50 protein-coding genes and 3 pseudogenes (1 of these 53 only partly in view) are annotated in these 57258 nt (G+C 71.2%); 28 read left to right on the top strand and 25 right to left on the bottom strand.

Annotated elements, in window-relative coordinates; genetic code table 11:
* Together I4I78_RS01180 and I4I78_RS01185 are read right to left on the bottom strand one after the other, a co-directional pair.
* A partial coding sequence (locus I4I78_RS01180) for an alpha/beta hydrolase (RefSeq protein ID WP_218609267.1) occupies nucleotides 1-914 on the bottom strand: 914 nt, incomplete at its 3' end.
* A gap of 122 nt (nucleotides 915-1036) precedes the next feature.
* Nucleotides 1037-1651: a TetR/AcrR family transcriptional regulator gene (locus tag I4I78_RS01185; RefSeq protein WP_374225826.1), complete on the bottom strand. Its 615-nt coding sequence runs from the start codon at nucleotides 1649-1651 to the stop codon at nucleotides 1037-1039.
* 97 nt (nucleotides 1652-1748) lie between these two features.
* On the opposite strand from I4I78_RS01185, the gene I4I78_RS01190 reads away from it, so the two are divergent.
* From I4I78_RS01190 to I4I78_RS01215, 6 genes are all read left to right on the top strand, one after another.
* Complete coding sequence (locus I4I78_RS01190) at nucleotides 1749-2897, top strand: nitronate monooxygenase family protein (protein WP_218609269.1); 1149 nt, start codon at nucleotides 1749-1751, stop codon at nucleotides 2895-2897.
* Nucleotides 2898-2943: 46 nt separating this feature from the next.
* Nucleotides 2944-5064, top strand: a complete 2121-nt coding sequence (locus tag I4I78_RS01195) for an acyl-CoA dehydrogenase family protein (RefSeq protein ID WP_218609270.1) — start codon at nucleotides 2944-2946, stop codon at nucleotides 5062-5064.
* Between the two features lie 34 nt (nucleotides 5065-5098).
* On the top strand, nucleotides 5099-7246 hold the full coding sequence (locus I4I78_RS01200) for an acetate--CoA ligase family protein (protein ID WP_218609271.1): 2148 nt from the start codon (nucleotides 5099-5101) through the stop codon (nucleotides 7244-7246).
* Nucleotides 7243-8064: a crotonase/enoyl-CoA hydratase family protein gene (locus I4I78_RS01205; RefSeq protein ID WP_218609272.1), complete on the top strand. Its 822-nt coding sequence runs from the start codon at nucleotides 7243-7245 to the stop codon at nucleotides 8062-8064. Before I4I78_RS01200 ends, I4I78_RS01205 begins: the two co-directional genes overlap by 4 nt.
* 91 nt (nucleotides 8065-8155) lie before the next feature.
* On the top strand, nucleotides 8156-9739 hold the full coding sequence (locus I4I78_RS01210; protein WP_218609273.1) for an acetyl-CoA acetyltransferase: 1584 nt from the start codon (nucleotides 8156-8158) through the stop codon (nucleotides 9737-9739).
* Between the two features lie 1048 nt (nucleotides 9740-10787).
* A complete protein-coding gene (locus I4I78_RS01215) occupies nucleotides 10788-11510 on the top strand; it encodes a transposase (protein WP_218609274.1) in 723 nt (240 codons plus the stop codon).
* A gap of 190 nt (nucleotides 11511-11700) precedes the next feature.
* Here I4I78_RS01215 and I4I78_RS01220 read toward each other — a convergent pair.
* The 8 genes and pseudogenes from I4I78_RS01220 to I4I78_RS01255 all read right to left on the bottom strand — a co-directional run bounded on the left by I4I78_RS01220 (nucleotide 11701) and on the right by I4I78_RS01255 (nucleotide 19612).
* A pseudogene (locus I4I78_RS01220) lies at nucleotides 11701-12778 on the bottom strand (IS630 family transposase).
* A gap of 309 nt (nucleotides 12779-13087) precedes the next feature.
* Complete coding sequence (locus tag I4I78_RS01225) at nucleotides 13088-14023, bottom strand: hypothetical protein (RefSeq protein ID WP_218609275.1); 936 nt, start codon at nucleotides 14021-14023, stop codon at nucleotides 13088-13090.
* Nucleotides 14024-14047: 24 nt separating this feature from the next.
* Nucleotides 14048-14242, bottom strand: a pseudogene (locus I4I78_RS32440) (IS3 family transposase); the annotation flags it as partial.
* Between the two features lie 109 nt (nucleotides 14243-14351).
* The gene (locus tag I4I78_RS01235; RefSeq protein ID WP_218609276.1) at nucleotides 14352-15350 is read right to left on the bottom strand and encodes a 2Fe-2S iron-sulfur cluster-binding protein; all 999 of its coding nucleotides are present in this window, start codon (nucleotides 15348-15350) and stop codon (nucleotides 14352-14354) included.
* Nucleotides 15347-16363, bottom strand: a complete 1017-nt coding sequence (locus tag I4I78_RS01240) for a 4-hydroxythreonine-4-phosphate dehydrogenase PdxA (RefSeq protein ID WP_308251837.1) — start codon at nucleotides 16361-16363, stop codon at nucleotides 15347-15349. The genes I4I78_RS01235 and I4I78_RS01240 overlap by 4 nt, the downstream gene beginning before the upstream one ends.
* Entirely contained in the window at nucleotides 16360-16836 is a 477-nt protein-coding gene (locus tag I4I78_RS01245; RefSeq protein ID WP_218609277.1) for a nuclear transport factor 2 family protein, read from the bottom strand. Before I4I78_RS01245 ends, I4I78_RS01240 begins: the two co-directional genes overlap by 4 nt.
* A gap of 47 nt (nucleotides 16837-16883) precedes the next feature.
* The gene (locus tag I4I78_RS01250) at nucleotides 16884-18155 is read right to left on the bottom strand and encodes an aromatic ring-hydroxylating dioxygenase subunit alpha (RefSeq protein WP_218609278.1); all 1272 of its coding nucleotides are present in this window, start codon (nucleotides 18153-18155) and stop codon (nucleotides 16884-16886) included.
* Between the two features lie 80 nt (nucleotides 18156-18235).
* On the bottom strand, nucleotides 18236-19612 hold the full coding sequence (locus tag I4I78_RS01255; protein WP_218609279.1) for an MFS transporter: 1377 nt from the start codon (nucleotides 19610-19612) through the stop codon (nucleotides 18236-18238).
* Between the two features lie 93 nt (nucleotides 19613-19705).
* Here I4I78_RS01255 and I4I78_RS01260 point away from each other — a divergent pair, with 93 nt between their 5' ends.
* Nucleotides 19706-20527, top strand: a complete 822-nt coding sequence (locus tag I4I78_RS01260) for an IclR family transcriptional regulator C-terminal domain-containing protein (RefSeq protein ID WP_218609280.1) — start codon at nucleotides 19706-19708, stop codon at nucleotides 20525-20527.
* A 337-nt stretch (nucleotides 20528-20864) separates the two neighbouring features.
* On the opposite strand, the gene I4I78_RS33265 is transcribed toward I4I78_RS01260, so the two are convergent.
* Nucleotides 20865-20987: a hypothetical protein gene (locus I4I78_RS33265; protein ID WP_255567046.1), complete on the bottom strand. Its 123-nt coding sequence runs from the start codon at nucleotides 20985-20987 to the stop codon at nucleotides 20865-20867.
* Nucleotides 20988-21398: 411 nt separating this feature from the next.
* On the opposite strand from I4I78_RS33265, the gene I4I78_RS01270 reads away from it, so the two are divergent.
* Genes I4I78_RS01270 through I4I78_RS01295 form a run of 6 tightly spaced genes read left to right on the top strand, consistent with a single transcriptional unit; the run spans nucleotide 21399 to nucleotide 29559 of the window.
* Nucleotides 21399-22910, top strand: coding sequence for a class I adenylate-forming enzyme family protein (locus I4I78_RS01270; protein WP_218609281.1), 1512 nt, complete (start codon nucleotides 21399-21401; stop codon nucleotides 22908-22910).
* A complete protein-coding gene (locus I4I78_RS01275; RefSeq protein WP_218609282.1) occupies nucleotides 22903-25314 on the top strand; it encodes a xanthine dehydrogenase family protein molybdopterin-binding subunit in 2412 nt (803 codons plus the stop codon). Before I4I78_RS01270 ends, I4I78_RS01275 begins: the two co-directional genes overlap by 8 nt.
* 1 nt (nucleotide 25315) lies before the next feature.
* Complete coding sequence (locus I4I78_RS01280; RefSeq protein WP_218609283.1) at nucleotides 25316-26095, top strand: enoyl-CoA hydratase/isomerase family protein; 780 nt, start codon at nucleotides 25316-25318, stop codon at nucleotides 26093-26095.
* Nucleotides 26095-26961: a xanthine dehydrogenase family protein subunit M gene (locus tag I4I78_RS01285; RefSeq protein ID WP_218609284.1), complete on the top strand. Its 867-nt coding sequence runs from the start codon at nucleotides 26095-26097 to the stop codon at nucleotides 26959-26961. The genes I4I78_RS01280 and I4I78_RS01285 overlap by 1 nt, the downstream gene beginning before the upstream one ends.
* Nucleotides 26958-28202, top strand: a complete 1245-nt coding sequence (locus I4I78_RS01290; RefSeq protein WP_218609285.1) for a 2Fe-2S iron-sulfur cluster-binding protein — start codon at nucleotides 26958-26960, stop codon at nucleotides 28200-28202. Before I4I78_RS01285 ends, I4I78_RS01290 begins: the two co-directional genes overlap by 4 nt.
* A 46-nt stretch (nucleotides 28203-28248) precedes the next feature.
* On the top strand, nucleotides 28249-29559 hold the full coding sequence (locus tag I4I78_RS01295; RefSeq protein ID WP_218609286.1) for a benzoate/H(+) symporter BenE family transporter: 1311 nt from the start codon (nucleotides 28249-28251) through the stop codon (nucleotides 29557-29559).
* Between the two features lie 89 nt (nucleotides 29560-29648).
* Here I4I78_RS01295 and I4I78_RS01300 read toward each other — a convergent pair whose 3' ends face one another.
* The 3 genes from I4I78_RS01300 to I4I78_RS01310 form a co-directional block, all read right to left on the bottom strand.
* Nucleotides 29649-30125, bottom strand: coding sequence for a nuclear transport factor 2 family protein (locus I4I78_RS01300; RefSeq protein WP_218609287.1), 477 nt, complete (start codon nucleotides 30123-30125; stop codon nucleotides 29649-29651).
* Nucleotides 30126-30353: 228 nt separating this feature from the next.
* Nucleotides 30354-31700 (bottom strand): APC family permease, encoded by a 1347-nt coding sequence (locus tag I4I78_RS01305; RefSeq protein ID WP_218609288.1) that lies wholly within the window; start codon nucleotides 31698-31700, stop codon nucleotides 30354-30356.
* 2 nt (nucleotides 31701-31702) lie between these two features.
* Nucleotides 31703-32614, bottom strand: coding sequence for a carbon-nitrogen hydrolase family protein (locus I4I78_RS01310; RefSeq protein ID WP_218609289.1), 912 nt, complete (start codon nucleotides 32612-32614; stop codon nucleotides 31703-31705).
* A 95-nt stretch (nucleotides 32615-32709) separates the two neighbouring features.
* On the opposite strand from I4I78_RS01310, the gene I4I78_RS01315 reads away from it, so the two are divergent.
* The 4 genes and pseudogenes from I4I78_RS01315 to I4I78_RS32450 all read left to right on the top strand — a co-directional run bounded on the left by I4I78_RS01315 (nucleotide 32710) and on the right by I4I78_RS32450 (nucleotide 34445).
* The gene (locus I4I78_RS01315) at nucleotides 32710-33318 is read left to right on the top strand and encodes a TetR/AcrR family transcriptional regulator (protein WP_218609290.1); all 609 of its coding nucleotides are present in this window, start codon (nucleotides 32710-32712) and stop codon (nucleotides 33316-33318) included.
* A 361-nt stretch (nucleotides 33319-33679) separates the two neighbouring features.
* Nucleotides 33680-33949: pseudogene (locus I4I78_RS34100) on the top strand (MBL fold metallo-hydrolase); the annotation flags it as partial.
* A gap of 65 nt (nucleotides 33950-34014) precedes the next feature.
* Nucleotides 34015-34146 carry a hypothetical protein gene (locus tag I4I78_RS33270; RefSeq protein ID WP_255567047.1) on the top strand — a complete coding sequence of 44 codons (132 nt, stop codon included), beginning with the start codon at nucleotides 34015-34017 and terminating at the stop codon, nucleotides 34144-34146.
* 41 nt (nucleotides 34147-34187) lie between these two features.
* A complete protein-coding gene (locus tag I4I78_RS32450) occupies nucleotides 34188-34445 on the top strand; it encodes a hypothetical protein (protein ID WP_226378912.1) in 258 nt (85 codons plus the stop codon).
* 96 nt (nucleotides 34446-34541) lie between these two features.
* Here I4I78_RS32450 and I4I78_RS01330 read toward each other — a convergent pair whose 3' ends face one another.
* On the bottom strand, nucleotides 34542-35873 hold the full coding sequence (locus I4I78_RS01330; protein ID WP_226378894.1) for an aminotransferase class I/II-fold pyridoxal phosphate-dependent enzyme: 1332 nt from the start codon (nucleotides 35871-35873) through the stop codon (nucleotides 34542-34544).
* A gap of 95 nt (nucleotides 35874-35968) precedes the next feature.
* On the opposite strand from I4I78_RS01330, the gene I4I78_RS01335 reads away from it, so the two are divergent.
* Nucleotides 35969-36871 (top strand): dihydrodipicolinate synthase family protein, encoded by a 903-nt coding sequence (locus I4I78_RS01335; protein ID WP_218609294.1) that lies wholly within the window; start codon nucleotides 35969-35971, stop codon nucleotides 36869-36871.
* Nucleotides 36864-38144, top strand: coding sequence for an MFS transporter (locus tag I4I78_RS01340; RefSeq protein ID WP_218609295.1), 1281 nt, complete (start codon nucleotides 36864-36866; stop codon nucleotides 38142-38144). Before I4I78_RS01335 ends, I4I78_RS01340 begins: the two co-directional genes overlap by 8 nt.
* On the opposite strand, the gene I4I78_RS01345 is transcribed toward I4I78_RS01340, so the two are convergent.
* A complete protein-coding gene (locus I4I78_RS01345; RefSeq protein WP_218609296.1) occupies nucleotides 38141-38974 on the bottom strand; it encodes an IclR family transcriptional regulator C-terminal domain-containing protein in 834 nt (277 codons plus the stop codon). The genes I4I78_RS01340 and I4I78_RS01345 overlap by 4 nt on opposite strands.
* 160 nt (nucleotides 38975-39134) lie before the next feature.
* On the opposite strand from I4I78_RS01345, the gene I4I78_RS01350 reads away from it, so the two are divergent.
* From I4I78_RS01350 to I4I78_RS01360, 3 genes are all read left to right on the top strand, one after another.
* Nucleotides 39135-39683, top strand: a complete 549-nt coding sequence (locus tag I4I78_RS01350) for a flavin reductase family protein (protein WP_218609297.1) — start codon at nucleotides 39135-39137, stop codon at nucleotides 39681-39683.
* A gap of 68 nt (nucleotides 39684-39751) precedes the next feature.
* Nucleotides 39752-41344: a 4-hydroxyphenylacetate 3-hydroxylase family protein gene (locus tag I4I78_RS01355; protein WP_218609298.1), complete on the top strand. Its 1593-nt coding sequence runs from the start codon at nucleotides 39752-39754 to the stop codon at nucleotides 41342-41344.
* A 198-nt stretch (nucleotides 41345-41542) separates the two neighbouring features.
* Nucleotides 41543-42397 (top strand): cytidyltransferase, encoded by an 855-nt coding sequence (locus I4I78_RS01360; RefSeq protein WP_308251838.1) that lies wholly within the window; start codon nucleotides 41543-41545, stop codon nucleotides 42395-42397.
* 205 nt (nucleotides 42398-42602) lie between these two features.
* Here I4I78_RS01360 and I4I78_RS01365 read toward each other — a convergent pair whose 3' ends face one another.
* The 5 genes from I4I78_RS01365 to I4I78_RS01385 form a co-directional block, all read right to left on the bottom strand.
* Nucleotides 42603-43646, bottom strand: coding sequence for an SIS domain-containing protein (locus tag I4I78_RS01365; RefSeq protein WP_218609299.1), 1044 nt, complete (start codon nucleotides 43644-43646; stop codon nucleotides 42603-42605).
* Complete coding sequence (locus tag I4I78_RS01370) at nucleotides 43643-44377, bottom strand: putative N-acetylmannosamine-6-phosphate 2-epimerase (RefSeq protein WP_218609300.1); 735 nt, start codon at nucleotides 44375-44377, stop codon at nucleotides 43643-43645. The genes I4I78_RS01365 and I4I78_RS01370 overlap by 4 nt, the downstream gene beginning before the upstream one ends.
* Entirely contained in the window at nucleotides 44374-45324 is a 951-nt protein-coding gene (locus I4I78_RS01375) for an ROK family protein (RefSeq protein ID WP_218609301.1), read from the bottom strand. The genes I4I78_RS01370 and I4I78_RS01375 overlap by 4 nt, the downstream gene beginning before the upstream one ends.
* Nucleotides 45321-46250 carry a dihydrodipicolinate synthase family protein gene (locus I4I78_RS01380; protein WP_218609302.1) on the bottom strand — a complete coding sequence of 310 codons (930 nt, stop codon included), beginning with the start codon at nucleotides 46248-46250 and terminating at the stop codon, nucleotides 45321-45323. The genes I4I78_RS01375 and I4I78_RS01380 overlap by 4 nt, the downstream gene beginning before the upstream one ends.
* Before the next feature lie 81 nt (nucleotides 46251-46331).
* Nucleotides 46332-47534 carry an MFS transporter gene (locus I4I78_RS01385; RefSeq protein ID WP_218609303.1) on the bottom strand — a complete coding sequence of 401 codons (1203 nt, stop codon included), beginning with the start codon at nucleotides 47532-47534 and terminating at the stop codon, nucleotides 46332-46334.
* On the opposite strand from I4I78_RS01385, the gene I4I78_RS01390 reads away from it, so the two are divergent.
* A complete protein-coding gene (locus tag I4I78_RS01390; RefSeq protein WP_308251839.1) occupies nucleotides 47489-48010 on the top strand; it encodes an FCD domain-containing protein in 522 nt (173 codons plus the stop codon). The genes I4I78_RS01385 and I4I78_RS01390 overlap by 46 nt on opposite strands.
* Nucleotides 48011-48050: 40 nt before the next feature.
* Here the strand turns inward: I4I78_RS01390 and I4I78_RS01395 are convergent, their stop codons facing one another.
* Entirely contained in the window at nucleotides 48051-48701 is a 651-nt protein-coding gene (locus I4I78_RS01395) for a TetR/AcrR family transcriptional regulator (protein WP_218609305.1), read from the bottom strand.
* Nucleotides 48702-48941: 240 nt separating this feature from the next.
* On the opposite strand from I4I78_RS01395, the gene I4I78_RS01400 reads away from it, so the two are divergent.
* The 4 genes from I4I78_RS01400 to I4I78_RS01415 all read left to right on the top strand — a co-directional run bounded on the left by I4I78_RS01400 (nucleotide 48942) and on the right by I4I78_RS01415 (nucleotide 53318).
* Nucleotides 48942-49682, top strand: a complete 741-nt coding sequence (locus I4I78_RS01400; RefSeq protein ID WP_218609322.1) for an enoyl-CoA hydratase-related protein — start codon at nucleotides 48942-48944, stop codon at nucleotides 49680-49682.
* 8 nt (nucleotides 49683-49690) lie between these two features.
* Nucleotides 49691-50839 carry an acyl-CoA dehydrogenase family protein gene (locus I4I78_RS01405; RefSeq protein ID WP_218609306.1) on the top strand — a complete coding sequence of 383 codons (1149 nt, stop codon included), beginning with the start codon at nucleotides 49691-49693 and terminating at the stop codon, nucleotides 50837-50839.
* Between the two features lie 32 nt (nucleotides 50840-50871).
* Entirely contained in the window at nucleotides 50872-51618 is a 747-nt protein-coding gene (locus I4I78_RS01410) for an SDR family NAD(P)-dependent oxidoreductase (RefSeq protein ID WP_218609307.1), read from the top strand.
* Nucleotides 51619-51683: 65 nt separating this feature from the next.
* Nucleotides 51684-53318: an AMP-binding protein gene (locus I4I78_RS01415; protein ID WP_218609308.1), complete on the top strand. Its 1635-nt coding sequence runs from the start codon at nucleotides 51684-51686 to the stop codon at nucleotides 53316-53318.
* On the opposite strand, the gene I4I78_RS01420 is transcribed toward I4I78_RS01415, so the two are convergent.
* From I4I78_RS01420 to I4I78_RS01430, 3 genes are all read right to left on the bottom strand, one after another.
* Entirely contained in the window at nucleotides 53284-54156 is an 873-nt protein-coding gene (locus tag I4I78_RS01420) for a glycosyltransferase family 2 protein (protein WP_218609309.1), read from the bottom strand. The genes I4I78_RS01415 and I4I78_RS01420 overlap by 35 nt on opposite strands.
* Nucleotides 54157-54480: 324 nt before the next feature.
* Nucleotides 54481-55293, bottom strand: a complete 813-nt coding sequence (locus I4I78_RS01425) for an SDR family NAD(P)-dependent oxidoreductase (RefSeq protein WP_218609310.1) — start codon at nucleotides 55291-55293, stop codon at nucleotides 54481-54483.
* Entirely contained in the window at nucleotides 55290-56354 is a 1065-nt protein-coding gene (locus I4I78_RS01430; RefSeq protein ID WP_218609311.1) for a zinc-binding dehydrogenase, read from the bottom strand. Before I4I78_RS01430 ends, I4I78_RS01425 begins: the two co-directional genes overlap by 4 nt.
* A gap of 141 nt (nucleotides 56355-56495) precedes the next feature.
* On the opposite strand from I4I78_RS01430, the gene I4I78_RS01435 reads away from it, so the two are divergent.
* Nucleotides 56496-57258, top strand: partial view of a helix-turn-helix domain-containing protein gene (locus I4I78_RS01435; protein WP_218609312.1) — the 5' portion only. It continues 194 nt past the right edge of the window; the window shows 763 of its 957 coding nt (coding positions 1-763); the start codon lies at nucleotides 56496-56498; the stop codon falls past the right edge of the window.

Raw genomic sequence — 57258 nt, forward strand, 5'->3', positions numbered from 1 at the left:
TACTGCTCGAGGTGCTCGACGACGAAGTCCATCGCGGCGGCGGCCCCCGGGAGGACGTTGACCATGGTGAAGAAGCCGTGCATCTGCCCGTTGAAGCGTTGCGCGTCGACCGGGACGCCGGCCGCGCGGAGCTTCTCGGCGTAGGCCTCGCCCTCGTCGCGCAGCGGGTCGTGCTCGGCGGTGAAGACGATCGCCGGCGGCAGGCCCGAGAGGTCCTCGGTACGCAGCGGTGACGCGTCGGGCCTGCTGCGGTCCGCGACGTCGGGGACGTAGTGGTCCCAGAACCAGATCATCGAGTCCCGGCTGAGCATGAGCTGGTTGGCCGGGTCGGTGTAGCTGGCGTTGTCCACGTCGGCGGCGGTCACGGGATAGGCGAGGACCTGCGCGGCAAGCGCCGGGCCGCCCTCGCTGCGCACGCGCTGGGCGACGACCGCGCTCAGGTTGCCGCCGGCGCTGTCACCCGCGGCAACCAGCGGCACCGTCAGCCCGTGCTGCTGCCGGTAGGTCTCGGCCCACTGCAGGGCGGACCACGCGTCCTCGGCAGCGGTGGGGTAGCGGTACTCGGGAGCGAGCCGGTAGTCGACCAGGAGCACCGTGGCTCCCGTGCGGTCGACCAGCTGTCGGGCGAGGGTCTCGAACTCGTCGAGGGCGCCGATCACCCAGCCGCCGCCGTGGTAGTAGACGATCACGGCCCGCGGTTCGGAGCGCGGCGTGAGGACCCGGACGGTGATGGCGCCGCCGTCGACCGGCACCGACTCGTCGGTCACCTCGCCGATCTCGGGGCCCGGCCCGTACATCTCCCGGAGCGACGTCCCCAGGCCCCGGGCCTGCGTGGGGGTCATCTCGTGCAGTAGCGGCATGCCGCTCTCGCCCATCTGCGCCAGCAGCGCGCTGGTCGCCTCGTCCAGAGCCATCGGTCCCACCTCGTCGTCGAGTGAGTGATCATGTGACGTGCGCCACCGACTTTAGGAAGTGCAATCGTGCTCAACGCACCGCCGAACGAGTGAATAATGCATTCTGCATCCGTCTTCCGCGGTCAGCGTTGCGACGCGGCGACCGCCCGGAAGAGGAAGTCGACGAGCTCCCGGGCGTAGCGCTCGACGTTCACCGCGAGCTGGGCCTCGAACTCGGGCGGAGTGGTCACGACGTGGTTCATCGCTCCGCCGACGAGGCAGTCGAGGAGCAGCGTCACCGAGGTGTCGGCGTCGACGTCGCCCCGGGCGATGCCCCGGCGCACCATCGCCCGGGCCGCGCCCGTCTGGGATCGCGTGAGGGTGTCGAAGTAGGGGGCGAGCTCGGGGATCGCTCGGGCCTCGTGGCCCAGGCGCATGGCGGCGCGGCCGGCGTCGCCGAGGTATAGCTCCAGCATCTGGCACGCGAGGGCGACCAGGTCCCCGTGCAGGGTTCCGGTGTCGACGTCGGCGACGCGGCCGAGGTAGCTCTCGAGTGCGGCGATCAGCACGCCCTGCTTGTCGGTCCAGCGCAGGTAGATCGACGCCTTGCCCACCCCGGCCCGGCGCGCCACTGCGTCGACGGTGAACCCGCGCCATCCCGCCTCGCCGAACACGGCGAGGGCCGCACGGGCCACGCGCTGCTCCAGGTCGGGATCGCGGGGTCGACCTGAGGGGGTGGAGGTAGTCACCGGACGCATCATCGCTGAAGGACTCCTTGCTGACGATTGTCGTTCAGTATATCGTCGTCCTCGTTACGGACACATATCGTCCGTAACGACTCGAGGAGGTCCCACGGTGAAGACGGCGCTGACGCAGATGCTCGGGATCGAGAATCCGCTGGTCGGGTTCAACCGCTCGCCGGGCGTCGTGGCGGAGGTGACCAACGCCGGCGGTTTCGGTGTCCTCGCGGCCTCGGCTTACACACCGGCCGAGCTGGACGCCACGCTGACCTGGATCGAGGGGCAGGTCGGGGGCCGGCCCTACGGGGTCGACGTGCTCGTGCCGGGCAAGACGGCTGCGGGCGACCCGGCGGACCTCATCGCGGGGCTGCGCGCGCAGATCCCGCAGGCCCACCTCGACTTCGTCGACGACCTGTTGCGGCGGTACGACATTCCGGAGCTGCCCGAGGGCGCGGCGGAGGCCGCCACCGACGAGATCGCGGCGTCGTTGACCACCGGCGCCGGGGGTGTCCAGGCGCTGCTGGACGTGGCCTTCTCCCACCGCATCTCGCTGGTGGCGAACGCCCTGGGCACCCCGCCCCCGGACCTGGTCCGGCGCGGGAAGAGCAACGGGGTCGCGGTGGCGGCCCTGGTCGGGCAGCCCAAGCACGCGGTGCGCCAGCTCGACGCCGGCGTCGATGTGCTGATCGCGCAGGGCACCGAGGCGGGCGGGCACACCGGCACCATCGCCACGATGGTCCTGACGCCCGAGATCGTCGACCTCGCCGGCTCGGTCCCGGTGCTCGCCGCCGGCGGGATCGCCTCGGGCCGACAGATGGCCGCCGCGCTCGCGCTCGGTGCGGCGGGTGTGTGGTGCGGGTCGGTGTGGCTCTCGAGCACCGAGGACATCACCCCCGAGAGTGTGAAGGCCAAGTACCTGCAGGCGACATCGAGCGACACGCTGCGCTCGCCCACCCGGACCGGGAAGCCGGCCCGCCAGCTGCGCAGCGTGTGGCGCGACGAGTGGGAGAAGCAGGACAGCCCGGCCCCGCTGCCGATGCCGCTGCAGCCGATGCTGGTCAATGCCGCCTGGAACCGCATCGACCACGCCGCCGGGGAGGGCAACGCCGCTGCGCAGACCCTCGAATCGTTCTTCATCGGCCAGGTCGTCGGCGGCTTCGCCCGGCTGCGGCCCACCGCCGAGATCACCCGCGAGCTGATCGAGGACTGCGAGACCCGGCTCCGCGAGCTCACCGCGCTCGCCGACCCGATCACCACTTCCTGACCGGGCCGCAACGGCGGCCGGTCCTGACGCAGGACAGGAGACAACGATGAGCACGCAGTTGCAGGACGAGGTCGCCGGGTTCGTCGACGCGGCCCGCGGGATCCTGGCCCGCCACTGGGGCCGACCGAACGAGTCCGCCGCCGGTGACCTGGGCAAGCTGTGGGAGGTCGGCGCCCAGCAGGGCTGGTTCGAGCTGGGCGCGGCGGGGGCGACGTCGATGGCGTTCGCCCTGGTGCGCGAGCTCGGCCGCGCGGCGTGCCCACTGCCCGTGATCGACGGCTACCTCGCCGCGCGGATGCTGGGGGAGGACGTCGCCGGAGTCATCGCCGACGGACGCCTCCGGGTCGTGGTCGCCACCGCCGACGCCGTGGTCGACGGGCGCCTACGCCACCTCGACGCGGGCGACGCCGCCACCCACGTGCTCGTGGTCCCGTCCGGCGGAGGCACCGTGGCACTGCACCCGATCGCCCAGGTGACCGAGCTGCCCGGCATCGCCCGCCCCTCGTGGTCGATGGTGACCCTCGGCGAGACGGAACGGTCGGTGGAGGTCGGCGCGGAGGACGCCGACCACGCGGTGGCCCTGCTGCGACTGGGTCTGGCGGCCCGCGCGCTGGCCGCCGCGGAGCGCACCCACGAGATGGCGATCGAGCACGCAACCGTGCGCAAGCAGTTCGGCAAGGTCATCGGCAGCTTCGGGGCCGTCCAGCAGCGCACTGCCACCTGTGAGATCGACGTGCGCTCGGCGAAGCTCATGCTCGACGGTGCAGTGCAAGCCGTGGAGTCCGACAGCCCCGATTGCGTTCTCGCCACCGAGGTCGCGGTGGAGCGCATCTCCGCGATTGCGCCCCGCGTCCAGCTCGGCGCCCACCACACCATCGCCGCGACGGGCTACTTCGAGGAGCACGACGGGCCGTGGCTGTTCCGCCGCGTGCATGGCGACGTCGCCCGCCTCGCCGGGATGTCCCGGTCGGCCGGATCGGTGGCCGACGTGCTCGTCGAGACCGGCGCGCGGCTGCCCGCCGCGGACCTGGGCGTGGTGGGCGAGGCCTTCCGTGAGCAGCTCTCCCGGTTCGTCGAGGAGCACCCCGGCGACGAGTCGACGATGGGCGACGACCCGGCCGTGGTGTCGGCAATGGCCGAGCAGGGCTGGCTCGGCTTCGGTTGGCCCCGCGAGGCCGGTGGCCGCGAGGCGACTCTGGCCGAGCAGGTCGTGCTCAACGAGGAGTCGAGCTACCAGCGGTTGCCGGTCACCAGTGCGCTCGGCTCGGTGATGCTGCTCGGAGCGTCGATCCTGCGCCATGGTTCCCCGGAGCAGAAGGACCACTTCCTGCCCCTGGTCCGCAGCGGAAAGCTGAACTTCTGCCTGGGCTACTCCGAGCCCGAGGCCGGTTCTGACCTCGCCTCGCTGCGCACCCGCGCCGTGCGCGACGGCGACGACTGGGTGATCAACGGCCAGAAGCTGTGGACCACCAACGGGCACCGCGCCGACTGGGTCTGGCTCGCGGCCCGCACCGACCCCGACGCCCAGCCGCGCCAGGCCGGCATCACGGTGTTCCTCCTGCCGATGGACACCCCCGGCATCACCGTCCAGCAGCACACCGCGCTGTCGGGCGGTATCTCCTGCACCGTCTTCTACGACGACGTCCGCATCTCCGACTCCGCCCGCGTCGGCGAGGTCGACGGCGGCTGGAAGGTCATCACCGACGCCCTAGCCGGCGAGCGGATCACGATGGGCAACATCGCCGCAGGGCTGCGCCGCCAGCTCGACGACCTCATCGACGCGGTCCGCGCCGACCCCGCCGGCGTCGAGGCCGCTGTCGGACCCCGCGGCTCTGCAGCGCGCGCTCGACTGGGTGGACTCGCCGCAGGCATCCAGGCGACCCGGGCGCTGGTGACGGCCGCGACCGCAGCCGGAGGCGGTGCCCCCCTGGAGGCGGCCATGGCCGGCGTGCTCGGCGGTGAGCTCGCCGAGGACTTCGGCGAGGCCACCCTCGAGATCTTCGGTCCCGCCGCGGCCCTGTCGTCCGCAGCGATCGGAACCGTCGACGTGCCCGGCGGCGGCTCCTTCGAGTATGGCCTGCGGCTCTCGATCATGTATGTGGTCGGCGGCGGCACCAACGACATCCAGCGCGGCCTCATCGCCCGCGGCCTCGGCCTGCCGCGATGAGCACCACCCCCACCATCCACGTCAGGAGGCGTCGATGACGTCGTCACCGTCCACCGGGTCGCCCTCGGCGGTCACCCCCGAACGGCTCGGCTCGTTGTTCCGTCCGAGCCGAATCGCGCTCGTCGGGGCCAGCGACAAGTCGAACTTCTCTCGGAGCGCGTTCACTAACCTCGTCGACTTCGGTTTCGGCGACCGGGTCCACCTGGTCAACCGCCGCGGCGTCGAGGTGCACGGCCGACCCAGCGTCACATCCTGCGGCGCGATCGGAGAGGAGGTCGACGTCGCGTTCCTCATGGTCCCGCAGGCCGGGACCCTCGACGCCATGTCCGACGCCGCCGCCGCCGGCATCCGCAACGCCGTCGTGCTCTCCTCCGGCTACGGGGAGGTTGGCGACGCCGGCCGCGCCGCGCAGGACGAACTCGTCGCCCACGCCCGGCGACTCGACATGGCCCTGCTCGGCCCGAACCACCTCGGGTTCGCCAACCTCGTCCACCAGGTACCGGTCACCCCCATCCCTGGCCTGCCGCGCACGGCGGGGCCGGTGGCGCTGTTGTCCCAGAGCGGCGCGAGCTCCTCGGCGATGGTCGACTTCGCGACCGCTGCCGGGGTGGGCCTGAGCTATATGGTCACGCTGGGCAACGAAGCGATGATCACCGCGGGTCATGTGCTCGACTTCCTGGTCGACGACGAGTCCACCCGTGCCGTCGCCATCTTCCTGGAGGCGATCCGCGACCCGGAGGTGTTCCGACGCGCTGCACGCCGGGCGGCCAAGGCCGGCAAGGCGGTGGTGGTCCTCAAGGCCGGCAGTAGCGAACTGTCGGCCCGCACGGCCGCCGCCCACACCGGTGCGCTGGTCGGCGACGACCGGGTGATCGACGCCGTCCTGCGCCGCGAGGGCGTGATCCGCGTCGACTCGATCGAGGACATGCTCATCACCGCGGGGCTCGCCGCCCACACCGGGCCGATCGACCGCGCCGGCCTCGGCGTTGTGTCGATCTCCGGCGGCGCGTGCGACATCCTCGCCGACCGCGCCGAGGACCTCGGGCTCCCGCTGCCGGCGTTCGCGCCGGAGACCGAGAAGGCCCTCGACGCCGTGATGCCCGACTACGGGACGGTGCACAACCCGTTGGACGTGACCGGCGCGGCCATTATCGACCCGACCCTGTTCACCTCCGCTATCACCACGGTCGCCGACGACCCCGAGATCGGGATCGTAGGCGTCATCAACAGCCTGCCCGGCGTCGGCGAGGGCTCCTACACGGGCCAGGTCTTCGCCGACGCCATCGGTCGTGGCATCGCCTCGGCGAGCACGCCCGCTGTCTACATCAACCAGGTCATGCTGCCGGTCACCGACCACACCCGGGCCGTGATGGACCACGCCGACGTCGCCTACGTCCTGCCGGGTCTGCGGGGAGCGGCCGTCGCGCTGCGCAACCTCGGCTGGTGGTCGGGAACGATCCGGGAGAACGCCCGGGAACGCGTCGGCGACGACCACGAGGTCGCCGTCCCCGCCCCCGAGCGGCGCCACGGCGCCTGGTCGGAGCATTCCGCACGGCAAATGCTCGCCGACGCCGGCGTCCCGGTCGTCCCCGCCCACCTGGTCGCCGACGCCGACGCCGCGGTCACCGCGGCGGCCGAGCTCGGCGGGCCGGTCGCGCTGAAGATCGTGTCACCGGACATCCTGCACAAGAGCGACATCGGCGGGGTCCGGCTCGGTGTGGTGGGCGAGGACGCCGTCCGCGCCGCTCACGAGGCCGTCACCGCCGTGGCCGCATCCGTGCCCGGCGCCCACGTGGAGGGCGTCCTGGTCTCGCCGATGCGCACCGGCGGGGTCGAGATTCTCGTCGGTGTTGTCCGCGACCCGCAGTGGGGGCCGATGCTAGCCGTCGCCCTCGGCGGCATCTTCGTGGAGGTGCTGCAGGACTCCGCACTGAGCCCGGTGCCGGTCACCCCCGACCGAGCCCGGGCCATGATCGACGGTCTGCGGGGATCCGCACTGCTGCGCGGCGCCCGCGGCAGCACCCCCGCCGACCTCGACGCGCTCGCAGCCGTCGTCGCCCGTGTCTCCGACCTGGCCGAGGCCCTCGGCGACGATCTCGAGTCTCTCGAGGTCAACCCCCTGCGCGTCGACGGCGCCACCGTTGAGGCCCTCGATGCCCTCGTCACCTGGAAGACCGCATGAACGCGGCGCCCGACACCACGACGGCCACGACCGGCGACCCCGCGGTGCTCGTCGAGCGCGACGACCACGTCCAGATCATCACGCTCAACCGGCCCGAGGCGATGAACGCAGTCAACCGGGAGCTCGCCCAGCTTCTCGGCGAGGCCGTCGAGGAGGCCGAGCACGACTCCGAGGTGCGCGCCGTGGTCCTCACCGGCGCCGGCGGCCGGGCCTTCTGCGCCGGCGCCGACCTCAAGGCGGTCGCCCGCGGTGAGGACATCGGCGTGCCCGGCCGGGAGGCCTGGGGCTTCGCGGGCTACGTGACGCACCCGATCAGCAAACCGACCATCGCCGCGGTGACCGGCTTCGCCCTCGGCGGCGGCACCGAGCTGTCGCTGGCTTCCGACCTCGTGGTGGCCGGGCGGTCGTCGCGGTTCGGACTTCCCGAGGTCCGACGCGGCATCATCGCCGCCGCCGGCGGGATCGTGCGGCTGCCCGAACAGCTGCCGCGCAAGGTCGCCATGCAGATGGTGCTGACCGGCGACCCGATCGACGCCGACACCGCGCACCGCTGGGGTCTGGTCAATGACGTCGTCGACGACACCGAGGTACTCGCCACGGCGGTGGCACTCGCCCGGCGGATCGCGGAAAACGCCCCGGTCGCCGTCCAGGCGAGCAAGCGCGTCGTCGCCGGCATCACCGACGGCACGGTGCCCGCCGAGGCCGACGCCTGGGCCCGCAACAGCGCGGCGATTGCGCGCGTGATGGCCAGCGAGGACGCCCGTGAGGGCCCCCGCGCGTTCGCCGAGAACCGCCCTCCGCGTTGGCAGGGCCGCTGACCGGGCCTTCCTCCACCACCCACGGCTTCCGGGCGGCGGGCAGCGACGACACTCTCCGCCGGGCCGGGCCCCTCTTCGTCTGGAGCACGACGTGACCACCCCCTCGACTCTTGATCCCCGCACCCCCGTCCTCGTCGGGGCCGGCCAGGCCAGCGACCTGGTCGACGGTCCCGACTACCAGCGCCTCTCACCGGTCGAGCTGGCTGCCGCGGCGGCCCGCGACGCCCTCGCCGACTCCGGCGCCGACCCCGCCGCGGTGGCCGCGGCCGTCGACACCGTCGCGGGAGTGCGCCAGTTCGAGATCTCCCTGCCGGGCGCGCCCGCGCCGCTGGGCCGGTCCGACAACTACCCGCGCTCTGTCGCCGCCCGCCTCGGAGCCGACCCGGCCCGGGCGATCCTCGAGGTCGCGGGCGGGCAGAGTCCCCAGCACCTGGTCACCGAACTGGCCGGGACCATCGCCGCCGGCCGCGGCGAGGTGGCACTGGTGTTCGGCTCCGAGGCGATCTCCACCGCGCGTCATCTCGCCCGCGCCGAGGACCGCCCCGACTTCACCGAGACCGTCGGCGGCGACCTCGAGGACCGCGGCTACGGCCTCGACGGCCTGATCAGCGATTACACGACCGCCAACGGCCTCACCGACGCCCCGAGCCAGTACGCGCTGTTCGACAACGCCCGCCGCGCCCGGCTCAAGCAGAACCGCGCCGAATACGCGCTCGGGATGGGGGAGCTGTTCGCGCCCTTCACCCGGGTCGCCGCCGCCAACCCCCACGCGGCCTCACCCACGGTGCGCAGCGCAGAGGAGCTGGCCAGCCCGACCGCGACGAACCGGCTGATCGCCGAGCCCTACCCGCGGTACCTGGTGGCCCGCGACCAGGTCAACCTGGGCGCCGCGGTGCTGATCACCTCCGTCGCCGCCGCGCGTCGCCTCGGTATCCCCGAGGACCGGTGGGTCTTCCTGCACGGCCACGCCGATCTGCGCGAGCGTGACCTCCTCGACCGTGGCGATCTCTCCACCGGTCCCGCCTCGGTGATGGCCACCCGCCACGCCCTCGAGGTCGCCGGCATCGGCGCGGACGATCTGACCACGCTGGACCTCTACAGCTGCTTCCCGATCGCCGTCTCGAACATCGCCGACGCCCTCGAGCTCCCTGCCGACGATCCCCGCGGGCTCACCCTCACCGGCGGTCTGCCGTTCTTCGGCGGCGCAGGCAACAACTACTCGATGCACGCGATCGCCGAGACGGTAGCGCGGATGCGGCGAGAGCCCGGCGCGTACGGCTTCGTCGGCGCGAACGGTGGCACCCTGAGCAAATACTCGGCCGGCGTCTACTCGACCATCCCCACCTCGTGGCGCGACGACCGCAGCGCGGAGCTGCAGGCTGAGGTCGCTGCCTGGCCCGCACCCGAGGTCGTCGAGACCGCCGAGGGGATGGCGACGATCGAGACCTACACAGTCAAGCACGACCGTCACGGCGCCCGGACCGGCATCGTCGTCGGACGCCTCGACGCCACCGGAGCCCGCTTCCTGGCCACGACCGTCGACGAGTACACACTCGACCTGCTCAGCTCCGACGAGGAGCCGATCGGCTCCGCCGTGCACGTCACCTCGGCCGACGGGGTCAACACGGTGACGGCGACGATCACCGGTCAAGGCGACCGACCCGGAGGTCGATGAAGGCCCGCCGGGCCGGTGCGAGGGCGGGCGGCCACGGGCGACAGCGGTGAGCGCACGGCCGGTCGTGGGTTCGCGGACCGACCGGGTCGTGGGGGCCACGAAAGACACGGACGGAAGCACCTTCTCGGTGACCACGCACAGTCAGAGGCCAGCGGCGACCGCTCGGGACGGACCGACCGCCTGGTCTCGATGAGATCTGCGGGCACGGCCTTCGGCGGGTCGCGCTGAACGAGATGGCTTAGAGCGACCGGCAATGGAGGCGTCCGGCACTCGTCGTCATGGTCAACGGCACCCCGACGCCACGGGTCCACATTCAGCCGCCGTTGACAGCTCAGCGAGTGGGCGAAGGCATCGGGCGCAACAGGCGGATGCCGAGCCGCCCGGAGCCGACGACCAGGCAGTAGCAGAGTGACCGCCTCAGCACCCCCCGCCCGAAATCGCTACTGCGCGGGGGCTCGGGAAAATGCACTGCTCCGCGCTCAGTGTCCTACAGCTGGTCTCCCGGGGCCGTAAGAGTGGAAGCAAGTCGGAGGCCACCTCAGGCCCTCGACGCTCTGGCCAGTGACGCGACCGGGGCCGCACACGCTCTCGCTCGACCGAGCGGTGACAGGCGCGGTGCCTTTGAGTTCGCACCGGCGCGTTAGGCCGCGTGGCCTCCCGCGTGGCCTCCAACGCAGGCGCACGGTGGTCTGTGGTGCGCACGTTGTTCCGCGTGACGTGCATGGATGGACTCCGCGTGCTCGGTGCTTACGGTGACGGAGTACGCGTAATGCGTAGGTCTGGGGTTCGACTCCCCAGGGCGGATCGTTTTCGCAGCTCAGGCGCTGTATCTGATCTTGCTGGGTTGTTTATGTGTCTCGTGGCCTCTCTGTGAGATGTTTCCGCAGCTCGGGGCCCATTGCGCGTGGCCTCCAGAGAATTGCGTCGCTCAGCTGCACGATGACCTCGACCCGTGCGGCGGGGACTCGACGTCGCCGAGGCCCTTTGCGCGGCCCACCGGCGGCCAGGCGATGCGAGAGGTGATCGTGAGCCGGAAGGACGACACGCGATGACCGCACCCTCCAGTATCGACCCCACCCAGTTTCTGCACGAGCAGCTGTCCCAGGCGAGTCCGGACCTGCTGCGCCAGATGTTGACCACGTTCATCGACACGCTCATGTCCGCTGAGGCCGACGCTGTGTGCGGCGCCGAGTACGGCGAGCGCTCCGAGGCCCGCACGAACACCCGCAACGGCTATCGGCACCGCGACTTCGACACCCGCGCCGGCACCTTGGACCTGGCGATTCCCAAGCTGCGCAACGGGTCCTACTTCCCGGACTGGCTACTTGAGCGGCGCCGCCGCGCCGAACGCGCACTGACCACGGTGGTCGCGACCTGTTACTTGCTCGGGGTCTCCACGCGCCGGATGGAGAAGCTCGTCGAGTCGCTCGGGATCACCAGGTTGTCGAAGTCCCAGGTATCGGTGATGGCGGCCGAACTCGACTCCCACGTCGCCGAGTTCCGTGCCCGGCCGCTCGACCAGGGCCCGTACACGTTCGTCGCCGCCGACGCGCTCGTGCTCAAGGTCCGTGAGGACGGCTACGCGGTCACCGACGAAGAACTCGCCCTCGGCATGCGGGCACTGGCCGTACCCGTGGTCAACAGCCGAGGCCGGACCGTCGCGGCAATGAGCGTCAGCGCCTCGACCGGAAGAGTGTCGATGGACGAGATGCTCACGCGGTTCCGGCCCGTCCTCACTGGGCACGCGCGCCGTCTGTCTCGCATGCTCTGATCCCGATCGGCGCGCCGATGGGGGTGTCGACGACAGGCAGTCGGGCAGCGCCGTCCCGGCCTCAGGGGTCGAGACGGAGTGCGATCGACCGAGAACCCGGAACCCCTTGCGCAGATGGCGAAGGCAGCTACGGGCGGACGCGTCCGGCCCCGTTCGGAGACTTCGTCAGTCGAGAAATCGCTGCCGTACCCTAGTGTCGCGTGTTTGAAGTCCTTTGACGGTTGGCCTTTGCGAGGATGGTGTCGGCGTCCTTGGTCCAGGTGAACGGTTCGCAGCGCTCGTTCCAGCCGTCGATGAACCGGCGGATGGCGTCGACGAGGTCGCGGACCGACCCGTAGCTGCCGCGGCGGATGGCCTGGCGGGTGATGATCCCGAAGAACACCTCGATGAGGTTCAGCCATGATCCGGAGGTCGGGGTGAAGTGCAGCGTGATCCGCGGGTTGCGGGCCAGCCAGGCCCGCACCGTCGGGTGCTTGTGGGTGGAGTAGTTGTCGCACACCACGTGCAGCTTGCGCCGCGGGCAGGTCTTGGCGACTTGTTTGAGGAAGCGCAGGAACTCCTGGTGGCGGTGCCGGTGGAAGCAGGCGTCGGTGACCGTGCCGGTGGCGACCTCCAGTGCGGCGAACAGCGTGGTCGTGCCGTGGCGGATGTAGTCGTGGGTCTGGCGCTCGGGATCACCGGGCCGGATCGGCAGCGTCGGCTGGGTCCGGTCCAGGGCCTGCACCTGCGATTTCTCATCGATGCAGAGCACGACGGCGTTCTCTGGTGGGTGCAGGTAGAGCGCGACGATGTCGCGGACCTTGGCCTCGAGCTCGGGGTCGGTGGAGAACTTGAACATCTCGGTTCGCCAGGGCTGGATGTTCCAGTCGCGCCAGATCCGGGCCACGGTGGCGAACGAGGTCCCCAGCTCGGCGGCCAGCAGCCGCGCCGACCAGTGCGTCACCCCGAGCTGCTCGGGCGGCGTCCCGCCATCGGCCAAGGTGGCGGTCACGACCTCGATCTCGTCAACCTCCCGCGGCCGGCCAGAGCGGGGCCGATCGTGCAGGGCGGTCACTCCCACCTTCGAGGTATCGGCCTCGCCAGTGCAGCACCGTGGGCCGCGAGGCCCCGACCTGCCGGCCGATCTCAGCGTTCGCCATCCCGTCCCCGGCCAACAACACGATCCGAGCTCGCTGCGCCAGACCCGCCGGGATCGAGGTCGATCGCAGCCAGCGCTGCAGCACCTTCCTGTCCTTGCTGCGCACCTCGAGTCGCGCCGCCGTCGACATCCGCCCATGTTCTGACCGACACGAGCGTCAAACAACTTACGACACGCGACACTAGATCTCGGCCGGGTAGGTGCTCGTGCCGCCGACGATGAACATGTCCTTGAGTCGGCCGGTGTCAGGTTGCCGTCGGCACGCTTGCGGCCCAGATCGCCGGTACGGAACCAGCCGTCGGGGCGGAACGCGTCCGGGTCGTCGATCCGGTGGGTAGCCGGGTGTGAGCCGATGGTCGTTTACCTCGACTCCTTCCATTCGACGGCGCCGATACCCTGGCGGCGCGTCTGCCCTACGACTTACTCCGTTGGGGCAACGTTAAGGGTCCTCTCCGAGGTCAGGATAGCGATGCTCGTCGAGAATGCGCTGGTCGGCTCTCCACTCGCGGCGGATCTCCTCGTACGCTGCTTGCAGCGCGGCCCTGTGGAATGCGAGCCCGCGCGGAGGGCCTTGCGGTGCTGGGACGCGGTCGATCCAGCCGCCCTTTGTCGTCTGATAGCGGTCCGGCTCGACCGTTCGCTCCTGCCAGCCGGTGCGGGTCGCGAGTTCGGCCAAGTCCGCCGCTCCGACTTGCTGCGCAGCCGTGAGGACGACGTGTGCCACGGCCTCTGCGTCCTCGACCGGATCATGCCCGCCGCCCAGTAACCGGCCGCCGTCGAATAGACCTGCTTCGGGAAATCGGCGGCTCGCCAGGTGGAGCAATGCGTGCTCGCCTCCTGCCTGCCATGGATAGGAGCGGCTCGTCGTGCTCCGCGGCCAAACTCGCCGGGCCAGCTGAAGTGTGCATGCGTACCGCAGCCGCGGCCACGACGTCCCGTGCGCATCGAAGCCGGCCCGCAGGCGTGCCATATCCAGCCCGGCTGAATGCAGCACGAGTAGTCGCCCAGCAACAAGTTCGTCGACGGAAGGCCAAGCGTCGACCAGGAACGGAGCTCCTTCGTAGGCTTCCTGGTCCAGCGCTGGGCCGCGTTTCAACCCTGTGCTCTGGTGAGAGATCCCTACCCACGGCCAGGGGTGACCGACGACGCGAAACCACAGCATATGACGCGCAGAGACGACCCCCGCTCTCACCTCGACAAGGCCAAGCTGCAAAGGCAGCATGCGCTGGCCTGAGTACTCGAGGTCCGCAGCCACGAAGTCCATCATGTCGTCGATTCTGTTGAGTTCCGGTGTTATCGCAATGGAGCCGCCAACTCCCGTCGCCGCCACACCAGCGTCGCCTATCGGTCCCCAGCCGAGTTCGAACACCTTCACAGAACCGTCGCTACCGCGGCATGATCAACCGACCCAAACGTGATGTTGAGTCCGTTTCACGGACTTGTGGATGAGGAGATCAGGTCCGACGGGGCGGTCGATGGTTTCGAACTGTACGGGGCACATCCAGACGAGCGCGGAGTGTCGACGGCGGCGGTTGTAGAAGCCTTCGATGTACTCGAAGATCGCGTTGGCCAGCTCCACGCGGGTGCGCCAGCGTGATGCATGGTCGTGGCGGACCCGCCCTGGTGCCACAGCTACAACGGCGCTCGGCTTGGATTTGGGTCTCGGGGTAGCGATCTCCGATCGGCGCCGCGGGCTGCCGGAACTACAGCGAGGGCCCGACCGGAAGGAACGCGTCGGCGTGAAACCGGTCCTCGGGCAGACCTGCCTTCCGTGTGAGCGTCGAGAACGCGGAGTCGGTCATGGCCTGGCTGCCGCAGGCGTAGACCTCGTGTCCGGTCAGGTCCGGGTTCTCGGCCAGGGCAACGTCCTGCACCCATCCGGTGGCACCGGTCCAGCCGGCCGTCGGGCGGGACAGTACGGGCGTCACGGTGAGCCAGTTGTGGCGCTGCGCCCACCGGCGGGCCCGGTCGAGTAAGTAGAGGTCCTGTTCGGTCTGCCCACCCCAGTACAGGTGGATCGGTCGGGTGCCCCGTCTCGCGATCTGGTCGCGAACCAGCGAGGCGACCGGTGCGAACCCGGTGCCGGTGGCCAGCAGGACCAGCGGGTCGGGGGACCGGTCGACCGTGACGTCACCGAACGGGGTCTCGACGGTGAGCAGGTCGCCCGGGCGTAGCGCGCCCACGAGTCGCTCGGAGAACCGGCCTCCGGGCTCGGTGCGCACGTGTAGCTCGGCCAGGTCGTTGTCCCGTGGCGGGTTGGCCATCGAGTAGGGACGGGTGTCGCCGTCGGGCAGGTGCACCATCAGGTACTGGCCCGCCCGGAACGGTGTTCGCCGTCCGATCGGGAAGCGCAGCTCCAGCACTGTGATCCGGGGAGCGGGCATGTGGGCGCGGTAGATCTTGGTGGTCAGTGTCCGGCGGGCCGGAGGTGTGCTGTCGGCGATGCGACGCGGTCGGATCTCCACCGGTCCCCGTGGCACGGCTTGGCAGAGCAGGACGTCCGGGGTCGGTCCGTGCACGGTGCCGGTGGTCCGGAGGTCGACCTGGCCACGCTCGAGGTCGCCGAGGCAGCTGTGGCAGGCGCCCTTGCGGCAGGAGTACGGGATCGCCCAGCCGGCGTCCTCGGCGGCTTCGAGGATTGTCGCGCCCTGCGGGCAGTCGAACGTGATGTCGGTGCCGGTCACGGTGATCGTCGGGTTCATCGGGGTGCGGCCTCCGGTACCTGCTCGGGCTGCGTGGGGTCGAGTACGTGCAGGGCGCGGACGACGGCGGTCGGGTCGGCCCGACCGGTCCCGGCGATATCGAATGCGGTGCCGTGTCCGACGCTGCAGAACGGCACCCCGGCGCCCACGGTCATCGCGACGGCACTCCGGCCGGCGAGCAGCTTGACCGGGATGTGGCCCTGGTCGTGGTAGATGGCGACGTAGCCGGCGTGCTCGCCGCCGCCGAGCAGCACGTCGGCCCCGACCGGCCCGTCGACCGGTAGACCCTCGGCCCGCAGGGTGGCCACGGCCGGGATGGTGACCCGCTCGTCGTCGGCCCCGAACAGGCCACCCTCGCCGGCGTGGGGGTTGATGCCGAACACGCCGATCCGCGCCGTGTCGGTGCCCCCGAGTGCCTCGTGGAGGACTCGCGCCGCGTCGGCGACGAGCTCGGGGGTCAGGCGCCCCAGCGCGTCGGCCAGCCGCTCGTGCAGCGTGGCGTGCACGATCCGCAGCCCGCCCCCGGCCAGTAGGAGGAACACCCGCTCGGGTGGGGCCCCGGTCAGCTGCGCGACCAGTGGCGGGTAGCCGCGGAAGGCGATCCCCGCTGCGTGTACGGCGGTCTCCGAGTGCGGGCAGGCGACGACGGCGCGGTAGCCGCCGCGCTGTGCCTCGCGTACGGCGGCGGTGACGTAGGCGATGGTGGCCGCGCCCGCCGCGGCGCTGATCTCGCCCGGTCGATGTGCTCCGGCCGGCAGCGCCCCGACGTCGAGGAGGTCGACGAGGTCGCCCCCGCCTACGGTTCCGGGCACGTGGTCGCGGACGGTGAGTCGGGCTCTGGTGCTGTCGATCGCGGTCTCGACCACCGCTCGGTCCCCGACCAGGACCGGCGCGGCGGCCGGGTCCCCGATCCAGGACCGCGCCGCGGCGACGGCGATCTCCGGGCCGATGCCGTTCGGGTCGCCGATGCTCAGCAGTGTCCGGGCACCGGACACGGTCGCGGTGGCGGTCACAGGGGGAGCGCCAGCAGCGTGTCGGTTTCCGAACTGTCGCAGACGACCACCCGACTGCGCAGCAACGCCGTCGGGCCGTCGATGAGATAACGGTCCAGGTAGCGGCCACTGGCGAACAGGTCCATCGGGCCATCGCCGGTGATCCGTACGACCAGGAACGGCGTCTCGCTTTCGACCTCGATACCGCCCCCGGTGGGGGACTCGGTGTCGGACTCACGAAGGATCGCGGGCTGGCCGATGATGTGCCGGTAGCTCTGCCGTTCGTAGATGTTGGCCTCGCGCAGTGCCGACACCCGGTCGGTCAGCATCCCCCGGGTGTCGGCCCACATCAGGCCGGCGGGGAGCCCGCGGCGGTGGTTGTCCGCGGTGGTGATCCGGTAGTGGCAGGTCTCGGTGAAGAAGTCCGGCCACTCCTCGAGGCGGTCGTCGTCGATGCAGCGGACGTAGTGGGCCTGGGCCCGGCCGATCGCCACCGTGACGTCCGTCCCGGTGCGTGTTGCCGGCCGCGTTCCGGTCTCTGTCACTGGTCCTCCAGGGTGAACCCCATGCCGTCGCGGTAGGCCTTCCAGAAGCCGCGTACGGACGCCTCGGTGACCCGGCTCTCGCTGGAGACGGCTTGGTCGCCGCCCATCTGCAGCGTCGCGAACTCGTGCCCGGCGCCGGCGATCCCGCGTTGGACGAAGCCGCCGATGCAGCCGTCCTCCATCGAGACGTAGCCGGCCGGGCCGACCAGGTTGGACTGCTTGAGCCGGGTCAGGCGCTGCGCCTCGGTGTCACTGTCGAAGCCGAGGTAGGTCCAGTTCAGTGTCGTCGAGTCCACCGCGCGGGGCAGGATCTGCCGGACGGCGACCGAGTTCTGGATCTGCTGGAGCACGAAGCCGGGGAACACCGAGAGAATCTGCAGCGTCACGTCGTCGCCGACCTCACTGAACCCGTCGAGCATGCTCGGGTCGACCAGCGAGTACTCGCTCTCCGAGCGGATGTTCTGCTGGCTGTAGTCGGCGTCGGTGTCCGCGGTCCGGTCGATCGCGGAGTAGCTCACATGGTGCCCGCCGGACTCGTCGACGATGATCCCGCCGCGCTGGGAGAGCTTGTTGATCCCGAATGTGGTGAAGAACAGGTGCAGGATGCTCGCGTGGTAGGAGTCCTTGACGTTCTCCACGTAGAGCTTCCAGTTGTTGGGCAGCTTCTGGGTGAAGCGGCCGAGCACCACCGGGGTGCGTCCGCCGAGAACCCGGTCGATCTTCTCCAGGACCTGCTCGCCGAGGTACTCCTCGATTCCCGGGACGTCGTTGGACAGGCTGCCGAACACGAGCCCGTTCACCGTCGCCAGTCGCAGCTTGCGTGGCCCGTGCGCGGACAGGCAGAACTCCGGCGGCATCCCGCCCTTGCCCCCGATGCCGTCCTGGAACGCGACCGCGGTGAGGTCGCCCTGCAGGTTGTAGGTCCAGGCGTGGTAGACGCAGGTGAAGTCCTTGGCGTGGCCGTGATCGGCCATCGCGATCAGGGCGCCGCGGTGCGCGCACCGGTTCTCGAACGCATACACCTCGCCGTCGACGTCGCGGGTCACCAGTACCGGCTGTTCACCGATAAAGGTGGTGCAGTAGTCACCGGGCTGCGCCAGCTCGGCCTCGAGGCACAGGTAGCTCCAGTACGGCCCGTGGAACAGGCGGTCGTGTTCGGCGCGCAGAACGTCCTCGTCCTGGAACGCCCAGTACGGGACCTGGCTCAAGGACGTCGGCCACAGTCGATCGGCCAATGGTGGTGCGGTGGGCCCGTTGAGGCGGTCCATTGGTCCTCCGTTCGTTCGGATAGCAATCTTGGATAAGGCGCGGCCCGTGTGGTGCGCGGCGGCCTGGGATCGACGCGGGCCTAGCTCTCGCCGGACCCCGGTTGCTGGCTGACGGACGTCCCGGGCTCCGCGTCGGCGCCCCGACCGCGGAGCGCGAAGACCGCGACGGCTGCCAGCAGCATCGGTACGGCGAGGGCGAGGAACAGGGCGCTGTAGGCCCACTGGGCCGCGATGGCGAGCCCCACCACGATCGGGCCGAGAATGCCGCCGATTCGGCCGATGCCCAACGCCCAGCCCACACCGGTGGAGCGCATGTGCGCCGGATAGAAGACCGATGCGAAGGCGATGACGCTCTTCTGACCGCCGGACACGCAGCATCCGGCGAGGAAGTTCGCAGTCAGGAGCACCCAGAGCGGCGCGGACAGCGCCAGCCCCATCGCGCCGACGAAGACGAACCCGACGAGGTAGAGCACGGTGAGCGTGCGCGCCGCCCCGAGCCGGTCCATCGCCGGGCCGGTGATCAACGCGGCGGCGATCCCGCCCACGGTGGTCAGTGTCGTCGCTGCGACCACGGCGCTGGTCGGGTAGCGCAGGTCCTCCAGGATGGTCGGCAGCCAGCTCTGCAGGGCGTAGAACTCCGCGAGGTTGATCACGAACACCACCCAGAGCAGCAGCGTCCCGAGGAACCAGCGCCGCGTGAACAGGCTCGAGACCGGCGAGCGTCGCGTCTGGCCGTCGGCCGGGAACGTGTTCTCGACCGTGATGCCGGACCGCAGGGCCGGGTCGAGTCGAGTCAGCGTCGGTTCCACCGACCGTCCCCGTCGTAGATCGAACGCGAGCGACTCGGGAAGGAAACGCAGCAGCAGGGGCACGAGTACCAGCGGAACCAACCCGCCGACCAGGAACAACGAGCGCCAGCCGTACGCGGGAATCAGCGTGCCCGCCGCGAGGCCGGCCACCACGAACCCGAGTGAGAACCCGCAGTAGATGACCAAGACGAACGTGGCGCGCAGCCGCTTGGGGGCGAACTCGCTGGCCAGCGCGATCGCGCTCGGTGCGGTGGCTCCGAGTCCGACTCCGGTGAGAAAGCGCAGCACCAGCAGCGGGCCCACCGAGTCCACGGCCATCGACGCCAGCGTGAACACGCTGAACATGGCGGTGGACACAACGACAACCCGCTTGTGCCCGAAGCGATCCGACAGCGGAGAAAGCGCCAGATATCCGACCATGAGCCCGACCAGAGCGGAGGAGAACACGGGTCCGAGCGCTGCGGAGGACAGTCCCCATTCACGCGCGATCGCCGGTGCCATGTAGCTGATCGCCTGGGTGTCGAAACCGTCGATGAACATGATCAGCCCACAGAGGGCGAGCACGCCGTACTGGAACCGGCCGACGGGCCGGTCGTCGATGAAGCCCGGTAGCCGGACCGTGGTGCTGGGGCTGCTGTCCAGCGACATGATCTACCTCGATGTATTCGATGCCGGGAGGCGGTCCGGACGCAGGTCCACGTCTGGGTTGACACGGCCTCGGTCTGTTCGTATAACGAACATATGGCCGCAACGCGAACAGAAGAACCCAGTGACGACGACGCTGTCAAGAACGCTCCGGCCGGGCGCGGTCCGGAGGGGATGGCCGGGCTGGCCAAAGGTCTGGCGGTCATGGAGGCCTTCGGCCGGACGTCATCGCAGCTCACGGTGTCCGAAGCCGCCGACGCGACGGGCACCACGCGCGCCGCCGCACGGCGCTGCCTGCTGACCCTCGTCGAACTCGGCTACCTGACCCACGACGGGAAGCACTTCCGCCCGACACCACGGATGCTCCGCCTCGGAGCGTCCTATCTCGACGCCGACCCGCTGCCGGCCCTGGCGCAGCCGCACCTGGTCGCGGCGCGCGACGAGCTCGACGAGTCGGCGTCACTGGCGGTGTGGGAGGACGGCTGGGCGGTGTTCGTCGCCCGCGCCGAGACCCAGCACATCGTCTCCACCGGCGTTCGGCTCGGGGCCAGACTGCCGGGCTACTGCTCGGCGACCGGGAGGGTGCTGCTCGCCGCCGAGACCGACGAGACGGTCGCCGAGCATCTGCAGATCCTCGCGCGGCCCGCGCGGCCCGCGCGGACCCCGCACACCGTCACCGCCCCTGCCGAGCTCGCCGCCGTGGTCTCCCGCGCGCGGGAGGACGGCTACGCGGTCACCGACGAGGAACTTGCCCTCGGCATGCGGGCGCTGGCCGTACCCGTGATCAACAGCCGAGGCCGGACCGTCGCGGCGATGAGCGTCAGCGCCTCGACCGGACGAGTGTCGATGGAGGAGATGCTCGCGCGGTTTCGGCCCGTGCTCGTTGGGCACGCGCGGCGTCTGTCCCGCAAGCTCTGACCCCGGTCAGCTGCCTCAGCGGTCGGTACGCCGACGGCAGGGGAGTCGGGCGACACCGCGGAAGACGTCGAGGGTACGAGTCGGCCAGCTCGGGAGGTGAGGGCCGAGAGGGTCTGTTGATCATTGAGGACGGCATACCCGTGACGCGTCGGCGTCGGTCCGGCTTCGCCGCCGGTACTTCAGCGGTGCCTCCGATTCCGCCCGGAGCGCCCGCAACCGGCTCGATCATGCGACGAGGTGGGCCGACCGGGTCTACCCGGGGATCGCCACGGCGTTGCTCCCCCTTGATCGAAGGCGCAGCGTCCCGGCTCTGCTCGTCCGGACCGGAGCCCCGGGGTCAGCCGCGCGTGTCGCGCTCGGTCCGTTCTCGACGGAGCCGATCGAGGTCGTCGCCGGCGAGCGCGGTCCAGAACCTCAGTGCGGCGTGTTCCATCTCCAGGCCCAGCTCGAGAGTGATCATGCGGGTCTCTGCCCACTCTTCGCAGCCGCGCCGGGTGAGCATGTCCTCGTAGTCGGCGATCCGTTCCTCGTGTTGGCGAACCTGCTCTCCGGCGAGCTTGCCGACATCGCATGGGGAACCGGTCTCGTTGGCGCGGCCGGTGTGCAGCTGCGGTCAGACCGCCTCCTCTTTCGTCCTCTCGATGTCCTCGGCCCCCGTACGCCCGGAAGTTCACAGGTCAGGTGATCTGCGAGAACGGGATCGTGATTGGTCGCCGTACATCCTCCGGGCGCGTCGCCGGCGCCATTCGCCCGTGCGATCCGCCTCCCGGCTCCGGGCGGGCGGCCGGGCGCTCGGAGCCGAGGGGGCGGGGCTTGCTTCTCATACAATACGAAACGTATGGTCTGAAACAGACTACGACGAGGGGGTCCGATGGACCTGGTGACGACACTGCGGTGGGCAGCTGAGCGCCACCCCGACCGCCCCGCGGTCAGGGGTACCGGAAGGCACCTCTCCTACCGCGAGTGGGACGCGCGGACCGACCGGCTGGCGGGCGCCCTACGCAGCTTGGGTGTGGGGCCGGGGGAGCGCGTGGGCCTGGTGATGCACGGGGGCGAGCAGCTCGCGAGCCTGCACCTGGCCGTGCAGAAGCTTCGTGCGGTCTCGGTGCCCCTCTCGACCCGCTTCGGGGCCGAGGAGCTCGGGTACTGCCTGGGCGACGCCGACGCCCGCCTGGTGATCGCCGATCCTGCGCACGCCGAGCGCGTCGCCGCTGCGGGCATGAGCGAGGTGCTGCACGAGGTGGCAGCCGTCGACGAGCTGGCGGCCCGCCTGGACGACCCGGTCTGCGTCGTCCCGGACGACACGGATCTCAGCGTCATGCTCTACACCTCCGGTACGACGGGGAAGCCGAAGGGAGTTCCGCGCACGCACCGTGCCGAGCACCGCTCCGCTGTCGCGCACGTGATGCAGACCAGGCAACGTCAGGGGGTCGCGGCCCTCGGTGTGATGCCGCTGTTCCACACGATGGGCCTGCGCACCCTGCTCGCCTCCATCATCGTCGGCGGCACGTGGGTGGGGCAGCCCGCGTTCGACGCCGAGGAGTCGATGCAGCTGGTCCTCGACGAGAACGTCGGCTCCCTCTACCTGGTGCCGACGATCTACTGGTCGCTGCTGCGCACCGGCCGGCTCGGAGAGGCCCGGGCGCTCGACAACCTGGCCTACGCCGGTGCCGCCATGACCCCGTCGCTCGCCGAGAAGCTGGTCGAGCAGGTCGCACCGGCCTCGTTCGTCAACCACTTCGGCTCGACCGAGATCTACACCTTCACCATCGGACCCGACGTCGCCGCCAAGCCGGGTTGCGCGGGCCGCGCGGGGATGTTCTCCCGGGTGCGGCTGATCGCCCCCGACGCCGGCGCCCCCGTCGACGAGGAGGTCGAGCGCGGAAAACAGGGCCAGGTGATCGTTTCGATGGCCTCGCCCGAGGCGTTCGGCGGCTACTGGCAGCGGCCGGACGCGAACACCAAGGCCATCCGGGACGGTTGGTACCACACCGGTGACCTGGCCATCGCCGACGAGGACGGCGACCTCTGGGTCTCCGGCCGCACCGACGACATGATCAATTCTGGCGGCGAGAACATCTACCCGGACGAGATCGAGTCCGTCCTGGCGCGCTGCCCCGGGATCGACGACGTCTGCGTGGTCGGGCTCCCCGACGAGCGCTGGGGGCACGCGGTGACCGCGTTCGTGGTGCCCGTCCGCGGCGCCGACCCGCTGGCCACGGCCGACCAGGCGCTGGCCTACGCGCGCCAGCACCTGCCCTCGCTGAAGCGGCCGAAGCGGGTGATCGCCGTGGACTCGGTCCCGCGATCCGGCGTCGGGAAGACGCTGCGCCGCACGCTCGTCGCCGGCGAGTACGACCCGAAGGGAGAAGCGCGTGCCTGACGGCGCCGAGAACTGGGTCCCGAGCCGGGACGAGGACGCCGCGCTGGTCACCGGCCGCGGTGCGTTCCTGGACGACCTCGATCCGCTGCCCGGCACGCTGGTCGCCGCCGTCGTGCGATCCACCCGCCCGCATGCCCGGTTGCGGTCGGTCGATCTGTCCCGGGCCCGTGCCCACCCGGGGGTGGCAGCGGTGATCGGCCCGGAGGAGGTGCGCGCCGCGCTGCGACCGTTTCCGCTGTCCACCGGCGCGGTCATGCCGTACCTGCCGACCGGTGTCGACAAGGTGCGCTTCGTCGGTGAGCCGATCGCCGTCGTCGTCGCGTCCGACCGGTACGTCGCCGAGGACGCCGCCGAGCTGGTCGCCGTGGAGTACGACGAGCTGGGCGCCGTCACCGAGGCGCGTGCGGCGCTGGAGCCGGACGCACCGCTGCTGCACGAGGATGCCGGGTCCAACGTCGCCACCGACCGCACCTTCTCGTTCGGCCCGGTGGAGGAACGGTTCCGCGATGCCGCGCACGTGGTGACCGGCAGGTACGACTTCCCGCGCTACTCGTCGGTGCCGATGGAGTGTTACTCGGTCATCGCGCACTGGACCGAGGGCAACGACGGGCCGTACGTCGAGTCCTGGGCGAACTTCCACGGGCCGTTCTCCATGGTGCCGGTGATGGCCGGCGCGCTCGGGATACCGACGTCACGGGTGCGGTTGCACGTGCCCGCCGACATCGGCGGCAGCTTCGGGATCAAGGCCGGGATCTACCCCTACGTGGTGCTGATGGCGCTCGCGTCGAAGCACGCCGGGACCCCGGTCCGATGGACCGAGGACCGCGTCGAGCACCTGATGGCCAGCTCCACCGGCGCCGACCGGGCGATGACCTTCGCCGCGGCCGTCGACGCGGACGGCACCGTCACGGCCCTGCGTACCGACCTGATCGACAACGTCGGCGCCTACCTGCGCCCGCCGGAGCCCTCCACGCTCTACCGCTGCTACGGCAACATGACCGGGCCGTACCGGATCGACGCGGTCGAGATCCGGGCCCGCGCGGCGGTCACGAACACGATGCCGACCGGGCTGAACCGCGGCTTCGGCGGCCAGCAGCTCTACTTCGGACTGGAGCGGTTGATGGACGCGGTCGCCGCGGCGACCGGCCTGGACGTCGTCGAGGTGCGTCGGCGGAACCTGATCACGTCGTTCCCGCACGAGACCCCGACCGGTGGGGTGTACGACTCCGGCGACTACGCCGCGGCGTTGGACCTCGTCGTGAAGAACGCCGACCTGCCCGAGCTGGAGCGCCGGCGCGAGGAGGCCCGGACCGAGGGCGCCTTCTACGGCATCGGCACCGCGCTCGTCGTCGACCCGTCCGGTACCAACATCGGCTACGTCGGCCTGGCCACCCCCTCCGAGGACCGCAAGCCGGGGCGGGACAAGTCCGGCTCGACCGAGCACGTCCGGATGTCGGTGGACCTGCAGGGGATCGTGACCGTGATGCTGGGGTCGGTCCCGCAGGGCCAGGGGCACGCCACGGTGGCGCGGAAGGTTGCGGCGCAACGGCTCGGGCTCCCGCTCGCGCAGGTCCGGACGGTCGTCGACATGGACACCGCGACGACCCCGTGGACGGTCACCTCCGGGTCGTACTCCTCACGCTTCGCGCCGCTCGTCACGAGCGCGGTCGTCGCCGCGGCGGACACCATCGCCGCCACCGTGAAGGCGGCAGGGGCGACGCTGCTGGAACAGGCCGACCCTGCCGAGCTCACCCTCGCCGACGGGAAGGTCGTCCACCCGGACGGCCGCTCGGTCGCCTTCCGGCACGCGGCGGGGGTCGTGCACTGGGACCCGGCGTCGCTGCCCGACGGCGTTCCTGCGCGCCTGTATGCGGAGGCCGAGTTCTCCCCGCGGGAGACCCGGGCCGCCACCGCGGACGACCGGATCAACTCCTCGCTCTGCTACGGCTTCGTGGCCGAGATCGTCGCGGTGCGGATCGACCCGGACACCCTCGAGATCGCTGTCGACCGGGTGTCCTCGGTCCACGATGCCGGCACCATCCTCGACCAGACCCTGCTCGACGGGCAGGTGTACGGCGCCCTCGTGCACGGTCTCGGCGGTGCCGCCTACGAGGAGTTCACGCACGCAGAGTCCGGTCAGCCGACCTCGGCGACCTTCCTCGACTACCTGTGCCCGACCAGCGCCGAGGCCGGGTTCGACCTGCGTACCGACCACGTGGTGACTCCGTCGCCGCTGACTCCGCTCGGCGCCAAGGGCTGCGGCGAGGGGTCGGCCATGAGTTTCCCGGTGGCCTACGCCAACGCCGTCGCCGACGCGCTGGCGCCGCTCGGGATCGCTATCACCCGCCTGCCGCTGCACGGCGAGGTACTCCACCAGATGCTCACCGAGAAGGAGAACTCCTGACATGGCACTCACCGGCGGCGACGTCGTCCTCGAGCGCGGGCACGACGGGCGGGTCGCCTACCTGACCCTGTCCCACGGGAAGTACACGGTCGTCACGATGGGCATGCGCCGGCTGGTCGCCGAGCGGTTCGCCGAGATCGACCGGGACCCGCAGATCCGGGTCGTGGTGGTCCGCTCGGACGGCGAGCACTTCACCTCCGGCGGCGACATCGCCGGGTTCATGGAGGTCGACCCGATCGACCTCACCGACCTCGGTCACGACGTCACCGCTGCGGCCCGCAGCACCAAGCCGGTGATCGCCGCGATCGACGGCTACTGCTTCGGCGTCGGGCTGGAGATGGTGCTGTCCTGCGACATCCGTCTCGGCACCCCCCGTACCCAGCTCGCGCTGCCCGAGATGAACCTCGGCATGATCCCCGGCTCCGGCGGTACCCAGCGTCTGGCCCGGCTGATCGGGCTGTCCCGGGCGAAGTTCCACATCATGACCGCGACGCGGATCAAAGCCGAGCAGGCGTTGGACTGGGGCCTGCTGGCCGGCCTGTCCGACGACCGCGACGCGCTGTACTCGGACGTCGACGCTCTGGCGCAGAAGATGGCCGGCTTCTCCCCGGCCGCGCTGCGCACGGCCAAGGAGGTGCTCGACCGCGGAGTCGACGGGCCCCTCTACACCGGCATCGAGCTGGAGCGGAAGGCGTACTCGATGCTGCGGGCGACCGAGGACTTCGCCGAGGGCGTCAAGGCGTTCGGGGAGAAGCGTGCGCCGAACTTCACGGGCCGCTGATGAAGGCCGCACCGTTCGCCTACGTCCGCCCCGGCCGGCTCGAGGACGTGCTCGACGAGCTGGCCGGCGGGGACGGCAAGGTACTGGCCGGTGGCCAGTCGTTGGTGCCGGTCCTCGCGATGCGGCTGGGCCGCCCGGACACCCTGGTCGACATCACGGCCGTGCCCGAACTGGCCTCCTCCACATCTGACGAGGACGGCTACCGGGTCGGCGCGGCGGTGCGGCAGCGCGCGGTCGAGCACGACCGTGCCTCCCGCGCGGTCCCGCTGATCGGGATGGCCATGCCGTTCGTCGGGCACCGGGAGCTGCGGAGCCGCGGCACGGTGTGCGGCAGCCTCGCGCACGCCGACCCGGCCGCCGAGCTACCCGCCATCGCGTGTTGCCTCGAGGCGACGGTCGAGCTGGCCGGCCCGGCCGGACGGCGGAGGATGCCGGCCGAGGAGTTCGTGACCGGTGCGATGAGCACCGCGGCCGGCCCGGAGGACGTCGTCGTCTCGGTGACGTTCCCCCTCGCCCGTCCCGGCGAGGGGTTCGGGTTCGCCGAGCTCGCCCGGCGGCACGGCGACTTCGCGCTCGCCGGCGTGGCCACCCGGGTCCGGGTCGGCGGCGACGGCGCCGTGACCGACGCCCGGCTGACCGGGTTCGGGATCTCCGACCGGGCCGTGACCCGGAACGTCACGTCGCTGCTGACCGAGCACGAGGGCGATCTGCGCCCGGCCACCGCGGCGCTCGCCGACGCGGTCGTCGACACCGGAGGGGACACGCACGGCTCCACCGGCTATCGACGCCGGCTGTTCGGCGTGCTCGCCGCCCGCGAGCTGTCCCGCGCGCTGCACCGCGCGCGAAACCGGAAAGAGGGTTCATGACCACGGTCGAGCCGAAGCGGACGAGTCCCGCGGAGCCACGGGCCCGGGTGGCCGCCGACGAGACCGCCGGGATCACGATGACGGTGAACGGCACCGAGACCACGGTCACCGTGCCGCCCCGGGCGCACCTCGGTGACGTGCTGCGTGAGCAGCTCGGTCTCACCGGCACCCACCTCGGCTGCGAGCACGGCGTCTGCGGCATGTGCACCGTCCTCGTCGACGGCGAGGCAGCCCGGGCCTGCCTGATGTTCGCGGTGCAGTGCGAGGGCTCGGAGATCGTGACCGTCGAGGGCCTGGGCACGCCCGACGACCAGCACCCGCTGCAGCAGGCGTTCTCCGCACATCACGGGCTGCAGTGCGGGTTCTGCACTCCCGGGATGCTCATGAGCAGCTACGACCTGCTCGCGAACACCCCGGACCTCGAGAGCGACGACCTCCCCGAGCACATGTCCGGCGTGCTCTGCCGGTGCACCGGTTACCGCGGCATCCTCGCGGCCGTCGACGACGTGCGGCAGACCTACCCGGACGGTGTCCCCGAGCCACGGGCGTGCGGCGCGCACACCCTGGTCGGGCGGGCCTCGGCGGGCGGGACCGGAACCGCCGCGGCCGAGGCGGACGTCCCGGAGGCGGCGCTCCCGCAGGAGGTGCGGCTCCCGTCCGGGCCACCGTCGGCGGTCGTCGACGTGACCAGCCGGCTCCACTCGCCCGTCGAACGGGTGTGGGCGGTGCTCGACGACTTCGACCTGCTCGCTCGCTGCCTGCCCGGGGCCCGGCTGATCGAGGTGCTCGACGGTGACCGGTACCGCGGGCGCGCCGTCGTCGCGCTCGGCCCGGTGAAGCTGTCCTTCGACGGCCTCGCGCAGGTCGTCGAGCGCGACCCGCGGGAGCACCGGCTGCGGTTCCACGCCCAGGGCGCCGACGCCGGCGGCAGCGCCACCCAGGCCGACGTCGTGCTGGGTGTGCAGGCCGAGCCGGGCGGCGGCACGACGGTTCTGACCGCACACGCCGACGTCCATCTCACCGGCCGGGTCGCGCAGTTCGGCCGGGCGTTGGCCGGGGACGTGTCACGCCGCATGTTCGAGCAGTTCGCGGCCGGCGTCGACGAGGCCGCGGAGACCGGCTCGGTCACCGAACCCGGCCGGGGTGCGCAGCTCCGCCTGGTGCTGGGGACCGTCCGGGACACCGTCCGCGCGCTCACCCGCCGTGGGCTCGCCGGCGCCCGCACGCTGTGGCGCCGGTAGTCGCCCCGCTCCCCAGTCCGGTAAGTGATCGCGAGGAGGCGACACGATGACCGCACCCACCGACGAGCCCGCCGAGGGCCTGGCCCCCGTCGAGTACATCGCCGGCCCGGAACCGCGGCCGCCCCGCCGGATCGAGCCGGGCCCCGGGATCCGGTCGGGGCTGCGCGACCTGCCCCGGCGGCTGAACCCCGCGACGATCGGCGCCGGGGTGGTCGCGGCCGTGTTCGGCTGCACCGGCCCTGCGCTGATCGTGATCGACGGCGCCGCCGCGAACGGACTGGCCGGCGAGGTGATCTCGTCGTGGATCTTCGGGATCTACGTGTTCGGGGGATTGATCTCTCTGATCCTCGCGCTGCGCTACCGGATGCCGGTCGTCGGCGCGTACTCGATCCCGGGTGCGGTCCTCGTGGTCGGGGCGCTGGCGACGTTCCCGTTCTCCGCCGTTGTCGGGGCGTTTCTCGTCGCGGGACTCATCGTGCTCGTACTCGGGTTGTCCGGGCTGATCGGCACGGTGTCCCGGTGGCTGCCGCAACCGATCGTGATGGCGATGATCGCCGGGGCACTGATCCGGTTCGGTACCGGGGTGGTGACGGCGGCCGAATCCGCGCCGTGGATCGTCGGGGCCGCGGTGGCCGGGTTCCTGCTGCTGTCGCGGTTCGTCCCGGCAGTACCCGGGGCGCTGGGCGCACTGCTGGCAGGGTTGGTCGCCGCCGTGGTGACGGGTGGGTTCGCCGCGCAGGCCACCGCCGTGGACGGCTGGACGGCGCCGATTCTCGTGGCCCCGACATTCGACGTCGGCGCGATCCTGGCCGTCGGGATCCCGCTCGCGGTTCTCGTGATCGCCGCGGAGAACGCCCAGGCCTACGGCGTGCTGCTCAGCCAGGGCTACCGGCCACCGATCAACGCGATGACGGTCGCCAGCGGCGTCGGCGGGCTGCTGGCTCCGCTGACGGGCGGCCACAACGCCAACGTCGCCGGCCCCATGACAGCGATCTGCTCGGGCCCGCAGGCCGGACCGGACCCCGACGCCCGGTACGCCGCGAGCGTCGTGAACGGACTGCTGTTCGTCGCGTTCGGCGTGCTCGCCGGGTTCGCCGTCACCGCGGTCACGGCGCTGCCGACCGAGCTGGTGTCGGTGGTCGCGGGGCTCGCGATGATCGGTGTGCTGGTCTCGTCGTTCCGTGGCGCGTTCGGCGACGGACGCTTCCGGACCGGCGCGCTGACGGCGCTGGTGGTGGCGATGAGCGGGGTCGCGCCGCTGGGGGTCTCCAGCCCGTTCTGGGCGCTCGTCGCCGGCGTCGCGATGTCGGCGGTGCTCGAGCCGGGCGACTTCCGGACCGGGGCCGAGGCCGTGTGAGCGTTCGGTCCTGCACTACGCCGGGTGGGCTCGGATCGGGTCCGGGCGAGCGGGCCTCGAATGCCGGCCGGACGGCCACGGCTGCGTGCTCACGGGGAAAACGCGAACAGGGCGCGGGCGGTATCGATGTACTCTCTTGCCCGAACGACCTTGCCGTCCTTGAATTCGAACGCGAAATGATAGACCTGATTGAGGGTCTTTCCGTTGGCGAGGAGAGCGTTCGATGTTGCCTCCACGGAGGCGTTGGCGTCATCTGCAATGACGCTGGTCACTGCCACATGTATTCCATGTGGAAGTGAGTCGTGGAATCTCCTCATATGTTCGATGAATGCGGGCTTTGCCATGTCACCGGAGACCGGGAAGGTGTCGGCGTCCGCCATGACGGTCCATACTGCGTCCTCGTGGAGAACGTCAAACGCGCTAGAGCTGCCGTTCGTTCCTAGCCCCTCGACCAGCTGCCTGACGGAAGCTCTGTTCTGATCGGTTATCATCTTTTTCTCCGGTATCTGGCAGGTCTGGTACGAGAGTGCCTGTCTACGCGCCGTCAGTCTACTGTCGAGGCTCACGCGCTGATTCGTGAGCCGTTGGTCGACTGGGGAGCCACCCACGAAACGGGTCGATTGTTTTCGTAACCGGCCATCGCGGTCGGCGCCCGCTGTTGAAGGCCGGACTCGCGGGCCTTCTTCTGCGGCGCCCGGACCGGTAGGACTGCCTTCTCGCTCGGCTGCCCCGGCGCCGACCACACCGATCAAGACCCACCCAACGACACCGAGATCACGTCGGTGGTTTCGGGCTCAGCGGTCACTCGGCGCGACGACCGCCTCGGGACGAAACTCCGGCGGTGCCTGCCGCAGCCCCCTGGTGATCACGCACAGGTACACGACGCCCAGCACCAGCCAGCTCGATCCCAGCACGATTGCGGTGCTGCTGAGCCTGGTCATCAGGTAGATGTCGACCGCCGCCCCGGCCACAGGCAGTGCGACCCAACGCCAGGCCGGCATCGGCCGGTCGCCGTGCCGGTAGCGGACCCAGGCGGCGATCACGCAGATGTTGACCACGGTGAAGGCGAGGAAGGCACCGAAGTTGATGAACGACGTGGCGGTTTCCAGCGACAACCACATCGCGAGCATGCCCGCCGCGCCGATCAGCAACAGGTTGAACAGCGGGGTTCGGAACCGGGGGTGCAGGTAGCCGAACGCCTTGCGCGGGAGCACGCCATCGCGGCCCATCACGAACATCAGCCGGCTGGTGCTCGCCTGGATCGCGACGCAGGATGCGAAGCCTCCGATCAGCGTCATCACGTTGACGACGTCTGCGAACCATTGGCCGCCCACGGCTTGGGCGACCGCATACCCCGCCGTCGACTCGTCCGCGAACACACCTCCCGGGTGCACCCACTGCATGAGCAGTGAGATCACGAAGAAGATGCCGCCGCCCACGAGGACCGTCAGGATGATGCCCCGTGGCACGGTGCGCTCGGCATCGTGCACCTCCTCGCTCAGCGTGCTCACGGCGTCGAATCCGAGGAACGAGTACGCCGCGATCGCCGCGGCGGCGGTCACCGCACCGATCGACGTCGCCGGATTCCACAGCGCGGCGGCTCCGTGGGCGGCGGGTGTGCTGCCGATCTGGTGCACGCACACGACGACCAGGACGAGGAGTGCCGCCGCCGTGACCGCGAGCAGCACCTTGTTCACCCGGTCGGCGATGACGATCCCGAGTGCGTTGACCAGGGTGGTGATCGCGATGTTCACGATCAACCAGCCCCACACGGGCAGTATCGGGAATTGCACGTTCATGTACAGCGACTGGATCAGCCACGCGACCATGGGTAGGAAGAAGTAGTCCAGGAGGATCGCCCAGCCCGCCAGGAAGCCGATCCGGGAGTCGAGGAGCTTGCGGGCGTAGGTGTAGACCGAGCCGGAGGCCGGGAACGCGCGGGCAAGCTTGGCGTAGCTCAGCGCGGTGAGGGCCATGGCCAGGGTGGCGAACAGGTAGGCGGAGGGGGCGGCGCCGTACGAGGTCGCCGCGATGACCCCGAAGGTCGACACGACGATGGCCGGTGCCATGTAGGCCAGGCCGAACACGACGACCGAGGCGAGGTTCAGCTTGGGGACGAGCTGGCCGCTGGGCTCGGACATGCTCACTTCCGTCCTTCGATGTGGCGGGCGGCGCCGCGGCCGGCACCCCACGAGCCGGGGTCGATCCTCCCGGCGTAGAGGGGGAGGTCGAGGGGAACGTCGTCGGGGCGGAACTGCTGCCAGAGACGGTTGAGGCCGGCCGTCCCGTAGCGACGCACACGGTCCGCCTCGTCGAGATCCAGAACGTCGGTCAGCACGCATGATTCGGCGCTGGGCGCCTCCACCCGGACCCGTCCCTCGGGATCGACCAGCAGGCTGCGGCCCAGCGCCGTGGGCGCCGCTGCGTTGACGCTGGCGACGAACACCTGGTTGGTGATGGCGGTCGCGCGGGCGAGGACGAGCTCTTGGTCCCGGTCGATCGTGTCCGTCTGTACGACGTTGATGATCATGTCGGCGCCGAGCCAGGCGAGATGGCGAGCGACCTCGGGGAACCACGCGTCATAGCAGATCGACAGGCCGACCCGGCCGTGGTCGCCGAGGTCCGCGACCACGAACTCCCCTCCCGGGGTGCAGGTCTCGTAGGGCCGCCAGGGGAAGATCTTGCGGTAGGCGGCCACCCGGCCCTCCGCCGGCGAGTACACCACGGCCGTGTTGTGCACGCGGCCGTCGTCTCCGCGCTCGTAGACGCTGCCGGGGACCAGCCAGATGCCGAGCTCGGCGGCGAGTTCGGCGAGGGCGTCGTTCCGGGGGCCCTCGAGTGGCTCGGCGAGTTCGTCAGGGGTCGTCAGGGGGTCCGTGGTCGGCCGGGCGCCCGCCGTCGTCGTCGGTCCGCACAGGTGTAGCTCAGGGAGCACGACGAGGCGGACGGCTGGGCGGGCCCGGGCGAGACGCCGGATCGAGTCGAGGAAGCCCTCGAGGTCATCGGCGGGTCGCGCTGGTGCCTGGACCAACGCGAGAGGCAGGGGTACGGCCATGGCAGCGGCCCTTCGTGTGTGACATTAATTAAACAAACTTTAGATAATGCACGGTGCGACGTCAACGCCCTCCGAACCTGTGACAGGATCGGGCCATGGCCCGACCGCGTGACCAGGCGGCGAGGCGCGCCCAGCTGGTGGAGGCGGCCGCGCAGGCTGTCCTGGAGCGTGGCGCCACGAACGCCCGCCTTCGGGACATCGCCGAGCACGCCGGGGTCACGCCCGCCTCGGTCCTGTACTACTACCCCGATGTCGGCGAACTCCTCGCCGCGGTCTTCGAGCAGGGCACACGTGTCTACATCCTCCGACGCAGGACGGCGACCGACGCCGCAACCGGAGCCCGGGCCAAGCTCGCGGCGTGCATCCATGCCGGTGTCCCGTTTCCCGGCGAGGCGGAGTCGGCGAGCCGACTGCTCTACGAACTGCTGCCGGTGACCTTCCGCAACGAGGCCGCCAGCAGTCAGCAGCAGGATTTCGTCGCTGCGCAGCAGCGGCTCTACGAGCAGGTACTTGTCGCGGGCCAGGACGACGGTACGTTCCGGCTGACCTCCTCGGCGGGATTCGTCGCGCGCAGTCTCGTCGCCCTCGAGGACGGCTACGGCATCGACGTCCTGTCGGGAGCAGCCACTGCTCACGAGGTCGAGCGGCGGTTGCTGCACCATGCAACCCTGATGACCGGTCTGAAGAGCGACACTCTCCGATAATTGACGTCCACAGGACGTCAGCACAGCCCACAGTTCAGCACGGAACTCGACGGTCTGCCGCGGCCGGAAGTCGTCCTGGCTGACGTCGGGCCCGCATAGCTGGTGTCAGGGTAGGGGCCAGGTGCAGGTCGACGGGGACACCCGCGATTTCGGAAACGGCCCGATCGACCTCGCCAGGGCGCGGGCTCAGGTTCCGCTGATGCCCGCAGTCGCCGCGTCGAGGACGTCCCGCAACTGAGAGCGCGCAGTGATCCCGAGCTTGGGAAACGCCCGGTACAGATGCGAGCTCACGGTGCGGGGAAAGAGGAAGAGGTTCTCGCGATCTCCCTGTGATCATCCTGATCGACAGCGGTGTTATCTCATGCCGCAGCGCGACTTCGAGTACTGGAAGCCGGAGAACCTCCCTAACACGGTGTTCGGCCGGGGCAACCAGAACGTCTACGAGGACAGCATCGACCCGGTGATCGAGGCGGGACTCGTCGAGACGTGGGACGAGTCCCGCACCATCGACTCCAATCTCCGCCTGGAGCTCGCACCCGGGCACACCCCGGGCGACTCGATCGTCCACCTGGAGTTCGCCGGCGATCGCGCGATCTTCGCGGGCGATCTCCTGCACGGTGCCATCCAGATTAACGAGCCGCACATCAACAGCTGCTTCGAGGAGGACGAGGACGGCGCCCGCGCAGCCGGGCACGGATGTTCGCGCCCGCCGCCGAGCACAACGCGCTCGTGCTCCCTGCGCACCTGCCCGGACACGGCGCGTTCGAACTGCGCCGCGCCGGAGCCGGCTACGAGATCGCCGCCTGGGCGCCGTTCTCCCGCACCTGACCGGGCACGCATCGGCCCGCCTGCGCAACGAGAGGAACCACATGACCACCGAGCCCGGCTCCGAGTTCACCTACACCGTGCTCGGCTCCGTGCCCGTCCCGATCGTCCGGTTGCACTGGACGTTCAGCTCCTACGGCTCCGGGACTCTGGTGGCACAGACCTGGCAGCTGATCGCCGCTGATCCGGTACCGGGCAGCACCGACCGCGACCTCGACGACCTGCGGTACGCCACGATCGCCAGTGTCGAGGCGACCCTCGTCTCCCTGGCGAGCTGGATCGCCGACCGCCCGGCAGGCTGACCTCGAGCCGCGGCCGCGACGTTGGTCTCCGTGCCGGTCACACGGCGCGAGGCTCGCAGGATCGCTCGGACGGATGGGGGTGACGGCGAGCCCGCGTCATCGCAGGATGTCGGCGACGGCGGCGGCGAAGTCCTCGGCCTTGCGGGCGGTGACCCGGGACGTGGTCGCGCGGATGCCGTGCCGCCCGTCGCCGGTGCGGGTGTGGAACGAGGAGCCGTCCCGGACCGACCACCCCGCGTCGCGCAGGGCCGCGACGACCGGTAGTGGCTCGTGCGGGACGGGGACCCAGACGTTGAGTCCGTCGGTGGGGAACGGGGTGTCGATCCCGACCGCGGCGAGCGAGGCACGCAGCAGGTCGCTGCGGTGGGAGTAGGCGTCCCGGGCCCGTCGGAACAGCGCGGGCGTGTCCGGGGCGGTCAGCAGCTCGGCCGCGACCCGCTGGAGCAGGTGGCTGACCCACGTCGCGCCGGGCCGTAACCGGGTGCCGAGCAGCTCGGCGGTGACGAGGTCGGAGCCGACGGCGGCCACCCGGATGTCCGGGCCCAGGAACTTGGCGACCGAGCGAACCAGTGCCCAGTGCCGTGTCGTCGGCGGGGTGATGCGGTGGAACGGGCGGCGGGAGACGGCCGAGAAGTGGTCGTCCTCGATGACCAGCACGTGCGGGTAGCCGGCGAGCAGGTCGCGTAGCTCGGCGGCGCGCTCGGCAGTGAGACTGACCCCGGTCGGGTTGTGCGCGCGGGGGGTGACGATGACGGCGCGGGCACCGGCGTCGAGTGCGGTGCGCAGGGAGTCGGTGCGCATCCCGGCGGTGTCGAGGTCGACCGGGGCGGCGCGGAACCCGTTGACGCGCACGGTGCCCTCGCTGGCGTAGAAGCACGGGTCCTCGAGTGCGACGAGGTCACCGCGGGTGAGGTGGGCGCCGAGTAGCCGGTCGACGGCGTCGACGGCGCCGTGGGTGACCGAGATCGACGGCGGCCGGCCCGCAGTCGAGGGCATCGTCTCGAGCGCCCACTCGGCGAGGCGCGGGTTCACGGTCGGGCTGCCGTAGAGCGCGGTGCGGTAGTCCAGGCGTGCCACGACCGCAGCGATGTCGGGGAGCAGTACCGGATCGGGGTTCCCGCCGGCAAGGTCGACGAGTTCGGGACCGGGGGAGTGCTCGTCGCCCGGCTGGTGCGGCGACGGGTCCGCGTCGAAACGGGGCAGGGCGCGGATGTGGGTGCCGCCGCGGCCGCGGGTCTCGGCCAGGCCGGCGCCGACGAGTGTGCGGTACGCCATGGCGACGGTGTTGCGGTGCACACCGAGCTGCCGGGCCAGGTCTCGGATCGGCGGCACCGGGTCACCGGGCCGCAGGTCACCCGCACCGACGAGGTCGCGGATGCTGTCCGCGATCTCGGCGGCGGTGCCCCCGCCGATGCGCACTCCGGTCATGCGTCCCAGCATATGTCATGTGACAAAACTTGGGTGACGTCCTAACGTCTACGTCACGTGACATACGGCGTCGTGGAGGAAAGGAGCCCGCAGAGGTGTTCACTGGGTTGAGTGCGTTCCCGTTGACCCCGGTCAGCGAGGCGGATGTCGACGAGGCGGCGTTCTCCGAGATCGTGGCGCGGTTGGGCCGGGCCGGGGTCGACTCGATCGGGGCGCTGGGGTCGACCGGGAGCTACGCCTATCTGACGCGCGAGCAGCGGCGCCGCCTGGCCGAGGTGGCGGTCCGCGCAGCGGGACGTACCCCGGTCCTGGTCGGGGTCGGCGGGCTGCGCACCGTGGACGTCCTGCGTCACACCGAGGACGCCCAGGCGGCCGGGGCGAGTGCGGTGCTGCTGGCGCCGATGTCGTACCAGCCGCTGACCGACGACGAGGTCTACGGCCTCTACGCCGACGTGACGGCGGCGCTGTCGGTCCCGCTGGTGGTCTACGACAACCCGGGCACCACGCACTTCACGTTCAGCGACGACCTGCACGGCCGCATCGCCGCGCTGCCCCGCGTCGCGTCGGTCAAGATCCCGGCCACCCCCGCGGACCCGCAGGCGGCCCGGGAGCGCGTCGGGCGGCTGCGCGCCCGCATCCCCTCCGACGTGACGATCGGGGTCAGCGGAGACCCGGCCGCGGCCGGCGGGCTGCTCGCCGGCTGCGACGCCTGGTACAGCGTGCTGGGTGGGCTGTGGCCGCAGGTGTGCCTCGCACTGACCCGCGCCGCACAGCGCGACGACCCGGACACCGCATCGTCGGTCTCGGACGACCTCGCTCCGCTGTGGGAGCTGTTCGGCGAGTACGGGAGCCTGCGGGTGGTCTCGGCGATCGCCGAGCAGATGGGCCTCGTGGGTGCGCCCAACCTGCCCAGGCCGCTGCAGGGGCTTCCAGGAGACGCCCGGCGTCGCGTCGAGCAGGTCGTGGCGCGGCTCGCGCCGGTCCTGGCGCGTGTCTGACCGGCCGGTGTCCCGCTCCGCGCCGTCCACTGCCGAGCGCGATGCGCCGGCCGGCGGGCTGGCGCGCTACGTCGTCGCCGCGGCACTGGCCCGGTGCGGTGACGCGGGAGCGGTCGTCGGCATCGTCCTGCTCGTCACCTCCACCGGCGGTTCCGGCCTGCTGGCCGGCGCGCTCGGCGCCTGCATCACCGCCCCGCACCTGCTCGGTCCGTTCGTGGGTCGCCGCGTCGACACCGCCGCCGACGGACGCCGGGTCATCGCCGCCGCCTGCGTGCTCTACGCGGTCACACTCGCCACGGCCGTACTGACCTGGCAGACGGTGCCGGCCCTGGTGACCGGGGTGCTCGTCGCCGCGGCCGGTCTGTGCGGGCCACTGCTGACCGGCGGGATCAGCAGCCGGCTCCCGGCCATCGTCGGGCCGGATCAGCACACCCAGCGCCGGGCCCAGGGCTGGGACGTCGCCACCTACGGCATCGGTGGGACGGTCGGCCCGTCGGTCGTCGCGGCGCTGTCCGGGTGGCTGTCCCCGGCGGCCGCGCTGCTGGCTCTCGCGGTGGCCGTGCTGGTCGCGTCGGTGTGTGTGCTGGGGCTGCCGTTCCGCCCGCCCACGCACGGGGGCGACACCGACGCCGTCCCCCGCCCGTGGCCGACGCTGGCGCTGATGGCGCGCTGCGGTCACCTGCGCCGGACCGGCTACATGACGATGCTCGTCGCGCTGAGCATGGCATCGTTGCCGGTGACCGCTGTCCACCTGACCACGGTGTTCGGCGTCGGTGCCGCCGCGGCCGGCGTGCTCACCGCCGCCTATGGCGTCGGGAACCTCGCCGGGTCGGTCGTGGTGATGGTGCGTCCGCTGCGCGGTGACCCGGATCGGTTGATGCGGGTACTCGCCGCCGCCGTCGTACTCGGGCTGGTCGCGGTCGTGCTCAGCCCGGAGTTCGGGGTTGCGATCGTCGCCTACGGGATCGCCGGCGCGCTGAACGCCGGGTTCTTCGCCGCCACCCTGGCCGCACGCACCGAGTACGCACCGCGGCACGCACGCGGCCAGGTGTTCATCTGGGTCGCCGCACTGAAGATCACGTCAGGGTCCGCGGGCACCGCTCTGGCCGGCGCGCTCACCGGGTTCGACGCTCGGGTCCCGGTCGTCGTGGGTGCACTGCTCATCCTGGCCGCCGTGCTGGCGTCGCTGATCGAGTACAGCGTTGCCGGGAGCAGGGCTCGGCGACCTGCATCAGAGCGAGGTGCCGTCCGCCCCGGAGCCGACGAGCGCTAGAAGAACCCCTCGTGGGCGTTCACCGTGGAGGCGCTCGTGCGGGCTTGCTCGCGGTAGCCGAGGTCGGCGCTTATCTGGCCGGCGATGGTGAGCAGACGTGGGACGACGTCGGCTTCGAGGGCTGCAGGGGTGGATCGACCGGTGGAACTCGACGAGGCCAGCGCGGCGATCACGGTGCCGCTCGGGTCGCGCACCGGGGCCGAGGCAGAGATCAGGCCGAGTTCGAGCTCTTCGGACACGACGGACCAACCTTGCTCACGCACCCTCCGGAGGCCGGAGCGCAAGGCCGAGGAGTCGGTGACGGTGTGTGGGGTCAGGGACGGCAACCCGGTCGTCTCGATCACCCGTTGGATCGTCTCGGGGGGCGCCCAGGCGAGCAGAGCCCGTCCCATCGACGTGGCGTGGGCGGGCACGCGGGTGCCGACCGCGATATTGATGCTCATGATGCGCCGCACCGGCACACGGGCGATGTAGACGACCTCGGTGCCGTCCAACGCGGCCAACGAGGCTGATTCGCCGGTCTGTTCTGCCAGACGCAGAAGGTGTGGCTGGGCGGTCTCGATGACCGCATTGGAGACCGAGTAGTGCTGGCCGATGCTGAGCACCCGTGGCGTGAGCCGCCACCGGCTGCCGCTGTTCTCGATATAGCCCAGGTCCTGCAGCGTCAGCAGGATCCGCCGCACGGTCGGGCGAGCGAGAGCAGTGGCCGCGGCGAGTTCGGCGACGGTCGCGCTCGGGCGCTCGGCGTCGAACGTCCGCAGTACGGCCAAGCCTCGTTCGAGGCTCTGCAGGCGGTCGCGGCCGGTGCCCGGCGTGATCATCGCGCTCATTGTGACGCTGGACCTCCATAAGCAGGCCGTATTCGGTCTCGGGATCTGCCCTTTTGACGGATCAGGCCCTTTACGCCGGACACGTTACGCGCCACTGTCGTCGTGTGACCGGATTCCGGTCAGAACGTACGCAGAGCGTACATCGAGGAGGCGACGGTCGATGGCGATCGATCCACGCGAGCTGCGGCAGTGCTTGGGGCATTTCGCGACAGGGGTCACGGTGATCACCTGCCGTGGGGACGACGACGCAGCGCACGGGGCGACGGTGAACGCGTTCACTGCCGTCTCGCTGGAGCCGCCACTGGTGCTCGTGTCGCTCGATCGGCGGTCGAAGGTGTGCTCGCTGATCGAGTCGCGCCCGTTCACGGTGAACGTGCTCGAGGCGGCGCAGAAGGACCTGGCTTTGCATTTCGCGGGCAAACCCAACCAGGACGTGGCCTGGGACGCCGACAGCGACTGCGGAGCACCACGGCTCGGCGGGGCGCTCGCACACGTCTCGTGCACGCCCTGGCAGCACTACGACGGCGGCGATCACGTGCTCTACCTGGGCGAGGTCCAGGAGTTCCGGATCCATGACGGAGCCCCGCTGCTGTTCCACACCGGCAAGTTCCACCACCTGGGCGGCGACCACGACCCGCTGTTCTGGGACGACTCGGCCGACGGGCCGGGCGGCATCTCCTGGTTCTCCGGCGCCGCGATCACGCAGTAGCCCGGCGACAGCAGCCCGGCGACGAGATCTTTCCGAAGCAGTACCGCACCACGACAAAGGAGTCAGTGATGACCCTGCAGCAGGATTCCGTCTCCACCCCGCTCGCCGAGGACGGTCGCGCGACGCGGCCGATGACCGGTGACGAGTACATCGAGAGCCTGCGCGATGGCCGAGAGGTGTTCCTCTACGGCGAGAAGGTCGGCGACGTCACCACCCACCCCGCGTTCCGCAACGCGGTGCGGATGACCGCCCGGCTCTACGACTCGCTGCACGACCCGGCCAAGGCCGACGTGCTGACCACCCCCACCGACACCGGCAGCAGCGGCGTCACGCACCCGTTCTTCCGCACCCCGCACTCGGTCGAGGACCTGAAGAAGGACCGGGACGCGATCGCCGAGTGGGCGCGGATGACCTACGGGTTCATGGGCCGGTCCCCCGACTACAAGGCCGCGTTCCTCGGGACGCTGGGCGCCAACTCCGAGTTCTACGACCCCTACGCCGCCAATGCGCGGCGCTGGTACCAGGAGTCGCAGGAGAAGGTCCTCTACTGGAACCACGCGATCATCAACCCGCCGGTGGACCGGCACCGCCCGCCGGACGAGGTGTCCGACGTGTTCATGCACGTCGAGGAGGAGAACGACAACGGCGTCGTCGTGTCCGGGGCGAAGGTCGTCGCGACCGGGTCGGCGATCACCCACTACAACTTCCTCGCCCACTACGGGCTGCCGATCAAGAAGCGCGAGTACTCGCTGGTCTGCACCGTCCCGATGGGCGCGCCCGGCATGAAGCTGATCTGCCGGCCCTCGTATGCCCAGCAGGCCAACACCATGGGGAGCCCGTTCGACTACCCGCTCTCGTCGCGGATGGACGAGAACGACACGATCTTCGTGCTGGACAAGGTCCTGATCCCGTGGGAGAACGTGTTCATCTACGGCGACGCCGAGAAGGCCTCGACGTTCTTCCCCGGCTCCGGGTTCCTGCACCGCTTCACCTTCCACGGCACGACCCGCCTCGCGGTCAAGCTCGACTTCATCGCCGGGCTGCTGATGAAGGGCCTCGAGGTCACCGGCACCAAGGACTTCCGCGGCGTGCAGACCCGCGTCGGCGAGGTCATCGCGTGGCGCAACATGTTCTGGGCCCTCTCGGACGCGATGTGCGCCAACCCCGACGAGTGGGTGGGCGGCGCGAAGCTGCCCAAGCTCGACTACGGGCTGGCCTACCGCTGGTTCATGACGATCGGCTACCCGCGGGTCCGCGAGATCATCATGCAGGACCTCGGCGCGTCGCTGATCTACCTGCCCAGCCACAGCGCCGACTTCCTCTCTCCCGAGGTCCGCCCCTACCTGGACAAGTACGTGCGCGGCTCCAACGGCTACGACGCCGTGGACCGGGTCAAGCTGATGAAACTGATCTGGGACTCGATCGGCTCCGAGTTCGGCGGCCGCCACGAGCTCTACGAGCGCAACTACTCCGGCAACCACGAGGGCGTGCGTGCGGAGCTGCTCTTCGCCGCCGAGCAGTCCGGCACCGCCGCGGCGATGAAGGGCTTCGCCGAGACCTGCATGTCCGAGTACGACCTCAACGGCTGGACCGTCCCGGACCTGATCAACCCGGGCGATTCCCAGGTCGTCGGGCTGCTCAACGGCAACGGCAAGCGCTGAACGACCGCCCCACCGCGGGCGAGTACGACGTCGTCCTCGAACTCGCCCGAGAAAGCCCCGGGTCCGGTCCGCGCTGTCCAGGCGCGGACCGGACCCGCCAGCCTTCCTCCGCGACGAGTGCGGAGCGCCGAACCCCCGGTACAGCTCGCGACGTCACAACGGCGAACCCGCCGACTCGTCAGATCTGGAGAACCAGTCGTGACCGCCGTCTTGACCCACTCCGCCGGCTCGCCGCCGACCACTGTGTCGGCGAGGACGAGCGACTCCCGGTGTGTGCAGCTCTGGTACGACCTCGGCGAGATACCCGCCGGTTGGGGGCCGAGCGTGGTCACCGTCGGTGTGTTCGACGGAGTGCACCGCGGTCACCGTCATCTCATCGGCCGCGCTGTGCGCGAGGGACGCAGGCGTGGGCTGCCGACCGTCCTGGTCACCTTCGACCCGCATCCCGCCCGCGTTCTCGGCGTCGACCGTGACACCGCCGCCCTGAGTTCCGTCGAACACCGCGCCGAACTCGCCGCCGGTCTCGGCGTCGACGCCGTCTGCGTTCTGCGGTTCACCCGCGAGCTGGCCGCTCTGAGCCCGACCCGCTTCGCCGCCCACGTCCTCGCCGGCACCCTGCACGCTCGTGCGGTGGTCGTCGGGACGAACTTCACGTTCGGCGCCAGGGGTGCCGGGACCCGCGACACCCTCGTCGAGCTCGGCGAGCGGTACGGGTTCACCGTGCACGGCGTCGGGCTGCTTCCGGTGGCCGACGACACGGCCTGCTCCTCGACCTATACGCGCCGCTGCCTTCGAGACGGTGACCTACGCGAGACCACCCGTGCACTCGGGCGCCCACACCGCGTCGACGGTCGACTGCACTGCGGCGTGGTCACCGTCGCCGAGAACACCGCCCTCCCACCTGCCGGGCACTACACGGGCGCCGTCGACGGCCGGCCGGCTGTCGTCGAGGTCACCGATCAGCGCACTCTGCACCTGTATGCGTCCGGTAGCGCCGACGAGCAGGTCCGCGCGGTCGCCGTGACGTTCCACGACCGCATCGGGTTCCTGTAGGTGAGGGGCGAGCGGCTTGCGAGCCTCCAGCTCGTGACGATGGACTGACGGGGGACCGGGTGACGGACGTCCGGATGGTGCTCAACCCCGGAGAAGCTGACTCTCTGGAACTGAGCCTCACGAGACCACCATCCCGGCCGTGGAGCGGCTACCGCGGTCCTGAGTGGGTGCCGGTACCGCGATCTGCTGAGCACGCGCCCGGTGGTCAACGGGTGGTGGTGATCTTCGACAGCCCGCCCGGGTGGTCGATGTCGACACCCCGGGTGACCGCGAGTTGCCAGGCCAGGGCCTGCGCCGGTACGGCGCAGACCAGGGGGCTGAGCCATCCGGGCACCTCGGCCGGGACCGGGAGATCGGCGCCGGGCCCGAGGACGACCACCGGTGCGCCTCGCTCGCGCAGTGCCGGGACCAGGTCGCGGACCGACGCCGATGCCGGCTCGTCCGGGGCCACCAGCAGCACCGGGGTGTCCGGGCCGACGGCCGCGATCGGTCCGTGCCGCAGGTCGGCGGGGGAGTAGGGGATGACCAGGGCCCGGGTCAGTTCCGTGATCTTCAACGCGGCCTCGTGCGCGGTGCACAGGTTGAGCCCGCGTCCCACGGCCACCGCCCGGGTGAGGCCGGAGAGCCGCTGCGCCACCGCGGCGGCGTCCGCGGGCCGGATCGCCTCGGCGATCCGCGACGGCAGCGCCGCGAGCTCGCGCAGGGCCTCCGGCTCGTCGTCCGGTGCGCCCATGGCCAGCGCGAGCAGCGCCACCCCGAGCAGGGAGGCGGTGTAGGTCTTCGTGGCGGCCACCGACCGTTCCGGCCCGGTCGCCATGTCCAGCACGTGATCGGCCTGCGCGGCCAGCGCGGAGCCCGGGTCGTTGGTGATCGCGACCGTGGGGCAGCCCTGGGCGCGGGCGTCGGCGAGCACGGCCACGACGTCCGGGGAGGCCCCGGACTGGGAGATCGCCACCACCGTGGCGCCGCGGACGTCGGGGGCCCGGCCGTAGACGGTGGACAGGCTGGGCGCGGCCAGCCCCACCGGGAGCCCGGTGCGCAGCGGCAGCAGGTACTGCGCGTAGCGCGCGGCGTTGTCCGAGCTCCCCCGGGCCGCGACGACGACGCCCGCGGTGCCGGAGGTGAGCCGCCGCAGGGTCCGGACCTCGTCCGGGGCCCGGTCGACCAGACGCGCGATCACCTCCGGCTGCTCGCGCAGCTCGGCTTCGAGCAGGGTGCCGGGAGCACCGTCGCGGGGCGGGGGTGTCATGGCTGTCCTCGCAGGTCGATGGGGTGTGTCGGGCCCGGGCCCGCCTGCGTCACCGCGTGGGCGAACGACCGGGTGATCCAGGTCGGGTCGGTGATGGCGGTCCCCACCACGACGGCGGTCGCGCCGGCCCGGATCGCGGCGGCGGCGACGTCGGGCGAGTGGTAGCGGCCCTCGGCCACCACGGGGAGGTCCGGGGCACCGTTGCACAGCGCGGTGACCAGCGCGAGGTCGGCACCGGTGAGCCCCGCCGTCTCGGCGGTGTAGCCGGACAGGGTGGTGGCCAGCAGGTCGGCGCCCGCGGCGGCGGCCCGGAGCCCGTCCTGCACCGTGGCCACGTCGGCCATCACCAGCGCGCCCAGCTCGTGCACGGCGTCGATGCTGGCCGCGAGCGGGGCACCGTCCGGGCGGGGCCGGACCGTGCCGTCCAGGGCCACCACGTCGGCGCCGCAGCGGGCCACCGCCCGCGCCGCGTCCACGGTGGGGGTGATGAACACCGGGTCCCGGCCCTGCTTGGTCAGCCCGATCATCGGGACGTCGACGGCCGCGCGCACGGCGGCCACGTCGTCGAGGCCCCCGACCCCTCCGCAGCGCACGGCCACCGCACCGCCGTCGGCGGCCGCGCGGGCCAGCCGGGCGATGGTCGCGGTGTCCCGCAGCGCGTGTCCGGTCCCGGCCTGACAGGACACGATCAGCCCTCCGCCGATCCGGTCCAGCAGCTCGGCGCGGTTCACCGGAGCTCTCCGGCGAGCCGGCGGGCGGCCAGGAGCGCCGGGCCGAGGATCGGCGCGTCCCCGGTACCGGGCCTCAGCACCGGAGTGGCGCGGCCGGGCGGGCGGGACTCCGCGTCCAGCGCCCGGGTCAGTGGGTCGAGCAGCGGGGCCCCGAGCTCGGTGACCCCGCCGGCCACGACGAGCGCGTCCAGATCGAGCGCGGTGACCAGACCGGACAGGGTCCGGCCGAGCAGGGTGCCGGCACGGGCCACCACCTCACGGGCCAGCGGGTCGCCCGCCCGCATCCGGGCGGCCACCGTGACCAGGTCCGCCCCGGTCCCCCCGGCGCCGGCGCGCGTGTCGTAGGCGGCGGCGATCGCCGGGCCGGCCGCGACGGCTTCGAGGTGGTCGAGCCGCCCGCAGCCGCACGGGAGGTCGCCGGGTTCGGGGACCAGCAGGTGCGCGATCTCGCCCGCGGTCCCGCCGTCTCCGCGCAGGACGCTCCCGGCACAGGTCAGGGCCCCACCGACCCCGGTTCCGAGCGACACGTGCAGCACCCGGCGACAGCCGTGGACCGCGGGGTCGCGGGCCTGGGCCAGTGCCGCGGCACGGACGTCGTTGTCCACCGCGACGGGCAGCCCGACCCGGCCGGAGAGCAGGTCGGCGACCGGGGTGCCGAGCCAGCCCGGGACGATGTCGGTGCAGGAGCTCACGACGCCGGTGGCCGCGTCGATGACGCCGGGAGCGCCCACGCCCACCGCGGCCACCGGATCCGGCGCCTCCCGCAGCAGCTGATCGACCAGGTCCGCCGCCCGCGCGACGATCGCCCGCCCGCCGGTCCTCGGGGTCGGGCAGGACAGCCGTGCGCTCACGCGCCCACCGTCCGCGACGAGACCTGCGGCGATCTTGGTTCCACCGATGTCCACCCCGATCAGCCCGGCGTGGCCGGCGGCGGGGGAGGCGGTCACCGCAGTCCCGCGGTCTCGAGGTGCCGACGGATCCCGTCCACCTCGGTGTCGAGCAGCGGGAGCTGGGGTGTCATCGTGGCCGGGCAGTCGATGATGCCGCGCAGGTGCAGCGCGGCCTTGAAGGCGCCGAGCGCCGAGGAGCTGGGGCCGATCCGGGCTGGGTCTCCCGCCTCGACGATCCCGAACAGCTGCAGCAGCCGGTCCTGCTCGTCGGCCGCGGCCTTGTGGTCGCCGGCCCGCACGTGCCCGGCCAGGGCGACGTAGCCGTGCGGGTCGACGTTGCCCAGGCCGGGGACCGCGCCGTCGGCTCCCGCGAACAGCGCGCTGTCCACGGTCAGCTCGGAGCCGGTGAGCACGCCGAACCCGTCCGGGCCGCTCCGGGCCCGACGACCCAGGAGCCGGCGCAGGCCCCCGTCGTCGCCGCTGGAGTCCTTCACCCCGGCGAGCACGCCGTCGGCCGCGAGCGCGAGAAGCATCTCCGGGCGGAGCTTCACCTGCACCGACACCGGCAGGTCGTAGGCGTAGAGCGGCAGGTCGACACCGGCGGCGACGGCCCGGAAGTGCTGCTCGATCTCGGCCGGGTGGGTACGGGTGTAGAACGGCGCGGTTGCGACGACGGCGTCTGCTCCCGACTGCTGCACCGTGCGGGCGTGGTCGAGCACCCGCGGCGACGTCATGTCGATCGCGCCGCCGAGAACGGGCACCTGACCGGCCACGACCGAGACGGCCACCTCCAGTACCCGCGCCCGGTGCCGGTCCGGGAGGTAGGCGGTCTCACCGCTGGATCCGAGCAGGAACACCGCGTCCACGCCGGCGTCCAGCAGGAACGTGAGCAGGCGCTCCAGGGACCGGTCGTCGACCTCGAGGTCGGGGGTGAGCGGGGTGCAGACCGGGGGGACGATTCCGGTGATCGGGCCTGGGGCCATCTCATGTCCTCTGTTCGGGTCGGGCGACGGTCGTGGTCGGTGGGATCGGGGCAGGGCCGGGTGCGGGACCGCGCGAGGCCGTCACCGGGACACCCCGCCCAGCGGAGAGCCGTCGATCGCGTCCACATCGGTCGCGGCGTCCGGGCGCGGCAGTCGTTGCAGCCGGGTCGGGGCGTCGATGCCGATCAGGACCAGCACCACGAGCGTCAACGAGAACGACAGCACGGCCAGCGCCGTACCCAGGCTCATCGTGGCGCCCAGGCTGGCCCCGAGTGCCGGCGCGACCGCTCCGCCGAGCGCCCCGACGTTGTAGGTGAACCCGAGCGCGGCGGCCCGCTGGCGCACGTCGAAGTAGCCGCCGATCCACTTCGGCAACAGCCCGGAGATGCCCTGGCCGAAGACCTGCTGGACGAACAGCAGCACACCCAGCAACAGCAGGCTCGACCCACCGACGGCGAACACCGGGAAGATCACCACCTGGGAGATCAGCAGGCTGACCCAGTACGCCCTGCGGGTGCCCCACCGGTCACCGGTGAACCCGGCGACCCAGCAGCCGACCGCCGCTCCGAGACCGGCGAAGAACAGCACCTGGCTCGCTTCGGTGGGGCTGTAGCCCAGGTCGGTCTTGAGGTAGGTGGGGAGCAGCGACTGGATCGGCCAGGAGTAGAGGAACGCCGCGAAGACGATCACCATCACGGCCAGCCCGGTGGGCCAGCGCGGGCCGGCGAACTGGACCACGTAGGACACGAAGACCGCGGCCGCGAGCACCCCGAGTCCGGCCACCGCCCAGGCGGACCCGACCGACTGCGTGAAGATCAGCACCAGGGCGGCGGTCGCGACCGCTCCGGACACGACGTTGGGCAGTGCACGCCGGCCCCCGAACAGCGTCTGCGCGACCGGCACGCTGTGCGGCGCATCGCCGGAGGTCGGTTCGCGGCTCCAGTCCTGTGACTCCGGCAGCCTGCGGCGAAGCCAGATCGCGAGCACGATCGGCGCGAGCCCGATGTAGAACAGTGCCCGCCAGCCGAACGCCGGTACCACTACGGCGTAGATCCCGGCCGCCAGCACGGTTCCGATCGAGTAGCCGGAGATCAGGAAACCGCTGGCCTTGTTCCGCAGCCCGACCGGCCACGACTCGATGACGTAGGTCGAGCTCGCCCCGTACTCGCCGGCCATCCCCAGACCGATCACCAGGCGGGCCGCGAACAGCACGGCGAACGACGGCGCCAGCCCGCATCGTGGACACCCGGCACGGGCACGGCTCGATCGTCGGCGAGCCCTCACTGCACGTGCTCTCCCCGTCGCTCACGTTCGGCGCCGTGAGCACCACCACCCGCAGCGGCCTGCGCAACCTGGTCGAGATCCGAGAGCTGATCGAGGTCGGGGTCGTCGGCAAGCTCGCCGGGGCCCTCACCGACCAGGCTCTGGACCGTCTCGCCGAGCTGTGCGACGAGATGACGCACTCCGGGCTCGATCCCGACGCCGACCGCGAGTTCCATCGGGTCCTCTACGCCGGAGCCGACAACCCCCTGATCGGCCAGCTGGTCGACGTCTTCTGGGACGCCTACCGGGCGGCACAGGCGGTGCTCGACCCTCCTGGCCGGGGCGACACGGCGGAGACCGTGGCCCGCCACCGCCTCATCGTCGACGCACTGCGGGCCGGTGACGCCGACGTGGCCCGCACCGCGATGCACGACCACTTCGCGGAGATCAAGAAGAGGCTCGACGACAGCTCCCCCGACGACCGGCGGCGCCGCTGAGCAGGCGCCCGGGCTCGACATCGGCGCCCCGCCCTGGCGATCAGTGGCCGGGCCCGTGCCCGACCAGCATCATCAGGGTGTCGGCGAGTTGCTCGATCGCCCGGTCCCGTGCCGCGGCATCGAGACCCGAGCACCACAACGGCGCCTGCGACATCGAGGCGTGCATGCACTGCATCGCCGAGTCGACGTGGGGCACTCGGAACTCGCCCGTGCTGACGCCCTCCTCGACGACCCGCCGGAACAGGCGGTCGTGGCGGCGACGGAGCTCCTTGATGCGGGCGTGCTGGTCCTCGGGCCAGTCACCGGGCACCAGGAACAGCCCGAGCGCGGCCGGGTACTCGCACACCGCGATCGCGATGTGCTCACGCAGCAGGCTGCGCAGCTTCTCCCCGGGGGAGCCCTCGTGTGCTGCGAGGAGGTTCTCGAGTCGTGAGGTCCATTCGTTGCCCAGCGTCTCGATGGCCGCGGTGCCGAGCTCGTCCTTGCTGGGGAAGTAGTAGTACAGCGATCCCTTGGTGACATCGAGACGTTCGGCCACGTCCTCCAGGCTGACCGCGGCGTAGCCGCGCTCGCCGAACATCTCGGCGGCCGTGGTCAGGATCTCCTGGATCCGGCGTCCCCGCTTGCGTTCGACCCGGCTCGACGGTGGTCGGGGCCCGCTCCCGTCGACGGTCTGGTGCTGCGTCGTCATCGGCCCCCTCGTCCTCTCCTGGCGCACTCTGCGTACTGAAGGGTACTACTTCTCCCGGCCGGTCATCTATTGACTCATAGTTCAAACTTCTGCAACCTGGTCAACGTCCGGTGGCGAGGGTGTCCGGGAGGACACCGCCGCGGGGCGTGTTCGGTACGGACCAGGACGAAGGAGCCAGAAGTGGCGCAGGACTTCGAGGACATCACCTACGAGATCGACGGCCCGGCCGCGGTGATCACGATGAACCGGCCGCAGCGCTACAACGCCTTCCGCGGGAAGACCGTCGAGGAAATGATCAAGGCGTTCCGCGCCGCGCAGGCCGACCACCAGGTGCAGGCGATCATCCTGACGGGGGCGGGGGACAAGGCGTTCTGTACCGGCGGCGACGTCAAGCAGCGTGCGGAGACCGGCGACTACGGGCCCACCGAGAGCGGGATGTTCGAGATCGGCAACCTGCACAAGCTGATCCGCGACATCCCCAAGCCGGTGATCGCGGCCGTGAACGGTCTCGCGATCGGCGGCGGGCACGTGTTGCACGTGCTCTGCGACGTCACGATCGCCGCGGACACCGCCCGGTTCGGCCAGTCCGGCCCGAAGGTCGGTTCGTTCGACGCCGGGTTCGGCTCGGCCTACCTCGCCCGCGTCGTCGGGGAGAAGCGGGCGCGCGAGATCTGGTTCTGGTGCCGCCAGTACGACGCGCAGGAGGCCAGGACGATGGGGCTGGTGAACGCCGTCGTGCCGGCCGACGAGCTGCAGGCCGAGGCACGTCGCTGGGCCTACGACGTGGCGGAGAAGAGCCCCACGGCGATCCGCTTCCTCAAGCAGTCGTTCAACGCCGACACCGACCACCAGGCCGGGCTGTCCAACATGGCGATGTCCGCGCTGAACCTGTTCACCGAGTCCCCCGAGGGCCGGGAAGGCGCGGCGGCGTTCGCCGAGAAGCGGGCTCCCGAGTTCGCCAAGCACGTCACGGGTCACTGAGGACCACCGTGGATTTCGACGTCACGGACCGGCAGGCCGAGTACTGCGGGCGCGCGCGGGCGATCAGCGAGACGCGGCTGCTCCCTGGCTACCGGGCACGCGAACGCGACGGTCACATCGGGGCCGACCTGCGCGAGGAGATCGGCCGGGCCGGGTTGATCGCCCCCGAGACCCCCACCGAGCTCGGCGGGCAGGGGCTCGACCGGCTCACCACCGGAATGATCACCGAGGAGATCGGCCGCGGTGACGTCAACGTCGCCTACCTGCAGGTCGTCGGATCGCTGGTCGCACAGATCCTCGCCGGCAACGCCGACCCGGAGCTCGCGCACCACTGGGTGCCGAAGATCTGCAGCGGCGAGGAGATCGTCGGCATCGGCCTCACCGAGCCGCACGCCGGCTCGGACGCCGGGATGCCGCGCCTGACCGCCCGCCGCGACGGCGGCGACTGGGTGCTCGACGGGGTGAAGTCGCTGTCGTTCGCCACCGACGCGGCGGCGGTGGTGGTCTTCGCCCGTACCGGGCCCTCGCGGGACCGGGGCAAGGACATCAGCGCCTTCCTGGTGCCACTCGACCTCGACGGGGTCTCGCGCGAGCCGTACTCCGACATGGGCACCAGGGCCGTCGGTCGCGGCGCGGCCCACCTGAGCGGCGTGCGGGTCCCGTCCGGTCACCTGCTCGGCGCCGAAGGGCGCGGGTTCACCCAGGTCATGGCGGGCTTCGACTTCAGCCGCGCGCTGATCGGTCTGCAGTGCCTCGGTGCCGCACAGCAGACCCTGGACGAGACGTGGCGCTACGTCGGCGAGCGCGAGGCGTTCGACCAGCCACTGAGCCGTCATCAGGGAGTGGCGTTCCCGCTGGCCGAGGCCGAGACGCTGGTCTGCGCGGCGCGCCTGCTCTGCCACCAGACGCTGTGGCTCAAGGACGCGGGCAGGCCGCACACCTCCCAGGCCGCGATGTGCAAGTGGTGGGCCCCCAAGACCGCCTACGACGTCATCAACCAGTGCCTGCTCCTGCACGGCCAGTACGGCTACCGCACCGAGCTTCCGATCGAGCAGCGGATGCGCGACGTCCTCGGCCTGCAGATCGGCGACGGGACGGCCCAGATCATGAAGCTCGTGATCTCCCGGCAGCGGCTGGGCCGCCGGCTCGCTCCCTGACGAGCCGGCATTCGACGAGGAGGGCATCACCCATGGGAAATCTGGACAGCAGGATCGCCATCGTGACCGGCGCCGGCCAGGGCATCGGGCGCGCCATCGCGGAGAAGCTGGCCGCGGAGGGTGCGACCGTGGTGGTCGGCGACATCAACGACACCACGGCGAAGGAGACCGCCGCAGCACTCGGTGGCGGCGCCGTCGGCGTCCGCGCCGACGTCACCGACGCGGAGTCGGTGAACGCGATGGTGGAGCAGGTCCGTTCGCAGTTCGGTCGGATCGACATCCTGGTCAACAACGCCGGCTGGGACAAGGCGAGCCCGTTCGTCGACTCCGACCCCGCGGACTGGGACCGGGTCATCGCGATCAACCTCTACGGCGTCCTGCACACCTGCAAGGCGGTACTACCGATCATGGCCGAGCAGGGTCACGGATCGGTGGTGAACCTGGCTTCCGACGCCGGCCGCGTCGGGTCCTCGGGCGAGGCCGTCTACTCCGCGGCCAAGGGCGGGGTCATCGCGTTCACCAAGACCATCGCCCGGGAGATGGCCCGCCACGAGATCAACGCCAACGTGGTCTGCCCCGGCCCGACCGACACCGCGCTGTTCGCCTCCATGGGGGGCGACGACCCGAAGCTGCGCGACGGCCTGACCCGCTCGATCCCGTTCCGGCGCCTGGCCCAGCCCGCCGACCTCGCCGGTGCGGTCGCGTTCTTCGCCTCGCCCGACGCCTCCTACATCACCGGCCAGACCGTCAGCGTCAGCGGCGGGCTGACGATGAGCTGATCCGTCCGCCCCTCACCTGCGACGACATCTCCTGCGACGACATCTCCTGCGACAAGGACGTTGCCATGGCCTTCGACACGACCCTGACCACCGATCTGATCCGGCGCTACACCGACCAGGGTTACTGGCGGGACCGCGTGATCACCGATTGCCTCGACGAGGCCGCCACGGCCACACCGGACAAGGTCGCCTTCGTCGACCCCCGGCGTCGGGTGACCTATGCCGAGCTGCGCCATGAGGTCGACCGGTGCGCGCTCGGCCTGATCGAGCTCGGTGTGCGTCCTGGTGACGTGGTCTCGTTCCAGCTGCCGAACTGGATCGAATGGATCGTCGTGCACTACGCGGCCTCCCGGATCGGAGCGGTGAGCAACCCGCTCATCCCGATCTACCGCGAGCGGGAGCTGGGCTTCATGGTCGGCCTCGCCAAGTCCAAGGTCGTCGTGGTGCCCCGCACGTTCCGCGGGTTCGACCACGCGGCGATGATCACCAAGCTGCGCGGCGACTGGCCCGCGCTGGAGCACGTCCTGGTCGTGGACGGTGACGGCGCAGAAGGCACCTCGTCCTGGGAGGAGTTCGCCGCCACCCCGTGGGAGCAGCGCCGGGACCCCGGCGAGTTGGCGGAGCTGCGCCCGGACCCGAACGACGTCACACTGCTGATCTTCACCTCGGGCACCACCGGGGAGCCCAAGGGCGTGATGCACACCCACAACACCGCGGTCGCGGCGAACGACCCGCTGCCGCAGCGGCTCGGCATCAGCGCCGACACCGTGTTCCACATGGCCTCGACGCTCGCCCACCTCACCGGCTTCCTGTACGGGGCCCGGCTGTCGGTGCAGAACGGCGCGACGACGGTGCTGCAGGACGTGTGGGACCCCGCCCGGTTCGTCGAGCTCGTGGCCGAGCACGAGATCACCTACACCTCGGCGGCGACCCCGTTCCTGCACGACACGCTCGCCGCGCCGAACCTGGCCGAGCACGACATGTCGTCGCTGGTCCGGTTCTGCTGCATGGGCGCCCCGATCCCGCGCGCGATCGTGCGTGCGGCCCGGGAGAAGCTGCCCGAGCTCGTGGTCCTCGGCGGCTGGGGGCAGAGCGAGGACGCCCTGGTGACGCTCGGGATCCCCGGAGACCCCGACGACAAGCTGATCGACACCGACGGGTACCCGTGGCCGGGGATGCGGATCCGTGCGGTCGACGGGGCGGGGAAGGAGGTCGCGCCCGGTCAGGAGGGGCTCCTGCAGGTCACCGGGCCGTTCCTGTTCGTCGGCTACGCCGAGCGGCTGGAGATGACCCGCGACGGCTTCGACGGCGAGTGGTTCGACACCGGGGACCTGGCCACGATCGACGCCGAGGGCTACCTGAGCATCACCGGGCGCAGCAAGGACGTGATCATTCGCGGAGGGGAGAACATCCCCGTCGCCTACGTGGAGAACGTGCTCTACGAGCACCCCGACCTCGCCGAGGTCGCGGTCGTCGGGCTGCCCGACCCGCGACTGCAGGAACGGGCGTGTGCCTGCGTGGTCCTCGCCGCCGGCGCACCCGGGTTCACCGTCGACGACATGCGGGCCCACCTGAGCGAGAAGGGGGTGGCCAGGCATTACTGGCCCGAGCGTCTGGAAGTGCTCGCCGCGCTTCCGCGCACGGCCAGCGGGAAGATCCGGAAGTTCAGGCTGCGCGCCGACTTCGGGGTGACGCCGTGAGCACCGCCGCCCGTCCCCGGCGACGGTGTTCGGCGAACAGGGTGCGCAGCACGCGGGTGCCGTCGGCGAACGTGCGCAGGTTGGTGCCACCGAACATCCGCCGACGCTCGACCGACGGCACTTCGGTGATCGTGAGGCTCGCCGCGGCGATCCGGCAGTTGAGCACCGTCTCGATCTCGAACCCGTCACCCCAGAGCATGCCTTCGGACGGTGCCGGAGCGTCGACCGGTGGCAGTTCCAGCAGGGGCAGCACGTCGGCCCAGAAAGCGTTGTAGCCGTAGCAGAGATCGGTGTACGACGTGCCGAACAGCGCATTCGCGACGCGGTTGAGGCCGAAGTTGCCGCCCTTGCGCAGCAGCGTGATGTCGTCGCTGCCGCCGCCGAGGGCGAACCGGCTGCCCTTGGCGAAGTCGGCGCCTTCCAGGAGTGCGGCGACGAAGGCGGGGATCTCCGCGGGATCGGCGGAGCCGTCCGCGTCGAACATGACCACCACGTCACCGGTGACCTCGGCGAAGCCGCAGGCCATGGCGTTGCCCTTGCCCCCGCGGGTCTGGGTCACGGTGCGCACGGAGGGCAGCACGCGACGGGCGACCTCGAGCGAGCCGTCCGTCGAGTGGCCGTCGACGAGGATGATCTCGTGGACCGCCGGCCGCACCGCGGCGATCGCGGGCAGGACGATCTCGAGGTTCTTCGCCTCGTTGCGCGTGGGAACCACGACGCTGACGGCCGGGTGGACAGTGGGAGGTGGGTCGACCGGCACCGCTTCCCGGGTGCACAGGGTCTGCCCGCCCAGGTCGGTCGGCGCCGGGCTGTTCGCGTGGAGGGTCCCGTCGGTCATGTCATTCCGTTCTGCAGGGGTTGGGTTCCTTCAGTAACGGGCGTGCCGCCGCGGCACACTCAACCTTGTGTGACGCCGTTCACCCGGACTCGAGCTGTCGACGGGACGGCTGTACCGCCGCCGCACGATCGCCGGGTCACTGCCCGATCACGGTGCGGGGTGTGGGCTCTCAGGCGGCGAGGGCTTGCGGGGCGGCTTGATCGAGTCTGGTGCGCAGGAAGGCGACCTGGGTGACGGTCTGCTCTCGGCAGACGGAGGCGGTAGCGAGAGCGTCGGTGTCGCGGGTGGCCTGGTACCCGCGAGTGCGGGGGCCGCCAGCCGGAGTCAGAGCACGTGTGAAAGGGCCAGTGCGCCGCCGTCGATGGGGTAGATCCCGCCCGTCATGTAGCTGGAGGCGTCCGAGGCGAGTAGCAGGGCGAGGCCCTTGAGCTCGTCGGTGTGCCCGATCCGTCCCAGGGGCACCGTCTGCTTCCAGACTTCCTCGCCCGGATCGAAGCCGGATCCGATGTTGGTCCGGAACGGGCCCGGGGCGATCGTGTTGACCGTGACGCCCGACCCGGCGAGGTCGAGTGCTGCCTGCCGGCCGAGGCTCACGACCGCCGCCTTCGTCGCGACGTAGGAGTACGCGACCATCGGGTCGGTCCGCAGGCCGGCCGTCGACGCCGTGAGCACGATCTTGCCGCGTCCCTGTGGGCGCATCAGGCCGGCGGCCGAGCGCAGCGTGGCCAGGACACCGTCGAGGTTGACCGCGGCCACGCGCTGCCAGCTGTCCATCGGGAACTCCTCGATCCGCCACGCCGGGTCGGTGTAGCTCGAACCGATCGAGATGCCGGCGTTGACGAAGACCCCGTCGAGCCGGCCGTCCTCGTCGAACGTGGCGCACAGCGCGGCGTCGACCGCGCCGGGCTCGGTCACGTCGACCACCTGCCCCCGGACCGGCCGGCCGTCGGCACGCAGCCTTGCGGTCTCGCGCTCCACCCGCTCGGCGCTGTGGTCGAGCACCGTCACGGTCGCGCCCTCGTCCAGCAGGATCTCGGCGACGGCCAGACCGAGGCCGCTGCCCCCGCCCGTCACGGCGAAGGCGCGGCCGCTCACGTCGAACAGTGCCCCGGCTCGGGGGCGGGACGGATCGCTCACACGGACTCCTCGGGTCGGGGCTCGACTGTGGACGGGACGGCGACATCGACGAGGACCTTGACCACGTCCGGAGCGTGGTGAGCTGTAGCCAGTGCGCCGCCGGAGCCCTCGAGGGGGTGACGCAGGACGGGAAGACGGTCGAGCTCCGTGGCCCAGCGGCCGGCCATCTCCGCGGCCAGCGCGAACTCCTCGCCGGTGCAGCAGCTCGAACCGAGGATGCGCAGCTCCTTGGCCGCGATGGTGCCCGGGTGCACCGGTCCGGACGCCGAACCCAGCCCCACGACCACGACGGTCCCGCCGACGCGGACGACGTCCAGCGCGGTGTCGAGGACTGCGGGTATGCCGGTTGCCTCCAGGACGGCGTCGGCGCCTCGGCCGTCGGTCCGGTCCAGGACCCGTTCGCGAAGCCGCTCGCGGTCGGTATCGGTCGTGGTCGAGGCCCCCCACAGCGCGCCGGCCTCGGCCCGTGCCCGGGCCGGATCGACCAGCAGGACGTCTGCCCCGCGGTCGGCCAGCGCGAGGCAGATGCCCTGCCCGACGGCGCCGCCGCCGAACACGACGGCCCGGTCGCCCTCGCCGACACCGGAGCGCGCGACGGCATGCACCCCGACCGAGAGAGGCTCGACGAGGGCCGCGACAACGTCGCTCACGGCGCCCAACCGGACCACCTGCGAGCCCGGCACCATGATCTGCTCGGCGAGGCCGCCGTCGCGGTGCACCCCGATGATCGAAAGCTCCAGGCATGCGTTGACCGCCCCGGCAGCGCACATGTGACACGAGCCGCAGGACAGCAGCGGCCACACCGCGACCCGCTCACCGACGGCGAGCCGCCCGCTCGGGTCGTGCATCACCTCTGCGCCGATCTCGTGGCCCTGAACCCGGGGCAGCCCGCGCGCGGACCCCGACAGTGCCGCGTCGTCGCCGTCATAGAGATGGACGTCGGACCCGCAGATCCCGACCGCCAGTGGTCGCAGCAGGACCTCTCCGGGCCTTGGCGCCCCTGGCGGCTCCAGGTCGCGGACGGCGACCTCACGAGAAGCCGTGGTGATGGCGGCGCGCATGATTCTCCTTCGCTCGAACCGGCTGAGGCGTGCGTAACGTAATGTGTGTCACCGACTCGACTCATGATCGAGCGCGCAGATGCCCGTGCAATTCGCGCATCCACGCCGCTCGCGCTCGAGCCGACGAGGAGGTCTTCGACGATGAAGATGAGTACCGCGGACGTCGCCCGGCCGGGCCGCGCCCGCCACTGGCAGTCGGTCATCAGCGACGTGTACGTCCCGCTGGAGTTCCGGCCGCGGACCGGCGGCGCCGGGTTCGAAGCCGAGCTCGAGGTAAATGCCCTGGACGGCGTCGAGTTCTCCCGGCTCCGGGCCGATCCGCACGCGGTCGTCCGCTCTGCCGGCGCGATCGACCGCGGCGCGGGAGCCTTCGTGTTTGTGATGCTGCCCCGTGCCGGGGAGCTCGTCGTGGAGCAGGACGGGCGGACCGCGCGACTGCGACCGGGGGACCTGGCTTCCTACGACACCTCCCGACCCTGCCGGATCGAGTCGGGGGAGCCGTTCGACCTCACGATCGCCAAACTGGCGGTCGGCGCCTTCCGCACCGCCGGTTTCCCGGCGCCGCCGACCTCGTGCACCGCTGTGCGGGTCGACCGGGACTCGGCCATCGGATCCCTGGCTTCGAGCTACCTGGTGCAGCTCAGCGAGCTGAGCCGCCGCCGCAATGACCTCGGAGTCGGCGCGACCACGGTGAGCCTGCTGTCCACCACGTTCGCCGACCTCGGCGGGACCCTCGAGCGGCGAGAGGCCCTGCGCCGGCGGGCCGAAGGGATCGTCAGCGACCGGCTCGGGGACCCGGCGCTGGACCCGGGCCGTCTCGCGGCCGCCCTCCACGTGTCGCTGCGCACGCTGCAGCTCGCATTCTCCGAGGTCGGCCAGTCGCCGGCGCGCTTCATCCTGGATA

This window comes from Pseudonocardia sp. KRD291 (assembly GCF_019263595.1).
In the GTDB taxonomy this organism is placed as follows: domain Bacteria; phylum Actinomycetota; class Actinomycetes; order Mycobacteriales; family Pseudonocardiaceae; genus Pseudonocardia.

Bases quoted from the DNA above. Each gene is read 5' to 3' on its own strand.
- I4I78_RS01185 (WP_374225826.1), bottom strand. From the start codon at position 1,651: ATGCGTCCGGTGACTACCTCCACCCCCTCAGGTCGACCCCGCGATCCC.
- I4I78_RS01195 (WP_218609270.1), top strand. From the start codon at position 2,944: ATGAGCACGCAGTTGCAGGACGAGGTCGCCGGGTTCGTCGACGCGGCC.
- I4I78_RS01200 (WP_218609271.1), top strand. From the start codon at position 5,099: ATGACGTCGTCACCGTCCACCGGGTCGCCCTCGGCGGTCACCCCCGAA.
- I4I78_RS01205 (WP_218609272.1), top strand. From the start codon at position 7,243: ATGAACGCGGCGCCCGACACCACGACGGCCACGACCGGCGACCCCGCG.
- I4I78_RS01215 (WP_218609274.1), top strand. From the start codon at position 10,788: ATGACCGCACCCTCCAGTATCGACCCCACCCAGTTTCTGCACGAGCAG.
- I4I78_RS01235 (WP_218609276.1), bottom strand. From the start codon at position 15,350: ATGAACCCGACGATCACCGTGACCGGCACCGACATCACGTTCGACTGC.
- I4I78_RS01250 (WP_218609278.1), bottom strand. From the start codon at position 18,155: ATGGACCGCCTCAACGGGCCCACCGCACCACCATTGGCCGATCGACTG.
- I4I78_RS01255 (WP_218609279.1), bottom strand. From the start codon at position 19,612: ATGTCGCTGGACAGCAGCCCCAGCACCACGGTCCGGCTACCGGGCTTC.
- I4I78_RS01260 (WP_218609280.1), top strand. From the start codon at position 19,706: ATGGCCGCAACGCGAACAGAAGAACCCAGTGACGACGACGCTGTCAAG.
- I4I78_RS33265 (WP_255567046.1), bottom strand. From the start codon at position 20,987: ATGATCACTCTCGAGCTGGGCCTGGAGATGGAACACGCCGCACTGAGG.
- I4I78_RS01270 (WP_218609281.1), top strand. From the start codon at position 21,399: ATGGACCTGGTGACGACACTGCGGTGGGCAGCTGAGCGCCACCCCGAC.
- I4I78_RS01280 (WP_218609283.1), top strand. From the start codon at position 25,316: ATGGCACTCACCGGCGGCGACGTCGTCCTCGAGCGCGGGCACGACGGG.
- I4I78_RS01285 (WP_218609284.1), top strand. From the start codon at position 26,095: ATGAAGGCCGCACCGTTCGCCTACGTCCGCCCCGGCCGGCTCGAGGAC.
- I4I78_RS01290 (WP_218609285.1), top strand. From the start codon at position 26,958: ATGACCACGGTCGAGCCGAAGCGGACGAGTCCCGCGGAGCCACGGGCC.
- I4I78_RS01295 (WP_218609286.1), top strand. From the start codon at position 28,249: ATGACCGCACCCACCGACGAGCCCGCCGAGGGCCTGGCCCCCGTCGAG.
- I4I78_RS01305 (WP_218609288.1), bottom strand. From the start codon at position 31,700: ATGTCCGAGCCCAGCGGCCAGCTCGTCCCCAAGCTGAACCTCGCCTCG.
- I4I78_RS01310 (WP_218609289.1), bottom strand. From the start codon at position 32,614: ATGGCCGTACCCCTGCCTCTCGCGTTGGTCCAGGCACCAGCGCGACCC.
- I4I78_RS01315 (WP_218609290.1), top strand. From the start codon at position 32,710: ATGGCCCGACCGCGTGACCAGGCGGCGAGGCGCGCCCAGCTGGTGGAG.
- I4I78_RS33270 (WP_255567047.1), top strand. From the start codon at position 34,015: ATGTTCGCGCCCGCCGCCGAGCACAACGCGCTCGTGCTCCCTGCGCAC.
- I4I78_RS32450 (WP_226378912.1), top strand. From the start codon at position 34,188: ATGACCACCGAGCCCGGCTCCGAGTTCACCTACACCGTGCTCGGCTCC.
- I4I78_RS01330 (WP_226378894.1), bottom strand. From the start codon at position 35,873: ATGACCGGAGTGCGCATCGGCGGGGGCACCGCCGCCGAGATCGCGGAC.
- I4I78_RS01345 (WP_218609296.1), bottom strand. From the start codon at position 38,974: ATGAGCGCGATGATCACGCCGGGCACCGGCCGCGACCGCCTGCAGAGC.
- I4I78_RS01350 (WP_218609297.1), top strand. From the start codon at position 39,135: ATGGCGATCGATCCACGCGAGCTGCGGCAGTGCTTGGGGCATTTCGCG.
- I4I78_RS01355 (WP_218609298.1), top strand. From the start codon at position 39,752: ATGACCCTGCAGCAGGATTCCGTCTCCACCCCGCTCGCCGAGGACGGT.
- I4I78_RS01365 (WP_218609299.1), bottom strand. From the start codon at position 43,646: ATGACACCCCCGCCCCGCGACGGTGCTCCCGGCACCCTGCTCGAAGCC.
- I4I78_RS01380 (WP_218609302.1), bottom strand. From the start codon at position 46,250: ATGGCCCCAGGCCCGATCACCGGAATCGTCCCCCCGGTCTGCACCCCG.
- I4I78_RS01395 (WP_218609305.1), bottom strand. From the start codon at position 48,701: ATGACGACGCAGCACCAGACCGTCGACGGGAGCGGGCCCCGACCACCG.
- I4I78_RS01400 (WP_218609322.1), top strand. From the start codon at position 48,942: ATGAACCGGCCGCAGCGCTACAACGCCTTCCGCGGGAAGACCGTCGAG.
- I4I78_RS01410 (WP_218609307.1), top strand. From the start codon at position 50,872: ATGGGAAATCTGGACAGCAGGATCGCCATCGTGACCGGCGCCGGCCAG.
- I4I78_RS01415 (WP_218609308.1), top strand. From the start codon at position 51,684: ATGGCCTTCGACACGACCCTGACCACCGATCTGATCCGGCGCTACACC.
- I4I78_RS01420 (WP_218609309.1), bottom strand. From the start codon at position 54,156: ATGACCGACGGGACCCTCCACGCGAACAGCCCGGCGCCGACCGACCTG.
- I4I78_RS01430 (WP_218609311.1), bottom strand. From the start codon at position 56,354: ATGCGCGCCGCCATCACCACGGCTTCTCGTGAGGTCGCCGTCCGCGAC.